This window comes from Micromonospora sp. NPDC004704 (genome assembly GCF_053601675.1).
In genome coordinates, this window is sequence record NZ_JBSGCD010000042.1 from 1 (window position 1) to 56,126 (window position 56,126).

Consider the following 56,126-nt stretch of genomic DNA (forward strand, 5'->3'; position numbering starts at 1 on the left):
CGGCGAGCGAGACGGGGTGCGGGGTGGCGGGGGGGGGGGCTCGAGCCCCGACACCCCGCGCCCCGCGCGCCCCCCGCCGCCGAGGCGGCGAGCCGGATCGATCCGCCGGACGCCCGGGTGGCCGGCGGCGACATCCCGCCCGGTGCCGACCTGGCCCAGATCATCGCGACCATCGGCTTCCACGATGCGCGGGCGGTGGCGGAGACCGCCGAGCAACTCGACCCGGCCGTCTGCGAGCGGGTCGTCGCGGCGATCCACACCGCCGCCCGGATCGAGATCTACGGCGCCGGGGCGAGCGGTCTGGTCGCCGCCGACTTCCAGCGGAAACTGCACCGGATCGGCCGGGTCGCCTTCTGTTTCCCGGACGGGCACACGGCTCTGACCTCGGCCGCACTGCTCGGCAAGGGTGACGTGGCGGTCGCCATCTCGCACACGGGCCGTACCGCCGAGGCGATCGGGGTGCTGGCGCGGGCGCGGGCGCGGGGCGCGACCACGGTGGCGCTGACCAACCATCCCCGTGCCCCGATCGGTTCGGTCGCCGATTTCGTCCTGGCCACGGCGGCTCGCGAGACGACGTACCGGACCGGTGCGATGGCCAGCCGACTGGCCCAGCTCACCGTGATCGACTGCCTCTTCGTCGGGGTCGCGACCCGCAACCGGGCCCGGACCAGGCGAGCCCTCGAACTCACCGCCGAGCCCCTGTCGGTCGCCGCGGGCAGGGGTACCGCCAAACCCGACTCCGGGGCGAGTTGATCAAGGGGACTTTGCGGGCCGGCCGGATTGTTCACCAGGTACGGGGGTAATCCTCAGCCGTGGTGAACCGTTCAGGGTCCTGGTGCGTGTTGTCGGAGTGACGAGGATCGCAGGTCGGTGGTGATGCGGATCGCTGCACGTCGTTGTGTCGTGGTGTTGCTATTTATCCGGCCGAAGACTGCGCAACCGATCCGATAACCAGTACGGAAACGGGCTTCGCGGCAGCTGAAGAGGCCTCCTGACAGCAAACGTCGATCGTGCTCACAGCAACTACTCAGGCATTCGTGACACTTTCGACCCACGGGATGGAATCCCCAACGCGTCTCAACTGTTGTGTAGGTGTCAGCGCCACAGGGCACAGCAGGGGTTACGGGGGAGGGCTGATGAACGTGGGGATGGCAGGTAACCGGGCAACCGGGGTAGACGAGGGGACCGTGAGCGACGTGGAGAAGAGCATCGTTATGCGTACCGACGAGGTCGCCGAGGAGCGTGACCTGGTTGGCGTCTACCTGCACGAGATCTCCCGCACACCGCTGCTCGACGCCGCCAAGGAGGTCGACCTCTCGAAGTCGATCGAGGCGGGCCTCTATGCGGAGCACCTGCTCGAAGAGGGCCGGGTTCCGGTGGGCGTCGGTCGCGAGGAGCTGGAGCGCCTGGTGGTCGAGGGGGATCGGGCGAAGGATCTGTTCATCCGGGCGAACCTGCGACTGGTGGTTTCGATCGCCCGTCGTTACGTACGTTCCGGGATGCCGATGCTCGACCTGATCCAGGAGGGCAACACCGGCCTGGTTCGGGCGGTGGAGAAGTTCGACTACGAGCGGGGCTACAAGTTCTCGACGTACGCCACCTGGTGGATCCGTCAGGCGATCAGCCGGGCGATCGCCCAGCAGGAGCGGACCGTACGGCTGCCGGTGCACCTGGTCGAGGACGTCAACCGGATGCGCAACGTGGCACGCCAGCTCACCCGCGAGCTCGGTTCCGACCCGGAGCCCGAGCAGATCGCGGCGTCCCTGGGCGTGACCGTGGAACGGGTCCACGAGCTGGTTCGCTGGTCGCAGGACACGGTGTCGTTGGACACCCCGGTCGGCGACGACGGCGACACCAATCTCGGTGACCTGGTCGCCGACAGCGACGCGCCGTCGCCCGAGGAGATCGTGCTGACCGCACTGGAGCGGCAGCGGATCGAGGGCCTGCTCAACCACCTCGACGACCGTTCGGCCGGCATCATGCGGGCCCGCTACGGCCTGGAGGACGGGCGCGAGCACTCGCTCACCGAGGTCGCGTCGCGTTTCTCGCTCTCCCGGGAGCGGATCCGCCAGCTCGAGATCCAGGCGCTGGGCCGGCTGCGTGAGCTGGCCCGTGCGGAGGGCCTCCAGGCCGCCTGATCGCCTGCCAGGACTAAACACAACGGCGAAGGTGGCCGGTGTTCCCGGAGTTCCGGGGACACCGGCCATCGCCGTTTTCGCGTGGTGTGGCCTTAATTGCCGAGTCGCGCCACCACGTCGCCGAGCCGGCTGTCCGGTTCGGCGGCACAGGCCTGAGTGACGGCGGTCAGGGCCGGCGGGGTGTCCAGCTCGGGCAGTCCTCGGGCCAGGGCGATCGCCCGCAGGGCCCGGCTCCGGTCCTCCCTCGGCGCCTGGCGGAAGTCGGCGCAGGAGGACTGGGTGGTGAGACCGCCGCTGTCGTCGAGGTCACCGAGGATGTTCCGGGCCACCAGGCAGACCACCACCACCGCGACGGTCAGCACCGCCAGGGCGACGAGCAGCGTACGCCGGGACAACCGTCGCCCGCCGACGGGCGCGGGGCGATCCTGGGAATCCGTGCGGGTGGCGGCGACGGGGGTGGTTCCCGGCCCGTCGGGCGGGACCGCCGCGACGGCGCCGGCCAGCTCGGCCGCGTACGCCGGGTCGTCGTGCAGGGCGGTCGTGAGCAGCCGGCGTACGAGGGAGTTGTTGCGGGGTTGCCGGACGAACTCGGCCAGCGCCTCCGCTTCGCCCATGGCGCGCAGCCGGGCGGCGAGAAGGTCGTGGAGCGACCGGGCGGCGGTGACCCCACCCGGCTCCACCGCCCCGGTGGTGCCGATCGCCGGCAGGTACGGCGTCAGGCGTTCGATCGCCGTACCCGCCAGCGTGTCGGGACTCTCGGGCGTGGTCACCCGGGCAGGTTAGCGGACCCGGCCGTAACCGTAGGGTTTCATCATGTCCACGCTGGCGAGTTTCACGCTGTCGCCGAAGCTCGGCGCGTGGATCACCTGGTTGCCGCCGACGTAGAGCGCGACGTGCCCCAGGCCGCTGTAGAAGACCAGGTCACCGGCTTGCAGTGAGCTTCGGCTGATATGCGCCACCTGGCCCCACTGCATCTCCGCGTTGTGGGGCAGGGACTTGCCGGCCGCCTTCCACGCGGCCAGGGTGAGCCCGGAGCAGTCGTAGCCGTTCGGCCCTTCGGCCGCCCAGACGTACGGCTTGCCGATCGCGTTGTACGCGTACGTCACCGCCACCCCGGCCTTGCCGGAGACCGCCGGGATCTTGCCGGTGTACTTGGTGCCGGTCGAGGTCGCCGAGCCGTACACCTTGCGGCGCAGGTCGGAGAGCTTCTTGATGTCGGCCTCGATCTTCTTCTTGCCGGCGTCGAGTTCCTTGGCCTGTGCGGTCTGCTTGGCCAGGACGCCGTCGAGCTTGGCCTTCTGGTCGACGTACTGCTTCTGGGTGGCGGTCAGGCCGGCGAGCTGCTGGTCCCGGTCGCGGGCCAGGTAGTCGAGGGTGCCGAGCCGGTCGACCAGGCTGTCCGCGGCGTTGTCGCCGAGCAACGCGTCCGCCGTACGCAGACCGCCCGCCTTGTACGCCTTCGTGGCAAGTGCCGCCACGTCGGCGCGGCTCTGTGTGGCCTGCTGCTCCAGCGGTGCGAGTTTCGTGCTCAGATCGGCGGTCGCGGCCTTGGTGCTCTTGATCTGCTCGTTGAGTTTGTTGTACGACTCGACGATCTTTTCCAGCTCGGTCGAAGCTTTGTTGATCTGCTGCGTGAGCTCGGCGGCGGATGGTTCCGCCTGGGCGATCGTTGTCGGTGCGATCAGCCCGACCGACAGACCCGCCAGGACGAGCGAGCGCAACAGGATCCGCGCGGATGGCAAGAGTGCGGAGCCCCTTCCTATCTCACCGCCGATCGGATCTCCCGATCCACCGGTCCTGTCGGACCGGGTCGAGCCGGTGTGCCGCGCCACGGACAGCGGTGGTGACCGCTGCGGGCACCACCGGGAAACGGCAATGTCCACTGTGGAGCGACTGCGGACCGCGACTGCGGAGTGTCACTGCATGGTCGGGTCCGGCCGGTGTGGTTCGGCGGTGCCGGGCCGGCATCACCCAGGGGGATGACTGACCACCGGACCAGCGAAAACCAACCTAGTCGCAGGTCCGGGGCCGGCGACAGTGGGGGCCGAGCGTTCTGCGGCATGGGCAACGGATAAGTGGAATGTCGTGATCACCCGGCGTGGCGAGTCGGAGTCGCTTGGTGATATACCGGGTGGGTCCCGTACCCGGACTCGCCGAGTGCCCCTTTGGCCGGTGTTGGCAAATGGGGTAGCGCGTGGGTGTGGGCTAAAGCATCACAAAGAAGGACATAAATCTGTCCAGGGAGCTAGCTGCCGCCTGGAAATCTGCCAGGTGGCTGAAATAGCCCTTCCCACTGCTGGCACGTCCTTCGCACAATGATTGCAGGGCCGGAATCGAATTCCGGCAACGGCATCGTTGCAAAACGATGATCGGCACCTGGCTGCCACCAAGTGCCGATCTTTACAGATCCCCCACACCAGCCCGCCTCACGAGCCGTTGGAGGCTGTCATGCATCCTACTCGCGACTCCGCGCGCCGAACAGGTACACAATCCGTCACCGGAAAACAGCCTGACCGGCCGGCGCCGATCGAGTTCTACCGGCAGCCCGGCGTACAGGTCACGAGTGAATCGTTCACCGTGGCGGGGCGCCGGTTTCCGGTCACCGAACTGACCCAGCTCAAGACCGCCCGGGGGCCGCACGACCCGCTCACCGTACGGGCCGTGGTGGTGACCGGTGGTGTGCTGGTCGTGATCGGCATCGCCTTCGGCTACACGGGCGAGTTCTACCGGCTGACCGCCGCCACCTACCTGGCCCTCGGCGCCGCCGCGTTCCTCCCGGTGGTGCTCGCCTTCCTCGGCCACCGGCTGCGCCCGCCGACCCACGAACTGTGGGGGCGGTACCGGGGGGAGATGATCCTGTTGTTCAGCAGCGACCAGGAGCGCCAGTTCGGCCAGCTCACCCGGGCCCTGCGCCGGGCCCAGGAGGTGGCCCGCTTCGGTGGCGTCGCCGAGCCGGTGGTCACCTCGTCGCAGCCCTGGGAACCGCCGGCCCGCTGACCGGTGTGGACCCGGCGACTGCCGTTCGCTACCTCGCGGTGCCGGTCAGGAGAGGCCGCGGGCGATGGCCGCGATCCGTTCGAGGGACTCCGCCGGGCTCATCGCCGCCCGTTGCAGTCCCTCGAACGTCATCAGGTGCGAGGTGACCGACTCCGGATGGTCGAGTACGTCCTCCAGCCCGGTGCTCTCCAGGTAGACCGCGTCGGTCTCCTCCGAGCCGGCGAAGCAGACGATCACGAACTGGCCGAGCGGGGTGTAGATGGTGGAGGTGAACGGCAACACCTGGATCGTGATGTGTTCCACCCGGGCGAGGCGTACCAGGTTGAGCAACTGTTCGCGGATCACCTCGCGGCCACCGGTCTGCCGGTGCAGGGTCGCCTCGTCGAGCACCACGTCGATGATGGGCGGGTCGGGTCGGTCGAGGACCTCGCGCTGCCGGCGCAGCCGTAGGGCCACCGACGCCTGGGCCTCCGCCACGTCGTTGAAGTTCGGGATCACGGACTGCACCACGGCCTGGGCGAACGCCTCGGTCTGGAGCAGTCCGGGCATGCCGACCGACTGGTAGAAGCAGAGCCGGGACGCCTCCGCCTCGAGTCCGATGTAGGCGTAGTAGGCCGGCGGCACGCTGTCCCGGTACTGCGACCACCAGGTGCGCTGCCGGGCCACCCGGGCCAGGTCCACCAGTTTCGCCACCTGCGCCGGGTCGGTCACCTGGTAGTGGTGCAGCAGGGCCTTGACGTCGTTGGTGGAGATGGAGACGTACCCGGACTCGATCCGGATCAGCTTGGAGAGCGACCAGTCCATCGCGACGGCCACCTGCTCCTGGGTGAGCCCGGAGGCTTCACGGGCCCGGCGGATCGCCGAGCGGAGCCTGCGCCTGCCCACCGTCGGGCCAAATGCCGTGGTCATCAGACTCTCTCCGTCAACGGCAGACCGGCGGCTGGGCGAGGGGTCGCCGTGCCGGTGTCGTCAGGATGCCACCTGGCTATCCGCTACCTACCAGATGGGCGGGCTATCGAGCAGGCTACACCGGGCGCGCAAACGAATACCAGAGCTTTGCAGCGGCCCGCAACCGGCCGGTAGCCGTCGGTATAGCGAACAGGTGAAACACCATAATGTACGCAAATCCGGGCTATCCGCCTTGCTGGTCGACCGGTATCGTCTCCTCGGCGCGGCACCCGCCGTGCAAGGTAACGGGTCGCAAGGAGGACGCATGTCGCAGCCGGGTCCCGTCACGGGTACGTGGCGGAAGAGCACTCGATGCGAATCGCAGAAATGCGTAGAGGTATCCGAGGTCACGGCCGGAATGGCGGTCCGCAACTCCACCGACCCGGACCGCTACGTCGTCTTCCCCGCGACCGCCTGGCAGGCGTTCGTCGACACCGTCCGCGCGAACGAGTTCAACCACCGCTGACCAACCACACAGCCACCCCGGCGGCGTACCGGGCATCGGTCGGGGCGGGTCCGTGACCCGTCGACCGGGTGGATTCACGTACGCGCTCACGCTTCACTCAGGATCGCCGCCTTCTGCGGCCGGTTCCACCGTGCGACATTGGATCGACGTGGAACGTCACGCCCCGACGTCGACACCGGCCCACCGGTCCATGATCACGGACCGGTCGGCCGGGACGGCGGGCGGTTCCACACCGCCGTACGGGAGGGGCGCCCGCGGTCGTGATCGACCCGGGGGTCAGCCGGCGACGGTCTGCGGCTGCGGCTGCTCCTCCCGTACCTGGGCGGCGATCCGGCGGCGCACCACCCGTTCGGCGTAGAACGACACGAACGGGACGGTGCCGGCGAGCATCACCAGGAGCATCTGGCCGAGCGGCCACTTCGCCCGGCGGGTCACGTCGAACGCGGCCACCAGGTAGATCATGTACAGGAAACCGTGCGCGGGACCGATCGTCTCGACCACCACCGGCTCGTCCCAGCCGTACTTCAACGGCATCCCCACGATGACCAGCAGGATCAGTACGACACCTACGACGTAGGCGATCACACGGTATCGGGTCAGGGCTGCGCCCACTTCGTTCCGTTCCTTCCTACCGGCCGGGGCCGGGGTAGTCGCCGGGCCGGGCGCCCGGATTCGCGTTCAACCACGACAGGTAGTGGTTGTACTCGCTCAGTTCGGGATCGCTCTCCTGTGCCGGCACCAGCACCCGGGCGGTACGGGCAGACCGGACCGGTCGCCGTACGCCGGGGGTGCCGGCCTTCGGGGGTGCCGGCGGGGTCGGCGCGGCCGGGTCCCCGCCGCGCAGGGTGTGCCGGGCCTCACGGATCCACAGGAAGATCACGAAGCCGGCGAAGATCGGCCACTCGACCGCGTATGCCCAGCTCAGCGTGTTGCCTGCCGCCGCCCGGCTGATCTGCCACCAGCCGAGCGCCATGAACCCGGCCACGAGCGCGATGGTGAGCACGTGGCGGCCTATCCACGCCGGTGTCCACAACCGTCTCATGGCTCTAGAGCGTACCGGCGGCCGAGCGGCTTCTCCGACGAGGCGTCGTAGTTCGCGCTCATCCGCGTGTGGTTTGGGGTGTCACCGGGATGGGCAACCGTCCAGTCGCCAACCCAGTCGAGCAACCGGGGGCGATAATGACTGATTCAGCACGTGGTGCCCAGTTCGGGGTCCCCGGATCCCCGGACGACAGTCCCGAGCAACGGGTCGGGGAGTGGGACGGCGACCACGCCGCCAGCCGGGGGACCGTGCCCGCCGACTTTGCCGTCGACACCGTCGACCTCGGCATCGATCCGGCCGAACTCGGTGACGAGGACCTGATCCGGGAGCTGCACAGCCTGCACCGGACCCGGCTGGACACGCTCCGGCACGCCGCCGACACGGCACTCGCGAACCATCTGCGCCGTACCGCCGAGCTGGAGACCGAGTACCTCAGCCGGCATCCCGGCCGCGAGGTCGACCCGGCCCGGCTCCGGAACGGCGACTGACGTGGCGGCCCACGCGGAGCGGGGAATGTCCGCGCCACCCGAGGTGGTCTTCAACACCGCGACCGACCCGGACCGGGCGGACGCCTGGCTGCCGGCACCGCTGCGCCGCGACGGCGGCACACCCACCGGGGTCACCGAGGCGCTCGGGGCCCACTGGCGGACCAGCGGCTCGCCGGCCTGGTCGGCCCGGCTCCAGGTCCGACCCACCGATGCCGGCGGGGCCAGCGTACGGCTGGAACTGGAGGCCGACCCGCCGGACCAGGGACTCGACCGGCTGGCCGACGAGTCGCTGACCAACCTGGCCCGCGAGGTGGCCGACAACCTGACCGCCGGCTGACCGGCACCCGAAGCTGCACCGCGCCGAAGCTTGCACCGCGAAGGATCGAGGGAGCCGGTAATGACCGTTCGGGACAGGGTGGCGCGGTTGCGCCGGGCGTACGCGCCGCACGAGCACCGCCCGCTCGGCGGTTACCTGGTGGCGCTCGGTGCGTACGCGGGGGTCACCGCCGGGCTGACCGGGGTGGTACGGGCCACCCGTACCCCGGTGCCGGACGCCCCGTCGACCAAGGACGTCGTCCTGCTCGCCATCGCCACCCACAAGCTCAGCCGGCTGCTGACCAAGGACGCCATCACCAGCCCGCTGCGCGCCCCGTTCACCAGCTACGACCACCCGATCGGCAGCGGCGAGGTGATGGAGCAGGTACGCGACCAGGGCAGCAGCACCCGGCACGCCCTCGGTGAGCTGCTGAGCTGTCCGTTCTGCCTGGCGGTCTGGGTGGCCACCGGACTGACCGGCGGGCTGGTTCTCGCCCCTCGCCTCACCCGCCTGGTCGCCACCGCCCTCACCGCCGTGGCCGCCTCCGACTTCCTCCAACTCGCGTACGCCACCGCCCAACAAACCGCCAACCCCACCCCCCACCCCACCCCGCCGCCCGACCCACCCCCCGCGATCTAGGGCAAATACAGGTGGACTGATCTCTGATCACACGTATTTGCCCTAGATCGCGGGAGGGTCAGGTGGGATCGCGGGAGGGTCAGGTGGGATCGTGGAGGGGTCAGGTGGGGGTGGCGCCTAGGAGGTCGGCGGCTTCGTCGTTGGCGTACTCGCCCTCGGGCATGGCGGTGATCCGGGTCAGCAGCTCGGCCGGGAGGTCGGCGGCTACCGCGCGACGGTGGATCTCGCCCTGGGTGAGGCGTTCCTGGCCGTCGTAGAGGTCGTCGAGCAGGTCGTCGAGCGCGGGGCGGAGCGGATCGTCGGTCACGCAAGCCCAGCTACCCCGCCCGAGGTGGGTCAAACGCGCCCGACGGCGGACGCCCGGCGCCGCCGACAGGGCAGTGACATGAGCCACAGCGGTGGGTGGAATCCCGGACGGGGTCGGCTCGTTGTGATGACTGTCGGTGTGACCAGTGTCCCCGGGCCTCACCTAACTGCCCTCGCGGAATACCGTTCGGCTGGAGCCGCGTCGTGCCACTCGCCGAGAGGCGACCTGCACACCGACACCCGCGCCGCCCATGGCACCAGCCGTGGGCGGCGTATTTTCTGCCGTACCCCATCCCTTATCGGCCGGTTCATCCACCCGTGCCGCCCACGACGGTGTCGTGGGCGGCATCGTGGGCGGCCTCCCCAGGCGTGGTCGGCGAGGGACGGAGGATCGGTCAGTCGGGTACGGGCACACCCGTGGTCGGCGCGAACCGCCCGTTGCTCAGCCGCAGGGTCACCACGGCACCGGTGACCGCACGGGTGCCGGGATCGGTCTCGGCGACCACACCCTCCGGGCAGTCCGAGTCGACCCGCTTCGGATACACCGCCACCCGGAAGCCGGCCGCCCGCAGCCGCTCGGTCGCCTGTTGCGCCGGAAGGCACTTCAGCTTCGGCAGGGGCTGCTCGGGCAGTCCCATCAGGGTCGCCGTCGCCTTCGGGAACTCGCGTTCCGGCCTGCCCTCCATCGCGTCGGCCAGGGTCTGCGAAACCGCCGGGCTCACCACCTCCCGCGGCATCCCGGTGGTGCCTCCCGGCAAGTCCGGATCGGCGAGGATGCCGGCGACGGTGAGCGAGGTGGTCGTCTCCACCACCGAGGCCGTACGCCGGTCGTCCGTGGTGCCGGTCTTGCCGGCCATCGGGTGCCCGACGAGCCGGCGGGCGTCGCCCGCGGTCGCCTCCCGGCACCGGTTCGCGGTCGACGTGTCACCGACCGGGCACCGGGCGGCGTCGATCGCCGCGTACGCGACCTCGGGCTTGACCGCGCGCCGGCAGCGCGGCGCCACCGCGTCGAGCTGACCACCGGTCCGGTCCCGGATCTCCTGCACCGGAGTGGGTACGCAGTACCGGCCCCCGGCCGCCAGGGTCGCGTACGCGTTCGCCAGGTCCAGCGGGGTGGTCGCAGACACGCCCAGGGTGAAGGCGCCCCACCGGTCGGCCGACTTCGGGTCGTCCGCCAGCGCCGCGTCGCTGCGCGCCCGGAACCCGATCCCGAGCCGCCGGGCCACGTCCACCGTGTTCGCCGCACCGACCCGTTCGATCAGTGGCACGAAGTAGGTGTTGACCGAGGAGCCGAACGCGGTCCACATGTCGTGCCGGCCGGCGATGCTCTCGTCGTAGTTCGTCGGGCAGTACCGCTGCGTACCCGGACAGGCCGCCGGACTGTTCGGCTCGACGGCGTACGACGACTCGTACCGCTGCGCCGCGTCGATTGCGTACGACAGCGGGATGCCCCGTTCCAGGGCGGCCACCACGGTGAAGATCTTGAAGGTGGACCCGGCCTGGTACCCGGTGACGTCGGCGCCCCCGGTGAGCAGCGGATTGGTCGTACGCGGGTAGGTGCCCCTGACCCCGGCCGCCGCTTTCGCCGGATCGGTGGCGGGACCGTTGACCGGCTTCGCCGGGTCGTCGAGGGCGAAGTCACGGTTGGCGGCCAGGGCCCGTACCCGCCCGGTGCCGGGCTCGACCGCGGCCAGCATCAGCGCCTGGGATGCCCCGGTAGGCAGCTCCCGCTCGACGTTGCGGTGCGCCGCCGCCTGGGTGGGCGCGTCCAGGGTGCTGACGATCCGGTACCCGCCGCCCTTCAACCGCCGCTCCCGGTCGTACTCGGTGCTCCCGAACGTCTCCTGCTCCAGCCACCACCGGTAGAAGTAGTCGCAGAAGAAACCCCAGTCCTGCTTGCCGGTGACCGAGCACCCGTTCGCCGCCACCCGCCCCTGCACCACCAGCGGGACCGCCCGCGCGGCGGTCGCGTCCGCCTCGTTGATCGCCGAGGTCTCGACCATCTGCCCGATCACCCAGTTGCGCCGGTTCAGCGTCTCGGCCGCACCCCGCCCTGCGGTGTCCAGGGCGTTGTAGAAGTTCGGCGACTTGACCAGCCCGGCCAGCATCGCGGCCTCCGGCACGGTCAACTCGCGGGGCCGCTTGCCGAAGTAGAACCGGGCGGCGGCCGAGACGCCGTAGGTGCCGTTGCCGAACGGGGCCAGGTTCAGGTAGCGCCGGAGGATCTCGTCCTTGCTCAGGTGTACCTCCAGGAGCGACGCCAGGCGCATCTCCCGCAGCTTGCGCGCCTTGGTGTCCTCGCTGGCCGCGACGACCGACCGCGGATCCGACGCCGAGTAGGTGGCGGTCATCCGTACCAGTTGCATGGTCAGTGTCGACGCGCCCTGCCGGCCGCCGACACTGTTGGCGACCAGGGCCCGCAGGAAGCCCCGCACGTCGAAGCCCCGGTGCCGGTAGAACCCGTGGTCCTCGGCCGCGATGATCGCGCTGCGCATCGCCGGGGCGATGTCGTCGAGCGCCACGTCCTGGCGGTTCTCGTCGAAGAAGACGGCCAGCGGGGTACGGCCGTCGGCGGCGAACACCCGGGTGGCCTGCGGCGCCTCGCTCACCCGCAACTCGACCGGAAGGGTCTCGAACGCCTCCACCCCGGCCTTTGCCGCCAGCCCGGTGAACGCCAGACCGGGGAACGCCAACGCGGCGACCAGCACTCCGGCGGCCACACCGGCGACCAGCATCGTCCCGATCCTGATCAGCCGGACCTGCCGGGGCGTACGCGTGCGGACTTGTCGCGGGGACATTCGACACCACCTTCGGGTACGACCGGACCTTCGGGTACGACGGGCAGCAGGCATCCCTGACCAGTAGATCGGCCGGGCCGACCGGTGGTGGCCGACGCGGCCAGGATCCCCCGAAGGGGATCGCGATCGCCCCGACCGGCAGCGCGTCACCGCACCGCGCGCCGATGATCCGGCAGTTCGGTCGACCACCTGTGCCGTGGCGGCGTCCGGATCGGATAGCGTCGTGCCCATGCCCGAGACCGGTTACCCCTGGCCGATCGAGACCACCCGGCTGGACAACGGCCTGCGTGTGGTTGTCAGCGAGGACCGCACCGCCCCCGTGGTGGCGGTCAACCTCTGGTACGACGTCGGGTCGCGACACGAACCCGAGGGCCAGACCGGCTTCGCCCACCTCTTCGAACACCTGATGTTCGAGGGCTCGGTCAACGTGGCCAAGACCGAGCACATGAAGCTCATCCAGGGCTCCGGCGGGTCGCTCAACGCGACCACCAACCCGGACCGGACCAACTACTTCAACACGGTGCCGGCCGAGCACCTGGCCCTGGTGCTCTGGCTGGAGGCCGACCGGATGGGCGGCCTGGTGCCGGCACTGACCCAGGAGACGCTGGACAACCAGCGCGAGGTGGTGAAGAACGAGCGGCGCCAGCGGTACGAGAACGTGCCGTACGGCGACGCGTGGCTGCGCCTGCTGCCGCTGCTCTACCCGCCGGGGCACCCGTACCACCACTCGACGATCGGGTCGATGGACGACCTGAACGCCGCCGACCTGACCACCTTCCAGAACTTCCACACCACCTACTACGCGCCGAACAACGCGGTCCTCACCGTCGTCGGCGACACCTCGGCCGGCGAGGTCTTCGCACTGGCCGAGCGGTTCTTCGGCGGGCTGAAGCCACGGGCCGACATCCCGTCCGCACCGGACGGGCTGGTGGTGCCGTCGACCGGCGTACCGGCACGGGAGACGGTGTACGCCGACGTACCGGCGCCGCGGGTCTTCCTGGCCCACCGCACGTACCCGTTCGGCACCCCGGAGTACGACGCGGTGACGGTCCTCGGCTACCTGCTCGGCCACGGCCGGGGCAGCCGGCTCTACCAGCGGCTCGCCGACGGGGCCCGGCTCGCCCAGCCGGACAACATCGGCTCGTACGGGGTCGACCTGGCGCACGCTCCCGCCCCGCTGATCATCACCGCCACCGCCCGCCCCGGAGTCTCCGCCGACGAGCTGACCGCCGGGCTGACCGAGGTGGTGGACGAACTCGCCGACGGCGGGGTGACCGGGGCCGAACTGGACCGGGCCCGCGCCCTGCTGACCACCGCCTGGTGGCGTTCGCTGTCGACGGTCGACGGCCGGGCCGACACCCTCGGCCGGTACGCGCTCCAGTTCGGTGACCCGGCCCGTGCGGCCGACCGGCTGCCGGGCTGGCTCGGGGTCGGTGCCGACCAACTGGCCGAGGTGGCCGCCGAGGTGCTGCGTCCGGCCGACCGGGTGACCCTGACCTACCTGCCGGAGGAGAAGGCATGACGCTCATCGCTGACCGTCCGGAGACGGGCGAGCCGCGCCCGTACCGGTTCCCGCAGGTGGTGCGGCGGACGGTGGCCGGCGGTGACGTGGTCGCCGCCCACCTGCCCGGCCACAACCTGGCCGCCGCCACGCTGCTGCTCGACGCGGGCGCCGGACGGGAGCCGCTCGGCCGCGAGGGGCTCGGCGGAGTGCTGGCCAAGGCCCTCGAAGAGGGGACCGCCCAGCGGGACTCGTCCGCGTACGCGCTGGCCCTGGAGGGGCTCGGTACCGAGCTGAGCATCGGCAGCGACTGGGACGCGTTCCAGGTCGGGGTCCAGGTGCCGGCGCGCCGGCTGCTGGCCGCGGTGCAACTGATGGCCGAGGCCGTCCGGACGCCCAGGCTCGACCCCGCCGACATCACCCGGGTACGCGACGACGAGGTCACCGCCCTGCGGATGTACTGGGCCAACCCCGGCCCCCGGGCCGACGCGGCACTGCGGGCCGACCTGTTCGGGGCCGACCAGCGGCACGGGCGGCCGATGGACGGCGACCCGGACTCGGTGGCCGCGATCGGCGTCGACGACGTGACCGCGTTCCACGCCGACCGGCTGCTCCGGCCCGGCACCCTGCTCGTCGCCGGTGACCTGGACAAACTCGATCTCGACGCGCTCGGCGAGGCGGCCTTCGCCGGTGCCTCCGGTGCCCCGGCCCCGGTCGAGCCCCCGCTCGACGTCGCCGTACGCGACCAGCGGCGGATCATCGTGGTGGACCGGCCCGGTTCGGTGCAGTCGACGCTGCGCATCGGGCACCCCGGACCCCACCGCGCACACCCCGACTACGTGCCGATGACCCTGGTCGGCACCGTGCTCGGCGGGGCGTTCACCTCCCGGCTGAACCACCTCCTGCGGGAGGTACGCGGCTACACCTACGGCATCCGCGCCGACTTCGGCCTGTCCCGGCGGTTCGGTCGGTTCGTCGTCGCCGGAAACGTACAGACGGCGGTGACCGCGCCCGCCCTGGTGGACGCGATCGGCGAGATCACCCGTACCGCGATCGAGGGCGTGACCGAGCCGGAGTTGGCGGTCGCCCGGTCCTGGCGGGCCGGTCAGCTCTCGGTGGAACTCCAGTCGCCTCGGGCGATCGTCGGCGCCCTCGGCACCCTGGTCCTGTACGGGCTGCCGGACGACTACCACGCGACGTTGCGTACCCGGTTGTTGGCCTCGACCGAGGCGGAGGTGTCCGCGGCGGCCGCGACCCACCTGCACCCGGACGGCCTGACCCTGGTGGTGGAGGGCGACGCGGCGATGATCCGGGACGAGATCGCGGCGACCGGCCTCGGCGAGGTGGTCGACGCCGGGCAGTAGCCCGAGGTGGTGTGGCGGAGCCGGTCAGCGGGAACGCTGGCCGGCTTCCGTCGTCCTGTTGCCCGTGCCGACCCGTGCGCCACCCTGCTCGGGTGCCTGCCTCGGTCGGGGTGTCCCGGCCGGGTCGGTCGCACCGGTGTCGGTCGCCCCGGCCGACCGGTCCGGTCCGGTCGGGTCGACGGGGCCGGCGGGTGGCTCGTCCGGACCGCCGGGAGCGGTCGGTGGGCCGGACGGACCGGCGGGACCGGTGCTCGGGCCGATCGGCGGATGGGGGCCGCCCGGGTCGGGGCCGGGGCCGGCCAGCCGTGCCCGGCGTGCGGCCCACCAGCGTTCGCCCGCGCCGACCAGCAGGAACACACCCACCACGTAGGCCCAGCCGACCAGCACGTCGATCACGTAGTGCTCGCCGGTGTAGACCAGGGTGAAGGTCATCGCCAGGGGATACGCCAGCAGCAGCGGCCACCATCGGCGTTTCACCGACGGCAGGAAGAAGAGCACGACAAAAAGCGCGAACGCGGTGTGCAGCGACGGCATCGCGGCCACCGGGTTCGAGGCGAGCTGGAGCACGTTGAGCGTGTTGCCGGCACCGTGCAGGCCGAACTCCTGCCAACCCCGGTTCGAGATCCGGGCCACGTCGACCGGGAGGAAGCCCTCCACCGAGGCCCACCACGGCGGAGCCGCCGGATAGACGAAGTACGTGATCAAACCGGCCAGGCTGAGCGCGAACCAGCGGCGCATGAAGGCGGCCCAGCGCGGGCGGGACTTCAACCAGAGCACGACCGCGGCGGCCAGCGCGGCGACGAAGTGGGAGAAGTAGACGAAGCTCGCGAGGACGTCGTACCAGCGGACGTCGGGGTGGAAGAGGTGCTCCTGCAACCAGATCGTCGGGACCACTCCCCCGGTCGCCCACCCGAACATCCACTCGTCGGCGTGGATCAGCTCGGTGACGTGCGGGTCGAAGTAGTCGTCGGCGAAGCCCCGGGAGACGTTGTAGATCGCGAGCAGGATCACCACCGGCAGCCAGTCCCGGGCGAAGACCAGGTGCTGCCGCCACGGCAGGTGGATGCGCCAGGCGACGGTCGCCGCCCAGAGCCAGAAGAAGGCGTAGAGCGGGTCGGTGGGCAACCCGATCAGCAGCCAGCCGGCCACGAAAGCGACGATCCAGACCGCCATCGCGCCGGCCCGCCGCAGACGCAGCTCAGCGGCGGTGCGCTCGGGGGCGGACCCGGCCGGCGACCCGGGCGGTTGCTTCCTCTCCATGGCGACCCAGGCTAGCCGTCCGGTCTGATCGCGACCGACGGCGGGGCGGGATGTCCGGGATGGGACGAGCAGGCCGGGGGAGGAATTTTCCGGGCGACGGCCAGTATTGTGCGGCGAATGGAAACGCTGACCGCCCGCGGTCGCCTGGTCCGGGTGGTGGTGACCCTGGTCGGCGCGGGCCTGCTGTTGGCAGGGACGCTGGTCGGCTCGGACGACAACTTCCCGTTCGGTCCGTTCCGGATGTACGCCACCACCGACCGGCTCGACGCCCCGGTGGCCGAGGCACTGGTCCTGGCCCGGGACGCGGCCGGGGACGAGTTCGTGCTGACCGAGCGGGAGACCGGTATCCGCCGGGCGGAGATCGAGGGGCAGCTGAGCCGGTTCGCCGCCGACCCGACGCGGCTGAACCTGGTCGTGGACGCGTACCACCGGCGCAACCCGGATCGGCCGGCGCTGGACACCGTCTCGATCGTGATCCGCCGGCACGCCATGACCGGCGGCCGACCGACCGGGGTCGACACCGACGAGACCGTCGTCAACTGGCGGGTGACCCGGTGAGGCGGGTCGGCGACTGGCTCACCACGCCGGTGCCGCTGGGCCGGGTGGCGGCGTTCCGTACGGTGGCCTACCTCCTGGTGGCCGCGGACATCGTCTTCTTCACCGGCTGGTTGCGGGGCCGGACCGCGGTCTCCGGCGAGCTGTACGCGCCACTGCTGGTCGGCCGGATGCTGCCGCTGCCGACCCCGAACGCGGCCCTGGTGACCACGCTGTTCTGGGTGCTGCTGGCGGCCACGCTCGCCGCCGCCACCGGGCGGGCGCCCCGGCTGCTCGGCTGGACGGTGCTGGCCCTCTACTTCGAGTGGCTGGTCATCGCGTTCAGCTACGGCAAGGTCGACCACGACCGGTTCGGCATCCTGGTCGCCCTGGCCGTCCTGCCGACCGTCGGCCGGGCCCGGCACGGCGACCTGACGCTCAGTGCCAAGGCCGGTTGGGCGCTGCGGGCGACCCAGCTCGCGGTCATCGCGACCTACTTCCTGGCCGCCTGGGCGAAGCTGCGCTTCGGTGGGCTCGACTGGCTCACCGGCGCCACCCTGGCCCGTGCGGTGATCCGGCGCGGCACCTTCGCCAGCGACTGGCTGCTCGACGTGCCCGTACTGCTCACGATCGGGCAGTTCGGGATCATGGCGTTCGAGCTGACCAGCCCGCTGGTGTTCGTACTGCGCGGTCGGGCCCGGTACGGCATGATCGGTTTCTTCTACGTCTTCCACGCGGTGACCTGGTCGGCGATCACCATCTCGTTCATGCCGCACCAGGCGGCGATGACCGCCTTCCTCCCGCTGGAACGGGTACGTCCGGTGGTCTGGGCCCGGCGGCGCCTCACCGGCCTGTCCCGGACCCCCTTCGGCCGTGCCGCCGACCCCCTCGGTGCACCCGTGTCCCCGGCCGGGCCGGTGGTGCCCGTGTCCCCGGCCGGGCCCGTGACGTCGGCCGGGCACGTGAACTCGGCCGCACCGCCGTCCGGTGACCCGCCGTCCGGTGACCCGCCGCCGGTGGGGGCGGTGGCCGGGGCCGGCGAGCCCGGACCGGCGCTCGTCGACGACACCACCGGGGCCGGTGGTGCGGGCGGTGGTGGTGGGGCCGATCGGGCCGGCGGTGGGAACTGAGTGCCGTGCCGGCCGATCTTCTGGGTAGCCTCACAGACATGAGGATTGGCATTGTGGGCGCCACCGGCCAGGTCGGCGGCGTCATGCGGCAGGTGCTGGCGGACCGGCGGTTCCCGGCGGAACAGGTACGGTACTTCGCCTCGGCGCGCTCCGCCGGTCAGGTGCTGCCCTGGGGCGACACCGACGTGACCATCGAGGACGCGTCGACCGCGGACTACCGGGGACTGGACATCGTGCTCTTCTCCGCCGGTAAGGGGACATCGCGCGAACTCGCCCCACGGGTCGCGGAGGCCGGCGCGGTGGTGATCGACAACTCCTCGGCCTGGCGGATGGACCCCGAGGTGCCGCTGGTGGTGGCGGAGGTCAACCCCCGGGCCGCGGCCGTACGCCCGAAGGGCATCATCGCCAACCCGAACTGCACCACGATGGCGGCGATGCCGATCCTGCGCCCGCTGCACGAGGAGGCCGGGCTGGTCAGCCTGGTCGTCGCCACGTACCAGGCGGTCTCCGGTGCCGGCCTGTCCGGCGTCGCAGAGCTGGACGAGCAGGTACGCAAGGTCGCCGAGCAGGCCAGCGGACTGACCTTCGACGGGTCGGCGGTCGACTTCCCGACCCCCCGCCAGTTCAGCCAGCCGATCGCGTTCAACGTGCTCCCGCTCGCCGGCTCGATCGTCGACGACGGGTCGGACGAGACCGACGAGGAGCAGAAGCTGCGCAACGAGAGCCGCAAGATTCTCGACATCCCCGGGCTGCTGGTCTCCGGGACCTGCGTACGGGTGCCCGTGTTCACCGGCCACTCGTTGCAGATCAACGCCCGGTTCGCCCGGCCGATCAGCCCGCAGCGTGCGGTGGAACTTCTCGCCACGGCGCCGGGTGTGGCGCTGGAGCAGGTGCCGACCCCGTTGAAGGCGGCCGGTCAGGACCCGACCTACGTGGGTCGGATCCGGGCGGACGAGACCGTCGAGCACGGCCTGGCCCTCTTCTGCTCCAACGACAACCTGCGCAAGGGAGCCGCCCTCAACGCGGTTCAGATCGCCGAACTGCTGGCCGGAACGCCGGCCTGAGTGGCGTACGCCGACGGGTCGCCGGTCAGTGTCGCCCGGCGACCGGCCCGGAACAGGGGAGGAAGACATGGCTGACGACCGTTTCGACGAGGCACTGCTCGACCTGCTGGGCAGCCGACCGTACGGGGTGCTGGCGACCATCAAGCGCGATGGCCAACCCCAGCTCTCCAACGTCGTCTACCACCTCGACCGGGAGCAGGACCTGATCCGGGTCTCGGTCACCGACGGCCGGGCCAAGACGGCCAACCTCCGGCGGGACCCGAGGGCCAGTCTGCACGCCACCTCGCCCGACGGCTGGGCGTACGTGGTCGCCGAGTGCGGTGCCGAGCTGGCGCCACCGGCCACCGACCCGTACGACGCCACGGTGGAGGAACTGGTCGACCTCTACCGCGCCGTCAGCGGTGAACACCCGGACTGGGACGACTACCGGCGGGCCATGGTGGCCGATCGGCGGCTGGTGCTCCGGTTGACCGTCAGGCGGGTCTACGGCATCCCGCCCCGGAGCTGACGTCCGGACCGTCAACCGCCGGGGGATATTGCCGGAATGCTCTCTTGCCGCCCATCATGGTCGTAGGAATGCTCTCTTGTCGTTGATCGGCGATTCGGGCGCGATTCCGCTCCTACCATCAGGCAATGGTGCATCTCGATGCGATCCGATCCGCCGCCCGGTCACTCACTCCGATGTGGACCGATCGGATCGGTGAACTTGTCTCGTACGAATCACCGCCCGGAGCGCTGCCCCAGCTGAACGCCTGCGCCGATCTGCTCGCCGGCTGGGGCGAGACGATCCTCGGCCGTCCCGCCCAGCGGGTGCTCCGCGACGGTCTACCCCACCTGCTCTGGCCCGCCGAGCGGCAGAAGGTGTTGCTGCTCGGACACTTCGACACCGTCTGGCCCGAGGGCACCATCCGGGAGTGGCCGTACCGGGTGCGGGACGGGATCGCCACCGGTCCGGGGGTGTGCGACATGAAGGGCGGCATCGTCCAGCTCTTCGCGGCGCTGTCCCTGGTGACCGACCCCTCCGACGTGGGCGTGCTGCTCACCTGCGACGAGGAGACCGGCTCGACCACCTCGCGTGCGCTGATCGAGGAGCAGGCCCGGCGCTCAGGCGTGGTGCTGGTCTGCGAACCGTCCACGGAGGACGGAGCGCTCAAGGTGGCCCGAAAGGGAGGGTCGGTCTACCGGGTCGAGGTCCGGGGTCGGGCCGCGCACGCCGGGGTGGAGCCGTTCCGGGGCATCAACGCCACCATCGAGCTGGCCCACCAGGTGCTGGCCGTACAGGCGCTGGCCTCCGTACCGGACGGTACGACGGTGACGCCGACCGTGGCCAGCGCCGGCACCACCACGAACACGGTGCCCGAGTCGGCGACCTTCTGCGTCGACGTACGGTCCTGGAGCCGGGCCGAACTGCACCGGGTGGACCGGATGATGCACCGCCTGGTGCCACGGCTGGCCGAGGCCGGGCTGACCCTGGGCGGGGGCCTCAACCGGTACCCGATGACCCAGGCGGTGGCGCTGCCGCTGCTCGCGCTCACCCGGTCCGCGGCCGTCGCGATCGGCCTGGAACCACCGGTGGGTGTCTCCGCCCCCGGCGCCTCGGACGGGAACTTCACCGCCGCGCTCGGCGTGCCCACCCTGGACGGACTCGGCGCGGTCGGCGGATATCCGCACGGCCGGGGCGAGTACATGGACCTGCGGCGGGTGCCGGAGCGGGTGGCGCTGCTGACCGCACTGGTCGAGCGGCTGCTTGCCGGCCCGCTGCCGCCGCACCTCCCGCCCGCCGCGCTGGACACCCCGGCCGGACCCGGATCACCGGCACCGCTCGACGCGCCGGCCGGAGCCGGATCGCCGTCACCACTCGACGCGCCGAGCCTGCTCGACCCGCCGGCCCGGCACGGTTCGCCGGTTGCGCGGGACGTCCCGGCGGGACACGACGTGCCGGCGGGGCAGCCCGGCTGAGCGCCCCGGCCGGGGACACAGAGGCGCGTACCGGCGGTTTCGTCCGGCGACACCCGCCCGCCGGATCGTGCCGGAACCCGTCCGTCTGCCTAGGATCGGAGCACCAACTGCTGTCCGCCGCTCCGGGTCCGGCGGACCGGGCCGACGCCTCGGCGACCGGCTCGCCGAGCGCACCCGGCGAAGGTGGGCGCGGGTATGACCGGCACAGCCGAACTTCCAGTGGAGCAAGCCGTCGGTCCCCGGTTCGGGGTCGAGGAGGAGTTCCTCGTGGTCGATCCGGAGACCCGGGAGGCGGTTCCGCAGGCAGAGGCGGTGCTGCGGCGGGCAAAGGCGGAACTCGGCGAACGGATCGGTGGCGAGATCACCACGTTGCAGGTCGAGACCAAGACGACACCCTGCCACGACGTGACCGAACTGCACCGGCAACTGGTCGAGGGGCGGGCCGTACTCGGGGTCGCCGCCGGGGCCGAGGGACTGCGGGTGGTGGCGAGCGGCAGCGCCGTGCTCGGCGACGTCGTACCGCCGCCGATCGTCTCCGGCGAGCGCCCGGCCAGGGGTACGGCGACCTTCCGGGGCCTGCACGACGAGGTGGCCATCTGCTCGGTGCACGTGCACGTCGAGATGCCCGACCGGGACCGGGCGGCGCTGGTCAGCAACCACCTGCGGCCGTACCTGCCGGTGCTGATCGGGTTGACCGCGAACTCGCCGTACTGGGCGGGGCGGGACACCGGGTACGCGAGCTGGCGCACCATCGCCTGGCACCGGTGGCCGGTCGCCGGGCCGCCGCCGTACTTCACCTCGGCCGAGCACTACGACCGGGTGGTGGACACCCTGCTCGACGCCGGTGCCCTGGTCGACCTCGGCACCCTGTTCTGGGACATCCGGCTGTCGGCACACCTGCCCACCCTGGAGATCCGGGTCGCCGACGTGCCGATCACCGCCGAGGAGTCCGCGCTGTTCGCCGCCCTGGTCCGGGCGCTGGTCGTACGCGTCGGCACGGAGGTCGACCGGGGCGAACCCGGACCGGTGGTCCCGCCCGAACTGCTCCGGGTGGCCTACTGGCGGGCCGCCCGCGACGGGCTCGCCGGACACGGGGTCGACCCGCTCACCGGCGAGCTGCGACCGGCGGTCGACCTGGTCGACCGGCTGTTCCGGTACGTCCGACCGGTGCTGGCCGAACACGGCGACCTGCCGCTGGTCACCCCCTGGCTGGACCGGCTCCTCGGCTCCGCCGCCGACGGTGCGGTACGGCAGCGCCGGGCGGCGGCGCGGCGCGACCGGCTCACCGACGTGGTCGACGAACTCGTCGCGCAGACCGTCCCGGAGCTGGTCAACGCCGACTGAGCACGCTCGCGGTGGGCAGCGGAGCCGGTCCGGGTGACCCTTGTGAGGTACGGCCATACACCCCGGGGAGGCGTGGATGAGCACCCAGCAGGCTGAAACGAAACTGGTCCAGACGGCACGGCGACCGCCGGTCGAGATGGTCCGGACCGCACGGGCGTACGCGGAGCAGATGGTCGCCCGCCGCTCGGTCCGCGACTTCTCCGACGAACCGGTCCCACCGGAGGTGATCGAGGCGGCGGTGTCGGCCGCGGCGAGCGCACCGAGCGGCGCCAACCTGCAGCCGTGGCGGTTCGTGGTGCTCACCGACCCGGCCCGCAAGCGGCTGCTGCGGGATCGCGCCGAGGCGGAGGAGCGGGACTTCTACGACCATCGGGCCACCGAGGAGTGGCTGAGCGCCATCGCCCCGATCGGCACCGACTGGCGCAAGCCGTTCCTCGAGGTCGCCCCGGTGGTGATCGTGGTGTTCGAGGTGCACCGGGGCGGGGAGGACCCCAAGCCGTACTACGTGAAGGAGTCGGTCGGGATCGCGGTGGGGATGCTGATCAGCGCGCTGCACCTGGCCGGGCTGGCGACGCTGACGCACACCCCCAGCCCGATGCGTTTCCTCAACGAGGTCTGCGAACGCCCGGCGCACGAGCGCCCGTACCTGGTGCTGCCGGTGGGTTACCCGGCCGACGGCGCGCGGGTGCCGGAGCTGACCCGCAAGCCGCTGGCCGAGGTGATGATCGAACGGTGAGTGGGATCAGCGCAGTTGCGCCTCCGGTACGGCGACCTCGGCACTCAGGTGGGCCTGGAAGAACGCGTGCAGCGGAGCCACGTGCCGGTCCGGGCGGGTCCAGTGGGCGAGCAGGTCCTCCAGCAGGTGCCGTTCCTCGACGATCGAGCCGTTGCGGTACCGCCGTACGACGGGGTGGATGAAGGCACTCTCCGCGGCCCGGTCCGGTGACGGGTGCCGCTCGATCGCGAACACGTCCGAGTAGTCGTCCCGGCCCCACCGCAGGGTGACCGTGTAGAAGTGCGACGAGTCGCCGAACCGCTGCACCGCGTAGTCCTCGGGCAGGTCCTGGTAGTGCCGGAACTCGCCGGTCCGCTCGTCGCGTACCAGCACGTCGCAGAGGTACTCGAACTGGGTCCACAGGGCGGAACTCCAGTTCAGCCGCTCCAGCGTGAGCGAGGTCAGTTCCTTGGGCTCGGCCGGCAGCACGTCGTAGGGCAGCGGCACCTTCTCGTACGACTCCCGGAGCAGGCGGGTGAGCGTACGGAGGTTGTAGCGGAAGCCGTCGATGAAGGCCGACGACGCGCGCTTGAAGTCCCTGGCCTGGGCGATGGTCCCGGCGAAGTAGAGCCCCGGCACATTGGTCGACTGCCAGTCCGGGCCGGTCGCCGGCATCCGCCCGTTCGGAGCCAGCTCGGGGCGGCAGTTCGGGGCGAACACCGAGGTGTCCATCACGAACCCGGTGCAGCGGATCACCGAGTCGTACTCCAGCAGCTCCCGCTCGCCGTCGGCGTGGGTGTAACTGATCTCGACCTCGTACGCGTCACCCGCCGGGCGGATCACGTCCACCGTGCAGTCGAGCACCGAGTGCAGGGTCTTGAACTGGTAGCTGTCGAGCAGCGCGCCGTAGTGGGTCCGTACGTTGCCGGGGTGTTTGGTGTTCCAGGCGAGCTGGAGCGGTCGGGGGCTGGCCAGGTGCACCATCGCCGCGTGGCCGAGGATCGCCGACGCCGTCTCGAACGCCGAGTTGCCCTTGCCGAGGATGAGCACCCGCTGGTCGGCGAAGGCGGCCGGATCGGTGTCGACGTCCTCGTACCCGATCGCGTGCTCGATCCCGTCGATCTGCGGTACGTAGGGCGTGGCCCACCCGGTGGCCACGATGACACAGCCGGCCCGGATCACCCCCCGGCTCGTACGGACCAGGAAGCCGGTGTCGCCCTCGACCCGCTCGATCCGTTCGACGGGTTCGTCGAACCGGATCGCGAGGCGGTGTTCGCGCTGGAAGTCGTCGAGGTAGCGGACCAGGTCGTCGGCGTGCGGGAAGTAGTCGCTGCTGTAGTGCGGGAAGTGCAGCTCGGGCTTGTCGTTGAGCAGGGAGTTCCAGTCCCAGCGGAGTCGGATCTCGGGGTCGTTGCTGCGGGTGTGCACCTTGTTGAGGGAGATCAACCGGCGGTGTCGGGGGTAGTGCCGGAAGAAGTGCGCGGGCGCCGGCTCGCGTTCGAGCGTGACGTAGTCCGCGCCCACCTGTTGCAGGTAGTAGCTGAGCTGGATCCCGGCCGGGCCGCCACCGACGATCACGTACTGGTGCTGTTCCGGTTCCGGTTGCGTCGTGCGGGCTGGGTCGGTTGGCCGGTGCTCGTAACGCTGCTCGCTGGTCCGGATCTCGGGCACGCCGTCATCCTCCTGTTGCTCACCGTCAGAGATCGACCATGGATGATCCGATCGAGCCTGTCAAACGGTGGCTGGGAAGGCCCCTTCCCACCCAAAAAGCGATAACAAGGGGCCCTTCCCTCCCTTTCAGGCGGGCGCTGTTTAATACCGATCATGAGTACGGACACAAGCGCTGACCTGCGAGTTGGCATTCTCGGTTACGGCATCGGTGGCCAACGTTTCCACGCCCCGCTGGTGGCGGCGACGCCCGGCCTGTCGGTGGCGGTGATCGTCACGGGTGACCCCGAGCGGGCCGCTCGGGCCAGGGCGGACTATCCACAGGCGCAGGTGGTACCCACCGCCGACGACCTGTTCGCGGTCGCCGGGTCGCTGGACCTGGTGGTGGTGAGCACACCGAACCGGACCCACGTGCCGCTCGCCCTGCGGGCCATCGAGGCGGGGCTCCCGGTGGTGGTCGACAAGCCGTTCGCGCCGACCTCGGCGGACGCCCGACAGGTTCTCGACGCGGCGACACGGGCCGGCGTCGGGCTGACGGTGTTCCAGAACCGGCGGCTGGACTCGGACTTCCTGACCGTACGGGGGGTGCTGGCGTCGGGGCGGCTCGGCAACGTCTACCGCTTCGAGTCGCGGTACGACCGCTGGGTGCCGACGCCGAAGGAGAACTGGCGCGAGTTCGGCGACCCGGCCGAGGCCGGCGGGCTGCTGTACGACCTCGGCGCGCACATCGTCGACCAGGCGCTGCAACTGTTCGGCCCGGTCGCCGAGGTCTACGCCGAACTCGACCGCCGCCGCCCTGGGGTGCAGGTCGACGACGACACCTTCGTCGCGCTGCGGCACGTCAACGGGGTTCGTACGCACCTCTGGGCGTCGGCGCTGGCCGGCACCCGCAACCCGCGCTTCCGGGTCCTGGGCGACCAGGGCACCTTCACCAAGTACGGGCTCGACGTGCAGGAGCCGCAGGTGCTCGCCGGCACCCGCCCCGGTGACCCCGGCTGGGGCGTCGAGCCGGCGGAGAACGCCGGAGTCCTGGGCGTGAACGACGAGGTCGAGACCGTACCGACCGAGATCGGGCGGTATGAGGAGTTCTACGCCGAGGTTCGGGATGCCCTCCTGGGCCGGGGCGGGTTCCCGGTCGACCCCGCGAGCGCGGTGGAGGGGCTGCGGGTGATCGAGGCGGCGTACACCTCCGCGACCGAGCGCCGGGTTGTCCTGCTCGACCACTGAGCGCGCCAACCGGTCGGGTTCCCTCTGTTACCCGGCGGCGGTCGCGGGTAGACGGCAACCGCCGACAGAGAGAGGAGCACCATGACGACCGTCGGAGAGTTCATGACGACCCGGTTGGTGACCATGGACGGCACCGACACGCTCACCGCCGCGGCCCAGGAGATGCGGGACAGCGCCATTGGCGATGTGATCGTGACCAGCGGGGACGCGGTGATCGGCATCGTCACCGACCGTGACATTACGGTACGCGGGGTGGCAGATGGGCTGGATGTCGGCAGTGCGACGCTCAGCCAGATCCTGAGCCACGACGTCGTCACGGTGACCCAGTACGACGACGCCGTGGCAGCCGCCGACCTGATGCGGACGTACGGCGTACGGCGGCTGCCGGTGATCGAGGAGGGCCGCCTGATCGGGTTGGTCTCGCTCGGAGACCTGGCCGTGGAGCGGGAGCCGCAGTCCGTTCTCGCCGACATCAGCGCCGACGACCCGAACAACTAGGGCGGCACGGAACCACCCGCACCAAGAACGACAGGCCGTGACCGCGCTGATCCCCGTACCGGGCTCGGCGCGGTCGCGTCTCCCGGCTACCACGCGACGATCTTGCAGTTGTGGTGGCGCACAAATCCGGATGAGTGTCCTGAATCTGGGCGCCACAACTGCAAGATCGACGAGGGAATGTGGCCCGGGTGGGGCGGGGTGCGGGTGTGACGGGGGTGGGGTGAGGGGGGCAACCTCATCCTTTGGGGAGGATGCCCGGCCACCGGGGTGTGCGCGACGCTGCGGGGACGTGGGCTACTCGGGCAGCACGGAAGAGGGGGACCGATGGCAGATCCGACCGCCGACTTCTTCGACGGCCTCGGCCATCGCGGGCCGGAGCCGATGCTGACGAGGGTCCGGGGCACGGTCCGGTTCGACCTCGGGCACCGGGACGGGACCGACCACTGGGTGCTGGTGATGAGCGAGGGGAACATCAGCGCGAGTCGTGGGGAACGTCCGGCGGACTGCGTGGTCAGCACCCAACTCCAGTTCTTCGACCGGGTGACCATGGGCGAGGCGAATCCGATCGCGGCCCTGCTGCGCAACGAGATCACGGTCGAGGGCAACCTGCTGCTGTTCCACTACTTCCAACGCCTCCTACCCGGTCCTCCGGGCGCACGCGACCCCCGTGAGCTGGTCCAGGAGAGGCGGCAGAAGTGACGGACCTGGTGAGCATCCTCGACGGCAACACCTTCCTGGTCAGCGACAGCCGGGGCGACATCGACCCGTCGCCGACGTTCCCCACCGGCCTGTTCTCGTTCGACACCCGGTTCCTGTCCCGGTGGGAGCTGACCATCGACGGGGAACGGCTCAACCCCCTGTCCATCGACGACCTCCAGTACTACGAGACCCGGTTCTTCCTCGTACCGGGGGAGCCGACGCACTACGTCGACGCGAAGGTGTCGGTGGTCCGCCAGCGGACCATCGGCGGCAGCTTCGACGAGCAGCTCACCGTCCTGAACCACCAGGGCGAACCGGTCGAGCTGACCATCCGGATGGAGGTCGGGTGCGACTTCGCCGACCTGTTCGAGATCAAGGACGTGAAGGAGAAGGTCGGTGCGGCGCAGGCGTACGTCGAGGAGGGGCGGCTGCGGCTCAGCTACCGCCGGGACACCTTCCGGCGCGAAACCTTCATCACGTCGACCACCCCGGCCGAGATCGACGAGCACGGGCTGACCTTCCGGGTACGGATCGAGGCGCACGCGGAGTGGACCACCAACCTGCACGTCGAGACCATGGTGGAGGGCGCCGGTGGGCGCGACCTGCGACTCGGACTGATCAACCACACCAGCCGGATCAAGACGGAGATGCAGAGCGACCTCGCCGAGTGGATCGGACGGGCGCCGAAGCTCGCCTGCGACTGCGAGCCGCTGGGTGACACGTACGAGCGCAGCCTGGCCGACCTCGCCGCGCTGCGGTACACCCCGCTCGCCTTCGAGACGAAGGTGCCGACCGCCGGCCTGCCCTGGTTCATGACCCTGTTCGGCCGGGACAGCATCTTCACCTGCCTGCAGTCGCTCCCGTTCACCCCGGAACTCGCCGGGCCGACGTTGCAGATCCTCGCCGTGAAGCAGGGCACCAAACTGGACGACTTCCGGGACGAGGAGCCGGGCAAGATCCTGCACGAGCTGCGGTACGGGGAGTCGGCGGCGTTCCAGGACCAACCGCACTCGCCGTACTACGGTGCCGCCGACTCGACGCCGCTGTTCGTGATCCTGCTGGACGAGTACGAGCGCTGGACCGGGGACGTGGAACTCGTTCGTAACCTGGAGCAGGAGGCGCGTGCCGCCCTGCGCTGGCTCGACTCGTACGGCGACCTCAGGGGCGACGGTTACCTCTGGTACGAGCGCCGCAACACCCGCAACGGGCTGGAGAACCAGTGCTGGAAGGATTCGTTCGACGCCATCTCGTACCGCGACGGGAGGCTGCCGTCGTTCCCCCGGGCAACCTGTGAGCTACAGGGTTACGCGTACGACGCGAAGATGCGCGGGGCCCGGTTGGCCCGCCGGGTCTGGCACGACCCGGTCTTCGCCGACCGGCTGGAGCGGGAGGCGGCGGACCTGAAGACCCGGTTCAACCGGGACTACTGGGTGGAGGACGGCGAGTACTACGCGTTGGCGTTGGACGCCGAGGGCGGTCAGGTCGACGCGTTGTCGTCGAACATCGGCCACCTGCTCTGGAGCGGGATCGTCGACGAGGACAAGGCACCGAAGGTGGCCGCGCACCTGCTGGGGCCCCGGCTCTTCTCCGGCTGGGGCGTACGCACCCTGGCGGAGGGGGAGGGACGGTACAACCCGGTCGGATACCACGTCGGTACGGTCTGGCCGTTCGACAACTCGTTCATCGCCTGGGGACTGCGCCGGTACGGGTTCGACGAGGAGGCCGGAAGGATCGCCGAGGCGATCATCGACGCGTCGCAGTACTTCCGGGGCCGGCTGCCCGAGGCGTTCGCCGGCTACGACCGGGTGCTGACCAAGTACCCGGTGCAGTACCCGACCGCGTGCAGCCCGCAGGCGTGGTCGACGGGTACGCCGATGCTGCTGCTCCGGGTCATGCTGGGACTCGAACCGCACGATGAGCACCTGGTGGTCGACCCGGCCCTGCCGCGCGGGATGGGCCGGTTGGAACTGCTCGACATTCCCGGCCGGTGGGGCAAGATCGACGCCTTCGGTCGCGGCCGGGTCGACATCCACCACGAGCAGGAGGTGGTCGACCTGGAAAGCGACCGGTCGAACGAGCCACTGATGCAGGCGTTGCCGGACAGCAACGGCTGACCCCGCCCGGATCCGCGCAGCCGGCCGTCAACTCCAGCTACGGTCGGGGTTCCGGCCGGCGCTCAGCGGGCGCTCGCTCCAGCGCACGAACCGCTCGGCGAGTTCCTCGTCGGTCAGCGCCGGCAACTCCTCCCGGGCCTGCCGCAGCAACAGGTGCAACTGGTTCTCGAGCCCGATCGGATTGCCCTGGTAGAGGTATTTCAACTGTCGCTTGCGGACGATGCACGGCCATTCCTGTCCGCAGGCGCGACACGACCAGTCGGGGCGGGCGGCTACGTGGATCGCGGGTCCGTCAGTCACCGTGGCGTTCCCGGGGGCGGCGATACGACTCGTTCGTTTCCTGCGTGCCCCGTACGTAGCAAACGCTGTGCTGGCGCTGCCAGTCCCGCAGCGCGGTCTTCATCATCGCGGCCTCCTCTCGTGCGCTCGCCAGTTCCTGGTACAGCACCGCCAGGTCCACCTCGACCAGGTCGAGGAACTCGCGTACCTCACCCGGCGCGTAACCGCGCCGGCCGAGCCCGGTCGGGTTGAATCTCTTTCTTCGTACGTCCCTGGGGGTCAGGAGGGCACTGCCCCGTGGGCGGCGAATCGTGTCGCGCGCGTCCTCCATGGCCCTCATCCCGATCCCATTGACGTGTCTGACGTGGGTCAAACGGAAACTGGCAGGTTGCCGTGACGGTAACCGCTGTCGCGTCCCCACTCGTAAGACAGTCGTATTTCCGGCAGTTACGTCGCGCCGTCACGACCGTTGTCGTCGGTCGCCGGCTGGGCCGCGGTACGCAACCGACCGCGCCCGAACGCGTCGATCCGCCCCCATCGGCCGGGTATGCCGAGCAGTTCGATCCGACCCAGGCTGGCCGGCACCGCGGGCCGTACGGTCAGCCCGTCCTCCTGGGGTTCGAGCCCGAGCATCGTACGGAGCAGCAGCAGTGGCGCCCCGGCAGACCAGGCCTGCGGGCTGCACGCGGTCGGGTACTGCACCGGATAGGTGGTGAGGTCCCGGTCGTAGCCGGCGAACGCCTCGGGCAGCCGGCCCTGGAAGTACTTGGCCGCGTCGATGATGCTCTCCGCGATCCGGGCCGACTCCTCGGTGAACCCGTACTTCGCCAGGCCGGCGGCGATGATCGAGTTGTCGAACGGCCAGACCGTGCCGACGTGGTAGCCGAGCGGGTTGTACCGGCCGTTGCCCTCGGCGAGCGTACGGACACCCCAGCCGGAGAACATCGCCGGACCGAGCAGGTGCCGGGCCACCATCGGTGCCTTGTCCTCGTCGACGATCCCGCTCCAGAGCAGGTGGCCCATGTTCGAGGCGAGCCCGTCGACCTGCCGGCCGTCACCGTCGAGCGCGAGCGCGTAGTACTCCCCGTCCTCCACCCAGAAGTCGCGGTTGAAGCGCATCTTCAGGTCGGCTGCCTCCCGCTCCAACCGGTCGGCGAGCACGGGGTCGTCCCAGAACTTCCGGGCCATCCGGGCGCCCCGGATCTTCGCGTCGTAGGCGTACCCCTGGATCTCGCAGGTCGCCCGGGGGAAGCTCGGCAGGGTGCCGTCCCGGAAGCAGATGGCGTCCCAGGAGTCCTTCCAGCACTGGTTCTCCAGCCCGTTGCGGGTGTTGCGGCGCTCGTACCAGATGTAGCCGTTGCCCACCAGGTCGCCGTAGCTGTCGATCCAGGACAGTGCCAGTCGCGCCTCGTCGGCCAGTTCGCGTACGAGTGCGGTGTCGCCGCTCCAGCGTTCGTACTCGTCGAGCAGGATCACGAACAGCGGGGTCGAGTCGGCCGCACCGTAGTACGGCGAGTGCGGCTGCTCCTCGAACGCGGCCGACTCGCCGTACCGGATCTCGTGCAGAATCTTTCCGGGCTCCTCGTCGCGGAGGTTGTCCAGCCTGGTGCCCTGGAGGTCGGCCAGGGTACGCAGGGTGGACGGGGCGATCTCCGGGATGAACGGCAGCGTCTGCAGGCAGGTGATCATGCTGTCCCGGCCGAACAGGGTCATGAACCAGGGCAGGCCGGCGGCGGGCAGCTTCTCCTTGCGCAGGAGACCCGTGTAGCGCAACGCGGCCAGGTCGGTGATGCTGCGTTCGTACGAGTCGTTCAGCGGCTCGCAGTCGCAGGCCAGATGCGGCGCCCGGGCCATCCACTCGTCCAGGCGGCGCTGCACGTCGGGGCGTCCCCGTCCCCGTTCGGACGTCGGGAGTTCCGCCGCCGCCGACTCGTCCGCGCTCGGGAAGAGGGTGACCACCCGCAGTACGGTGGTCCACTTCCCGTGCGGCTCGATCCGGATCCGGAACGTCATGCCCTGCTCGTCGATCTCGGCCTCGTGGCTCGCCGAGATGACCGTCTCGCGGTAGAAGGCGTCCCGCCGGTAGCTCAGCCGCAGCGTGCCGTCCTGCACCCGAGTGGTGATCACACCGCGCTTCGGCAGCAGGTTCTTGATCTCGAACAGGTCCGCGAAGTCGCTGCCGATCTCCATCCGCACGGTGAAGTCGACCGCCTCCTCCTGGTGGTTCAGTACGGTCAACCGCTCCTCGAAACCACCGCCGACCGTACGTTTCCGGATCACCGACGCCTTGGCGTCGATGTAGTGCGTCGGCTCGCCCGGAGCGAGGAAGAAGCTGGTCTGGAAGTACCGCAGGTCGTCGACGGAGAGCGAGTGCAGGTGCTCGCCGTTGATGGTCAGCTCCCAGCGCGCGATGAACCGGGTGTCGAGCGCGAACAGACCCGTCGGGAAGCTGGGCGAGGGGTCGATGTCGCCGTTGCGGCTGCTCACCACGAAGGTGGCGCCGTCGAGGATGCTGACCGGCTCGGTCACCGGGTGTCCCGCTCCCGGACCATCCGGCGCGGGTCGACCGCGCCCGGTGCGGCGGGAAAGAACCGGCGGAACATCATCAGCAGCGGGATGTCACCGTCGAGCACACACTCGGTACGGATCATCGCGGAGATGACGTTGGCCTGGCCGGTGGTGAAGCGGTCGAACAGTTCGCTCTCGACGTGCACCACACAGTCGGCGTCCCGCAGGTCCGGGGAGACCGAGATGTTGCCGTGGTGCATGGCGACAAACCAGTGCTCGATCTCCGTACCGTGTCGCAGGTCGAAGCGGAGCGTGCCGTGGGCCCGCTTGGGCAGCAGGTCGGGTGCGCGCTCGCCGAGACCGTGGAAGAAGCTCGTTGTCACCTCGCCCATACGCGTACTCCTCCTCGTACGAAGAAGCATCACCCCGTACGCGGGGCGGGCACATCACCCGGAGGAGGTGAACTCCGTACCCCCGGCCCGGCGCCCACGGAGCAGGAGCAGGCCGCTGGCCAGGGCGGCGGCGACGGGAGCGAGCACGAATCCCACGGTGACCCGCCCGCTCGTGTCGAGCAGGGCGCCGTTGACCGCCGCGCCACCGGCGCTGCCCACGGAGAAGGCGGTGGCCGCCCAGGCGAACGCCTCGGCGACCGTGCCCACGGGGGCGACCCGGTCGATCGCCACGAACGCGACGGTGAGCAGCGGCGGGAGCGCGAGCCCGCTGACCGCCATCAGGACCAGCATCGCGGGCGGGGCCGGGGTGAGGAGCAGGGGCACGTATCCGGCTGCGAAGACCGCTGTCGCCCGGGGCAGGGTGGCGTGCCGGCGCAGGCCGGTGAAGCGTACGTAGAGCAGGCCGCCGGCCAGCGCCCCGGTGGCCTGGGCGGCGAGCAGCCAGCCGGCCCAGGAGCGGGCACCGGACGCCTCGGCGTACGCGGTGGCGGCCACCGTCACGCTGCCCACCCCGGCACCGACCAGCACCAGCGTGCCGAGGATCAACCGCAGCCGGGCGGCGCGCAGCGGACCGGCCCAGTGGCGTACGGCCGGCTCGCCCCGCCACCGGCGGACCGCACCGGTGGTGGCGAACCAGGCGGTGCCGGCGGCCTGGAACAGTGCGGCGGCGGCCAGGCCACCGGACGGGCCGACCAGGCCGACCGCGGCGAGGGTGACCACCGGGCCGAGGATGAAGATCGCCTCCTGGACCGCGATGTCCAGCGTGTACGCGGTCTGCACCTGGTGGGCCGGGAGCAGGTCGCGCCAGAGCACCCGCAGGCATGACTCGAACGGCGGTGCGCCCGCCCCGGCCAGCGCGGCGGCGAACACGGTGACCGGGAGGTTGACATGCGCGGCGGTGAGCGCGAAACCGACCGTGGAGACGACCATGGCCAGCCACAGCACCGGCGGTTGGCGCCACCGGTCGGCGACCCGGGCGAGCATCGGCTGCCCGACCGCCATGCCGGCGGTGTACGCGCCGACCAGCAGCCCGGCCACGGTCAGCGTCATCGTCTCGCGGGCGAAGATCAGCAGGGCGAGGGGCGCGGCACCGAGCGGGATCCGGCCGAGCAGGCTGGCCGCCAGTACCCGTGCGGTCTGCGGCGCCCGGAGCACGGCCAGCGCGGACGTGTCGGCGGATGACGCCGGTTCAGGGCCTGGCGCGTTCGCGGAGTCGGGGAATGGCGTGTTGGTGGACTCGGGATACGGCGTGCTGGCGGAGTTTTCGGGCATGACGGGTCGCTCCCGGAGCGGGGGAAGGGGCCGGACGGTGGTCGGTTCGGCGAACCTGTCAGGGAGCGAAGTCGGCGCGGTCGTGGTCGTTGCCGTACAGCGGCAGCGCGGGCGTGATCCAGCACCGGTAGGCGGCGGCGGTGGCGTCGAGCGGGATCACGCCCGCAACTGTATCGGTCGTGGCGGCTCAGCGGATGGGGCGCAACCTCAGGTGCGACCGCTGTCGGAGCCGGATCCCGGAGGCGAGCGCGACCAGGGCGGTGAGCGCCACCGCGAAGACGACCCCGTGCACCAGGCCACGGGTCAGGTACCCGCCGTCGGTGTGGTCGACCGCGTACGTGCCGATCTCCCGGCTGGCCCAGAACGGCAGGAACCGGGCGGCGGTGCCGGCCGGGTCGAGCATCATCTGCAACCCGAAGACGATCAGCAGGACCAGGGTGCCCTCCAGTTCGCGCGGCAGGACCGCGCTCAGCACCAGCCCGAACGGCGCCGCGGTGGCCACCGTGAGCAGCATGATCAGGGCGATCGCCCCGTACCGGACGTCGTGCTGGTCGAACCGGATGAGCAGGAAGTACGGCACCGAGAGCAGCAGGCCGACGACCCAGAGCGCGAGCAGCCGGCCCAGGTGCAGGTGGTACGCCCGGTAGCCGGAGAGCCGCAGCCGGGGTTCGATCTCACGGGCCGCGCTGCCGGCGAAGAGGGCGGCGGTGCTCAACGCCCAGCCCAGCCCGAGGCAGACGAACCGGATCGACTGGCCCAGGTGGTCGCCGCGCCGGCTCAGGTAGAACAGCAGCGGCAGCACCAGCAGGATCACCAGGACCGACCGCCGGCGCACCATCTCCCGCAGCGCCATTTCGGCGACCGTCAACAACTTGATCATTTTCGTCCCCCACCGCTCGGCCGATTCCGCCCGCTCATCCCGCCGCCGATCCGATTCGGCCCGCTCATCCGACTCGGACCGCTCACCCGACCGGCTGCCGGACCGGGCTCAGGTCGAGCACGGTGTCGACCCGGTCGAGCTGGTTGAGCAGGTGGGTGACCACCACGATCGCCTTGCCGGCCGCCCGCCATTCCCAGAGCTGGTGCCAGAAGTCGAGGTAGGTCCCCCGGTCGAAGCCCTGGTAGGGCTCGTCCAGCAGCAGCACGTCCGGGTCACCGAGGCCGGCCAGGACCAGGTTGAGCTTCTGCCGGGTGCCGCCGGAGAGGTGCCGGGCCTGGGTCGGCCCGGTCGGATCCCAGTCCAGCCCGGCGGCCTGCCGCCGGCCCGCCGACCGCGCGGTCTCGCGGCGCAGCCCACGGCCCGCGCCCACCAGCACAAAATGCTCCTCGGGTACGAGGAAATCGCTGGTCCCGCCCGACTGGGGGCAGTAGCCGACGGTCCCGTGCAGTTGTACCTGTCCCCGGTCGGGGCTGGCCAGGCCGGCGCAGATGCGCAGGAAGGTGCTCTTGCCGGAGCCGTTCGAGCCGACCACCGCCGCGATCTCGCCCGCCCGTACGGTCAGGTCCACGTCGGTCAGCACCCGGTGCCGGCGGTAGCGCTTGGTGATGCCGCGCGCCTCCAGCCGCACCTGACCGGGTGCGCCCCGGTAGACCCGAGGTTCGGCCGCGCCGACGCTGTCCGCCACCGCCGCCGCGTACGTCGCCGGTGGCCCGAACACCCGCAGCGGGGCCTCACCGCTGTCGCGCAGGTGGGTGGCCGCCTCGGCGACCACGTGCCCGGCCAGGTCCCGGTCGACGCCGTGCCGGCGCAACTCGCCAGCCAGCGCGGCCAGCCATCCCTCGTGGTTCACCGCTTGCTCGTGGCTCACCGCGTGCTCACCTCCCGCAGAATCGCGCCCACCCCGCCGCTGAACGTGGCCCAGTCGGCGGTGGTCTGGCGCAGCGTCTCGCCGCCCGCGACCGTGATCCGGTAGTACTTGCGGGCCGGGCCGGTCGTACCCTCCCGCCACTGGGCGCTGACCAGCCCGGTGCGCTGCAACCGCAGCAGGACCGGGTAGAGCGTGCCGCCCTGGATCGGCCCGACCCCGGCCGCGTTCAGCGACTGGGCCAGCTCGTAGCCATACGACTCGCGTCTGGCGAGCAGTGCCAGTACGCAGAGGTCGAGCACCCCGCGCAACCACTGCCCACGTCGCTCCTGATCCACGCCGCACAAGGTAGCACCCCTACCTACCTAGCCCCACAACCTAGCCCTCCCTCCCTCTCCCGCCCCAAGATCGGCGCTCTTGTAGAGAAAGAGGGCTAATCCGGGGCGGGATAGGCCCTCTTTCTCTACAAGAGGGGCCCGGGTTTCGGGGGAGGGGTGAGGGGTTGACAGGGGTTGGCAAGTGCTTGACAGTGGGTGTCAAGTGCTTGACGGGTGTTGTCAAGGAGGGAGGTGTTCGTGGTGCCGACTGATCGGAAACAGCTCGCGGAGCAGCTGGTACGGCTGCTCGACATCCGGCTGCTCGACCCGCTGGAGATCCTGCTCGACGGGGACGAGAGCGTGGAGGCACTCCGTACCGTGGTCCGGATCCGGGCGGTGACCTGGGCGGACCGGATCGTCGCCGGGGACGACCGGGAGGCCGTCGGCGTGATCATGCGGGTGGTGTCGACCCTCTACCCGGACGACGGACCGTTCGACCCGCCGCTGGACTGGTGGCGCACCCCGCTGGGGCGGGCGGTGAGCCGCCGGGTCGGTCACCCCACCGCCACCGCCATCTCGTACGCGGTGGCCGGCGCGATGCTCGGCATCACCCGCCAGGGCGTGCACGACCTGGTGAACCGGGGTCGGCTGACCCGTCACCCGGACGGCGGGGTGGTGCCCTCGTCGGTCCGGGACCGGCTGCTCCAACTCGACGGGCAAACCGAGCCCGTGCGCTCCTACGGGCAGACCGAGCCCGCGCGCTCCTACGGGCAGACCGAACCTGCTCGATCCGACCGGCAGGCCGGGCCTGCGCGACCCGAAGGGGAGGCCGATCGTGCGTGATCTGACGGTGGCGGGCGCGGATGTGCCGCTCGCGGTACGCGACTTCGGTGGGACGGGCTCGCCGGTTCTGCTGCTGCACGGGGCGGGAGGCACCCTGTCCGCGATGGACGAGCTGGCCGAGGGACTGCGGTCGGCGTACCGGGTGGTGGCGGTGGACCTGCGCGGACACGGCGGGTCCGGCGACGGGCCGTGGACCATGGACGCGGTCCTCGCCGACCTCGACGCGGTCGTGGCCGACCTGGGTCTGGACCCGCCCGCGATGGTCGGCTGGTCGCTCGGCGGGATGATCGCCACCGAGTGGGTGCGGCGGCATCCGGAGTGTCCGGCCGCGGTGAGCCTGGACGGCGTACCGCCGCCGATCCGTCCGGAACAGCTGGTCGGGCTCGCGCCCGAGCATGCGGCGGGCGAACTGGCCCGGCTGCACGCCGTCTTCGCCGAGATGAACGCCGGGATGGCCCGGTCGGGTGCCCGTCCCGGTCCGGAGACGGTCGAGCAGATGCGCCTGGCCATGGCGTCGTTCGACCTGGTCCCGGCGCTGCGGGCGGCGACCTGCCCGCTGTTGCTGGTGCTCGCCACGGCCAACATGCCCGCACAGGAGCCGTTCGGTGAGCTGTACGACGCGTACCGGCGGGGCACCTCCGCGGGGGTCGCCGAGGCTGCCGGTGCCAATCCGAAACTGCGGGTGGTCGAGTTGGCCGGGGCGACGCACGCCCTGGTCGCCAACCAGCCGAAGCGGGTCGCCGCCCTGGTCAGGGCCTTCCTCGCCGACCCGGCCGGCGAACCTCCGGACGACACGGATGGGGCGTGAGTTACGTCGTGGTGTGTTCCGGGTAACGTTTGACGATGCCAGAACTCGTGTACCCGCCCGTGATCGCGACCGCCAAGACGCTCTTCCGCGCGCTCGACCTGCGGCTGCGAGTGGAGGGCGGGCAGCACGTGCCCCGCTCCGGTGGCGCCGTGATGGCCAGCAACCACGTCAGCTACCTCGACTTCATCTTCTGCGGCCTGGGCGCCCAGCCGTCCCGCCGGCTGGTCCGTTTCATGGCCAAGCAGGAGGTCTTCACCAACCGGTACGCCGGCCCGCTGATGCGCGGCATGCGGCACATCCCGGTCGACCGGAACAACGGCGCCGGGTCGTACGCGACCGCGGTCAGCGCGCTGCGCGCGGGTGAGGTGGTCGGCGTCTTCCCCGAGGCGACGATCAGCCGGTCGTTCACGCTCAAGGGCACCAAGAGCGGGGTGGCCCGGATGGCCGACACCGCCGGGGTGCCGGTGCTGCCGGTCGCGCTCTGGGGCACCCAGCGGCTCTGGACCAAGGGTCGACCGAAGACCCTGACCCGGCGGCACACCCCGATCACCATCCTGATCGGCGAGCCGCTGGCGCCCGCCGACTTCGGCACCTCCGGCGCGCTTATGGCGGAACTGCGCCGGCAGCTCACCACCCTGATCGACCGGGCCCAGCGGGAGTACCCGGACCAGCCGGCCGGGCCGGAGGACACCTGGTGGCAGCCGGCGCACCTCGGCGGTTCGGCACCCACCCCGGAAGAGGCGGCGGAACTCGACGGCGAGACCCGTCGGCCCCGTCGGCCGAGCGTCGACCTGGTCGGGGAGGCCGAGCGCTGACCCCCGAAGGGCCGGATCAGGCCGGCTGGGTCCGGGGCTGGATCAGGTCCCACCGGTTGCCGTACAGGTCCTCGAAGACGGCCACCGAACCGTACGGCTCGTGCCGGGGCGGTTCGGCGAACCGTACGCCGGCCGCCGCCATCCGCCCGTGGTCACGCTCGAAGTTGTCCGTGTTCAGGAACAGGGCCACCCGCCCACCGGTCTGGTCACCGACCCGGGCGGCCTGCTCCGGCCCCGCCGCGCGGGCCAGGAGCAGCGCGGTCTCGGTCGAGCCGGGTGGGGCGACCACCACCCACCGGGTGCCGTCACCGCGCGGGGTGTCCTCGACCAGCCGGAAGCCGACCCGGTCGACGTAGAAGGAGATGGCCTCGTCATAGTCGCGGACGACGAGGGTAACCAGTCCGAGATGTGGCATCCCTTCATGATCGCCGGTCGCGCCGACGGGCCGGCGACGGGGGATCGGGGCAGATATCCGGCCGAATGCGGATTGGCGAGGATTCTTCGCGCCCGGTTTGGGTAGATGGCCGGATGCGATTGATTCGCGGTTGGCGCGGGGCGCGCCCGGCGGCGAGGCCGAACGGCGGCGCGCCGAGGCCGGCGACGTGGGACCCGTACGCGTCGGCGGGGGTTCCGTCCGAGCGTCGGCACGCTCTGCCGGAGCGGCCGGCACGGGTGGTGATCATCTCGGCCAGCGCGGGCGCCGGGCACGAGGGCGCGAGCCGCGAGCTGGCGCACCGGCTGCGGAGTCGGGGATTCGAGGTCGACTGTCGGGATCTGGCGGACATCTTCCCGTACGGGCTCGGCAAGCTCCTGCGGGGCACGTACCACGGGATGCTGAGCAGGTTCCCGTGGATCTACGGGTCGCTGTTCGCGATCGGCTGCAACTTCACCGGCGCCGGCCCGATCACCCGGGCCCTGCTCCGCCCGGTCCGGGCACAGGTGCGGCAGCTCGTCGGACCGGACACCAGGGCGGTGGTCTCGACCTACCCGATCGCCACCCAACTGCTCGGGCCGCTGCGCCGCAAGGGCCAGCTCGGCGTACCGGTGATCACGTACCTGACCGACTTCGCGGTCAACCCGCTCTGGGTCTCGCCCGGCGTGGACGTCTACTGCGCCGCGCACCCGACCAGCCGGGGTCAGGCCCGCGCGCTTGGTGCGACCGAGGTACGGGTGGTCGGCCGGCTCGTCTCGGCCGGCTTCGGTCCCGGTACGGCACAGGCCCGGCGACACGCCCGGGAACACTTCGGTCTGCCGGCACAGGGACGGCTCGCCCTGCTGGTCGCCGGCTCCTGGGGGGTGGGTGAGGTGGCCACCACCGCCGCCGAGATCGCCCGGACCGGAGTCGCCACCCCGGTGGTCGTCTGCGGACACAACGAGGCGCTCTACCGCCGGCTGCGCCGCCAGCGGGTGGCCCACGTCTTCGGCTGGGTCGACGACATGCCCGCGCTGCTGCAGGCCGCCGACGTACTGGTGGAGAACGCCGGTGGGCTGACCGCGCTGGAGGCGATGGCCAGCGGACTGCCGGTCGTCACCTACCGGCCGATCCCCGGTCACGGTCGGGCCAACGCCGTCACGATGGCGCAGGCCGGCATGGTGAGCTGGGTCCGTCGGGCCGAGGACCTGGGACCTGCCCTGGTGGAGCTGACCGACGGCGTACGCGGCCGTGAGCAGCGCGACGCCGGCCTGGAACTGTTCGAATCCGACCCGGCCCGGGTAGTGGCCGACCTCGCTCGGGGAGTGGAAGCGCTCTCGAACCCGTTGCCCCGGCCGTCGTCGCGTACCCGCGGCGGGCGCGGTCGCCGGGCCCGTCGGGCCGGGGTGCTGGTCTGCCTCGCGGTCGCCGCACTCAACTGGTACGCACACCACCACGCCCAGCAGCCGACGCCACCGGGACGACGCCGGTGATGTCGGGCCGACGCCGAGCGGGCTGATCCCATGCCCCTTCTCGCGATCGTGCTCGGCCTCGTCTCGGCACTGTTCTTCGCCTTCAGTTCGGCGCTCGAACAGCACGCGGCCAAGCAGGAGAAACCGACCAGGGCCGGCGACCCCCGGCTGCTGATCCGGCTGCTGCACCGGCCACTCTGGCTTTTCGGTGGCATCCCGGACGCGATCGGCACCGGCGTGCAGGCGGTTGCCCTCCGGTTCGGCCCGCTGGCGCTGGTCGAGCCGCTGCTGATGACCGGCCTGTTCATGGCGATCCCGCTGGAGGCGGCGCTGGAGAAACGCAAGCCGCACCACAAGGACCTCATCCTTGCGGGAGTGGCGATCGTCGGCCTGGCCACCTTCCTGGTCACCGCGAACCCGCGCGCCGGGGTCGAGCAGCCGTCGACCATGGCCTGGCTGGGCGTGGGTGTCGGGGCCGGTGGGCTGATCGCGATCTGCCTGCTCGGCGCGTGGCGCGCCCGGGAAGCGCACCGGGGCACCCTGCTCGGCATCGCCACCGGGCTCCTGTACGCGGTCGCCGCGGCGCTGCTCAAGACGATCAGCGAGGACCTGACCAGTAAACCGTGGATGTTGCTGGCCGACTGGCACCTGTACGCGTTGATCGTGGTCGGCGCGGGCGCGCTGATCCTGAACCAGAACGCGTACCAGAGCGGGCCGATCGCCGCGCCACTGACCGCTATCACGTTGCTCGACCCGTTCGGTGGAGTTGTCATCGGAGTAACCGCGTTCCACGAGACGCTCTCCACCGACGGTCCCCGACTGTTCATCGAAATCATCGCCGTGATCCTCATGATCGTCGGGATTTCGCTGGCCAGCACCACCCGGTCCAAGTAGCCCGGCGCGATCGGAACCTGAAACAGACTTCGCCGGCCTCACCGTCCAACCGGGTGAAGTTGGGTACGCTCAGTCACGACTACTTAGCGCGAGTGATGGGTTACTGACATCTGGTGCGGCGGTCCCGGCCGGCTCGCGTCGACAGGTGGACTCTGCGCGAGAGGCTGCATGTGCTCGAATTGACCGGCAACGTCTCCAGCCAGCCGCCCGGGGATCCAGCCGCCCGGCCGCCCGGGGATCCGTCCGCGCTGCGGCGGCTCCCGGACACCGCGCTGTCCGGTGAGAACTTCCCGGTTGCCCTGCGGATCCTGCCCGGAACCATCCGCCGGCACCTGCTGGCCCTGTACGGGTACGCCCGCTACGTGGACGACCTCGGCGACGAGCCCGTACCGGCACAGGGCCGGGAACCCGCCCGCGACCCGATCAGCGACCCACCCCGCGACCCCGGCAGCCCGCCGCCGCAGGACCCGAACAGTCCGCCCGCCCGCGACCCGGGCAGCCCACCTGCCCGCGACCCGATCAGCGTCCCGCCGCAGGACCCGAACAGCCCGCCCGCCCGCGACCCGGCACCCGGATCCCTGCGCACCGGGCCGTACGACACACCGGACGGGTGGTACGACACACCGGCCGCCCGGTCGGCGGCACTGCACCGGTTCGAGGACGAACTCCAGGCCATGTACGCCGGCCACCCGCCCACCCACCCGGTGCTGGTCGCACTCGCCCCGACGGTGGCCGACCGGGGGCTGCCGATCGAACCACTGCGCCGGCTCATCGCCGCCAACCAGCGCGATCAGGTGGTGCACCGCTACGACACGTACGACGAACTGGTCGACTACTGCCACCTGTCGGCCGACCCGGTCGGCGAGCTGGTGCTGCACGTCTTCGGGGCCCAGTCGCCCCGGCGGATCGCCCTGTCCGACCGCATCTGCACCGCCCTCCAGGTGGTCGAACACCTCCAGGACGTCGCGGAGGACTACCGCCGGGACCGGATCTACCTGCCCCGGACCGACCTGGACCGGTACGGCGTGGCGCCGGCCGACCTGGCCGCGCCGTACGCCGGTGACGGGCTCCGGGCGGTGATCCGGCTGCAGGCGGCACGCGCCACCGCCGCCCTGGACGACGGCGCACCGCTGGTCGGCGAGTTGCACGGCTGGGCCCGGTTGGCGGTCGCCGGCTACCTCGCCGGCGGACGGGCTGCACTGGCCGCACTGGCCCGCTCCGACCACGACCCGCTGAGCCGGGTACCCCGGCCGACCCGGGCCGGCACCGCCGGGCAGTGGCTCAAGACCCTGATCGCGAGGCCCGGATGACCGGCCCCGGCCGGATCGCCGGCTCCCCACTGGACCTGGCCTACCGGGAGTGCGAGCGGATCACCCGGACCGAGGCCCGGAACTTCTCGTACGGCATCCGCCTGCTCCGGCCCGAGCGGCGCGGCGCGCTCTGCGCGGTCTACGCGGTGGCCCGCCGGATCGACGACATCGGCGACGGCGACCTGCCACCGGCGGCCAAGGTCGCCCGACTCGACCAGGTACGGGCGGCGCTGCACCAGTTGCCCGAGGCCGGCGGCGACCCGGTCCTGCTCGCGCTCGCCGACTCCGGTGACCGGCTGCCGATCCCGCTGCCGGCGCTGGACGAGATCGTCGACGGCTGCCTGGCCGACGTCCAGGGCACGGTGTACGACACGTTCGACGACCTGGTCGGCTACTGCCGTCAGGTGGCCGGCTCGGTCGGCCGGCTCTCGCTCGGTGTCTTCGACGTCCGCCCGACCGTGCCCCGCACCGTCGCCAGCGAGCTGGCCGACACCCTCGGCATCGCCCTGCAACTCACCAACATCCTCCGGGACATCGTCGAGGACCGGGGCAACGGCCGGGTCTACCTGCCGCGCGAGGACCTGGACCGGTTCGGGTGCACGCTGACCCCCGGCGTCGACGGAGGTCTCGCCGACCCGCCGGACCGGCTCGCCGAACTCGTCCGCTGGCAGGCGCAGCGGGCCGAACGCTTCTACCGGACCGGGCTGCGGCTGCTGCCGCTGCTCGACCGGCGCAGCGCCGCCTGCGTCGCGGCGATGGCCGGCATCTACCACCGGCTGCTGGCCCGGATCGTCGCCGACCCGCTGGCGGTCACCCGGCGCAGGGTCTCCCTGCCCGGCTGGCAGAAGGCGTACGTGGCGGCGCGGGCGATGACCCGGAGCAGCGCGTGAACGGCGAACAGGTCTGCGTCGTCGGTGGCGGCCTGGCCGGCATCGCCGCCGCACTGCGCCTGATCGACGCCGGGGCGCGGGTCACCCTGCTCGAGGCCCGGCCGGAGCTGGGCGGCGCCACCTACTCGTTCCGCCGGGGCGACCTCGTGGTGGACACCGGCCAGCACGTCTTCCTCCGCTGCTACCACGAATACCGGCACCTGCTCGACCGCCTCGGTACGGCCGGCGACGCGCACGTGCAGGACGTGTTCGCGGTGCCGATCCTGCGGGTCGGCGTACCGCCGCACCTGCTCACCCGTACCCGGCGACTGCCGGCACCGGCGCACCTGCTGCCGGCTCTGATCAACTACCGCCCGTTGCGGATGGGGCAGCGGATCGCCGCGATCCGGGGCGCCGCCGCGCTGCGTACCGTCGACCCGGACGACCCGTCCAACGACAACGTCAGCTTTGGCGACTGGCTGACCCGGCACGGCCAGGACGCGCCGACCGTACGCCGGTTGTGGGAGTTGATCTGCGTCGCGGCGCTGAACGCGCCGCCGCACCTGGCGTCGCTCGCGCTCGCCGCGCGGGTGTTCCGGACCGGGCTGCTCGACCGGGCCGACGCCGGTGACATCGGCCGCCCGACGGTGCCGCTGTCCGAACTGCACGGTGAACCGGCCCGTGCGCTGCTGCGCCGGGTCGGCGGCACCGTCCGGACCGGGGTCAAGGTCCGCGAGATCGCCCCCGACCGGGGCGGGTTCCGGGTCACCGCCGACGGGGTACGCCTCACCGCCGACGCGGTGGTGCTGGCCGTCCCGCACCCGCAGGCGGCCCGGCTGGTGCCGCCCCGGGCGGCCCCGGACCGGGAGCGCTGGGCCGGGCTGGGCGCCGCACCGATCGTCAACGTGCACGTGCGCTACCGGGAGCGGGTCACCGACCTGGAGTTCGCCGCGGCGTTGGACAACCCGGTCCAGTGGGTCTTCGACCGCACCCCGCCCGGTGTCCGGGGCCAGTACCTGGTCACCTCCATCTCGGCGGCGGAGACCGTACTGCGGACGCCGTCGGCGGAACTGGGCCGCAGCCAGGTCGCCGCGCTGGCGGACCTCTTCCCGGCGGCGCGGCGGACCCCGGTACGGGACGTGTTCGTGACCCGCGAGCCCCGGGCGACCTTCCGGCAGGGACCCGGCACCCGCCGGGACCGGCCGGCAGCGGGTACCCGGCTGCCCGGGGTGGTGCTGGCGGGGGCGTGGACCGACACCGGATGGCCGGACACGATGGAGGGCGCGGTACGCAGCGGCCGGCAGGCCGCCGACGTTGTGCTCGCCCATCTCGGGTCGAAGACGAGTACGACGGAGGCGCTGAGATGACCATGACCTTGCCTGGCTTCCTGGCCGAGGTGGACACGCTCGTGCAACCCGAGATCCGGGCGGCGCTCGACCGGATCGACGAACGCACCCGGCTCACCGCCGGCTACCAACTCGGCTACTGGGACGCCGAGGGGCAGCCGACCACCCGGGGAGGTGGCAAGGGGCTGCGACCGGCCCTGGTGCTGCTCTCCGCGCGGGCCGCCGGCAAGACCGCCGAGGACGCGCTGCCCGGCGCGGTGGCGGTGGAGCTGGTGCACAACTTCTCCCTGCTGCACGACGACGTGATCGACGGGGACGCGGAACGGCGACACCGGCCGACCGCCTGGGCCGCGTTCGGCATCGGCCCGGCAATCCTGGCCGGTGACGCGCTGCTCAGCCTCGCCGGGGACGTGCTGTCGGCGATGCCGGGACACGGCGGCACCTGGGGGCTGCGCTACCTGAACGCGGCGGTACGCCGGCTGATCGCCGGCCAGGCCGCCGACGTGGCGTTCGAACACCGGGACACGGTGACCCTGGACGAGTGCCTGACCATGGCCCGGGACAAGACCGCGGCGCTGCTGTCCTGCTCCGCGACCCTGGGCGCGGTCCTCTGCGGCGGCCCACCCGCCCTCACCCTGGGCCTGGCCCTCTACGGTGACCGGCTCGGTCTCGCCTTCCAACTCGTCGACGACCTGCTCGGGATCTGGGGCGAACCGGCGGTGACCGGCAAGCCGGTCCTGTCCGACCTGGTGGCGCGGAAGAAGTCGGTCCCGGTGGTACGCGCCCTCACCGCCGGCGGTACCGCCAGCGACCAGCTCCGCGAGCTGTACGCGACACCGGGCGAGCTGTCCGCCACCGACCTGACCCTGGCCGCCACCCTGATCGAGGAGACCGGCGCCCGGGACTGGACCGAGAAGGAGGCGGACCGGCTGCTCACCGAGGCCCTGGCCGAACTGGACCGGCTGACCGAACTCGGCGCGGCCGGCGGACCGGACGCGAACACGGTGGCCGACGTACACCGGGAACTGGTGGAGATCGCCCGGTTCATGACCGGTCGGGACCACTGATGGCCACCGCCCGCCCCGGGTCCGGCGTCGACGGGGCCGTCGAACTCGGCGTCGAGCAGGCCGTCGACCTGGCCGTGGCCGAAGCGGTCGACTCGGCGGTGGTGCCCGGCATCGGTGCGCCGGGCGAAACCCCCGGCATCGGTGCGCCGGGGAACACCGCGCCGGGCGTACCGGCCGGCGGTGACCGTACGCAGCGGCTGGGTGAAGCGCTCGGCCGGGCCCGGGAGCACCTGCTCGCCGGCCAGGAACCGGGCGGCTGGTGGCAGGGGGAACTCGCCACCAACGTGACCATGGAGGCCGAGGACCTGCTGATGCGGCAGTTCCTCGGCATCCGTACCGAGGAGGAGACCGAGGCCACCGCCCGGTGGATCCGCAGCCAGCAGCAACCCGAGGGAAGCTGGGCCAACTTCCACGGTGGACCCGGCGACCTCTCCACCACCATCGAGGCGTACGCGGCGCTGCGGCTGGCCGGCGACCGGGCCGACGACCACCACCTGCGCCTGGCCCGCGAGTTCGTGCTCGCCCACGGGGGCATCGAACGCAGCCGGGTCTTCACCCGGATCTGGCTGGCCCTGTTCGGCGAGTGGTCCTGGGACAAGATCCCGGCGGTCCCGCCGGAGGTGGTGCTGCTGCCGTCCTGGGTGCCGCTGAACGTCTACGACTTCGCCTGCTGGGCCCGGCAGACCATCGTGCCCCTGTCGATCGTCCGGGCCCTGCGCCCGGTACGTTCGCTCGGCTTCGCCCTGGACGAGCTGCGTACGGGTGTCCGTACGGCACCGGTCACCTCGCTGCGTACGCGTACCGGCTGGTTCCAGCGCCTCGACGGGGTGCTGCGCGGGTACGAGCGCCGCCCGGTCCGTGCCGTACGCCGCAACGCCCTGCGCCGGGCCGCGGAGTGGATCGTGGCCCGGCAGGAGGCGGACGGCTCCTGGGGCGGCATCCAGCCCCCGTGGGTCTACTCCCTGATCGCGCTGCACCTGCTCGGTTACCCGCTCGACCACCCGGTCCTGCGTACGGGCCTGGCCGGGCTGGACCGGTTCACCGTGCGGGAGGCGTCCCCGGAGGGTGAGCTGCGCCGGCTGGAGGCGTGCCAGTCACCGGTCTGGGACACCGCGCTCGCGGTGACCGCGCTCGCCGACGCCGGCCTGCCCGGCGACCATCCGGCCCTGGTCCGGGCCAACCGCTGGCTGCTCGACGAGGAGATCCGGGTCGGCGGCGACTGGGCGGTACGCCGGCCGGACCTGCCGCCGAGCGGGTGGGCGTTCGAGTTCGACAACGACGGCTACCCGGACACCGACGACACCGCCGAGGTCCTGTTGGCGCTGCGGCGAAGCGACGGCGACCCGCGTACGGCGGAGGCCCTGGAACGGGGCGAGCAGTGGCTGCGCGGGATGCAGTGCCGGGACGGCGGCTGGGGCGCGTTCGACGCCGACAACACCCGTACGATCGCCCGCGAGCTGCCGTTCTGCGACTTCGGTGAGGTGATCGACCCGCCGACCGCCGACGTCACCGCGCACGTGGTGGAGGCGCTCTGCGCCCGTGGACCGTCCGACACGGCGGCGGTCCGGCGCGGAGTCGGGTGGCTGCTGCGGGCCCAGGAACGCGACGGCTCCTGGTTCGGGCGCTGGGGCGCCAACCACGTCTACGGCACCGGCGCGGTGGTGCCCGCACTGGTCGCGGCGGGCCTGCCGGTCGACGATCCGGTGATCGTACGGGCGGTCGGCTGGCTGCACCGGGCACAGAACCCGGACGGCGGCTGGGGTGAGGACATGCGGTCGTACCGGGACCGGTCCTGGCGGGGTCGGGGCGACTCGACCGCGTCACAGACCGCCTGGGCGCTGCTGGCCCTGCACGCCACCGGGGCCGGCGACAGCGAACCGGCCCGGCGGGGCGTCGACTGGCTGCTGGCGACCCAGCGTGCCGACGGTGGCTGGGACGAGCCGCAGTACACCGGGACCGGCTTCCCCGGTGACTTCTACATCAACTACCACCTGTACCGGCTGGTCTTCCCGATCAGCGCCCTCGGCCGCATCCTCGCCAACCTCACCGGCGCGGACACCCCGGCCACCGGGGCGGTCACCCTGACCACCGGCGCGGACGACTCGGTCACCGCCGCCTCGGATCCGGTACGGGAGCGCGGGTGATCGGGCTCGGCGAACGAACCGACCGGGCCGGCGACTGGGTGCTCTTCGCCCCGATGCGGATGGAGGCGCACGCGTTGCGTCGTGCCCTGCCGTCGGGCGTGCCGCTGCGGCGTACCGGTCGGGGGTTGCTCCGGGCCACCCGCGCCGCCGCCGGTTACGGCGAAACCTCGGCCCTCGCGGTCGCCGGCATCGCCGGTGGCCTCGACCCGGCACTGCGCCCGGGTGACGTGGTCGTCGCCACCGAGGTACGCCGGGACAGCCGGACCGGGGACGAGGCGCTGCCCTGTCCGTCCGCGCCGATGATCGCCGCCGCGCTGCGCCGGCAGGGGCTCACCGTGCACCTGGGACCGGTGGTGAGCAGTGACCGGCTGGTCGACGGCGCCGATCGGGCCCGGCTGGCGGCCACCGGGGCGCTGGCCGTGGACACCGAGTCGTCCGCGCTGCTGGCGGGCCCACCGGGGAGGCCCACCGCCTGCGTACGGGTGATCGCCGACGTGGCGCCGGAGCCCCTGTTCCGGGCCGCGACCCTGGGTCGGATCGCGACCGCGCTGCGGACCCTGACCCTGGTCGGGCCGGTCCTGACCGAGTGGGCGGCGGCGACCTCCGTACGGGAGGTGGTGCTGGCCGCGCCCCGGTCGTTCTGCGCCGGGGTGGAACGGGCCATCGCCGTGGTCGAGCAGGCCCTGGACCGGCACGGCGCACCGGTGTACGTCCGCAAGCAGATCGTGCACAACACGCACGTCATCGACGACCTCAGCCGACGGGGTGCGGTCTTCGTGGACGAGTTGACCGAGGTGCCGGACGGCGCGGTCACGGTCTTCTCCGCACACGGCGTCTCGACCGAGGTACGCGAGACCGCCGCCGCCCGTGGGCTGCCGGTGATCGACGCGACCTGTCCACTGGTGACGAAGGTGCACAGCGAGGCCCGCCGGTTCACCGGACAGGGCCGTACGGTGCTGCTGATCGGTCACGCCGGGCACGAGGAGACCGAGGGCACCCTCGGCGAGGTGCCCGGCGCGATCACCCTGGTGCAGAGCCCCCGGGAGGCGGAACGGGTCGAGGTCCCCGACCCCGGCCAGGTCTCCTACCTGGTGCAGACCACCCTGGCGGTGGACGAGGTCAGCGGGGTGCTGGACGTGTTGCGCCGCCGCTTCCCGGCACTGACCGGGCCATCCTCGGACGACATCTGCTACGCCACCACCAACCGCCAGGTCGCGCTCCGGGCGATCGCCGCCGAGGCGGACCTGGTCCTGGTGGTCGGCTCGGCGAACTCGTCGAACTCGCTCCGGCTGGTCGAGGTGGCCAGCCGGGCCGGTACCCCCGCCCACCTGGTCGACGACGTCGGCGCGGTGGACCTGCGTTGGCTCGCCGGTGTCCGCACCGTCGGCGTCACCGCCGGGGCGTCCGCCCCGCCGCACCTGGTCGACCAGACCGTGGCGGCGCTGGTCGGGCTGGGCGCGCAGGCCGTACGGGAACGCACGACCAGTACCGAAGATGTGCACTTCACCCTGCCGAAGGAGAAACGTCCGCGATGAGTATGCCGTTGCGTCAGAGCATCCGGGTCGGCCGCTACCTGGTCGGGCAGAAGCTGCGTCGTAAGCAGTACTTCCCGCTGTTGGTGGAGTTGGAGCCACTCTTCGCCTGCAACCTCGCCTGCGCCGGTTGCGGGAAGATCCAGCATCCGGCCGACGTGTTGAAACGCCGGATGCCGGTGGAGCAGGCGGTCGGCGCGGTGATGGAGTCCGGTGCGCCGATGGTCTCGATCGCCGGTGGCGAGCCGCTCATGCACCCGCAGATCGAAGTGATCGTCAACGAGCTGATCAAGCGCCGCAAGTACGTCATCCTCTGCACCAACGCGGCCCTGCTAACGAAGAAGTTGGACAAGTTCCGGCCGTCGCGGTACTTCTCGTTCGCGGTGCACATCGACGGGCTGAAGGAGCGGCACGACGCCTCGGTCTGCAAGGAGGGCGTCTTCGACGAGGCGGTGGCGGCGATCAAGGAGGCCAAGCGACGCGGCTTCCGGGTCACCAGCAACACCACGTTCTTCTCCACCGACACCCCGCAGACGGTGATCGAGGTGCTCGACTACCTCAACGACGATCTCGCCGTCGACCAGATGATGCTCTCCCCGGCGTACGCGTACGACAAGGCGCCGGACCAGGAGCACTTCCTCGGGGTGCAGGAGACCCGGTCGATGTTCAGCAAGGCGTTCGGGGACGGGCGGCGGCGCAAGTGGCGGCTGAACCACTCGCCGCTGTTCCTGGACTTCCTGGAGGGGAAGGTCGACTTCCCGTGCACCGCCTGGGCGATCCCGTCGTACTCGCTCTTCGGCTGGCAGCGCCCCTGCTACCTGATGAACGACGGCTACACCAAAACGTACAAGGAGCTGATCGAAACCACCGACTGGGAAAGCTACGGACGCGGCAAAGACTCCCGCTGCGCCAACTGCATGGCCCACTGCGGCTACGAACCCACCGCCGTCCTCGCCACCATGAACTCCCTCACCCAGTCCATCCGAGCCCTCCGCTCGACGAGCTAACCCCCGCGCCGTATCGCCGTCGATCTAGGGCAGATGGTGGTCACTTGATCTCCATCCACACGTATTTGCCCTAGATCCACGGCGGTGGCGGCACGCGGGGGGTTAGCCCCAGCGGCGGGAGAGGGTGCGGTAGGTGTGGGGGAGGGTGGAGCGGATGGCCACCGGTAGGCGTAGCCAGTTGGGGAGGTAGGCCTCGGGGCGGCCGGCGAACATGGCGGTGAGCAGGGCGGCCGAGGCTCGTGCGGCCGGCACCGGCCGGGGGGACCGGCGGTCGTAGGGGCGACCCCGGCGTACGAAGAAGGCGGTGTCCACGACGGCCGGCACAAGTTCGGTGACCACGATCCCGTGTCCGGCCGTCTCGTGGCGCAGGCTGTCGGCGAAGACGCTCAGCCCGGCCTTGGTCCCCGAGTAGACGGCCTCCTCGCGTACGCCGAGCCGGCCGGCGATCGACCCGACGAAACCGAGGTGTCCCCGCCCCCGGGCCAGCATGCCGGGCAGTACGGCGCGGGTGAGCAGGATCGGCGCGGTCAGGTTGAGTGCGACCATCCGGGCGATCTCCGGCTCGGTCATCCCGGTCAGCGGCCCGGCCCACCCCTGACCGGCGTTGTTGACCAGCACGTCGACGCGTCCCGCCTCGGTCAGCACCCGCTCGGCCAGGTCGGCCGCCCCGGCCGGCTCGGTGAGGTCCCCGATGATCGCCGTACCGCCGATCCGGTCGGCGAGTTCGGTGAGCCGGGTGGCGTCCCGGCCGGCGAGGAAGACCGTGGCGCCAGCGTCGGCGAGTTGCCGGGCCGCCGCCGCGCCGATCCCGGACGACCCACCGGTGACCAGCGCCGTAGCGCCGTCGATGCGGAAAGCTCCCATCCCGGTAGTGTCGCCGCTCCGCGCCCCGAAGACCGGCAGACCGGACAAACTCGGCGCGTCGTATGGCTGTTCGTCGATGCCCGGTCCCTAGGGGTATGCACCGCGTGTGGAGCGCCAACCCCTATTGCCGTTCCCGAACGGGGCTGATTAGCTACAGCGAGCTATGACGCAAAACCCTCGAACCATAAATAAATGGTGTGCCCGTGGTGAGTTCGTCACTGATCCGGAAGAACAGGATATGTGCTGCTCAAAGGCTTGCCGATGAACCGGCCGGGTGGACTACGACGTCGGGTTGCCCGCTGGTTGGACCCGTCCGTGGACGACAGGTTCACGCCCGGACCGACCGCGACGTACGACGTCACCACGCCCCCGCCCGTCCCCGTCCCACCCGGTCCGGACACCGGCGCCGCGCGGGCCTGGCCGGCGCTCTGTGAACAGTTCGCGCTGCGGATCCTTTCCGCCGCCTACCAGACCGGTGGGCAGCTCGCGGCGGTCGAGGCGGACGAACAGGATCCGGGCCGGCTGGCCCAGTTCTACCGGATCGACCACGCCAACACCCGGATCCGGCGGCAGGCGGAGAACCTGCTGGTCCTGGCCGGTCGTACGGTCGACGACGCCGGACGTCAGATCACCTCGCTGCTGGACGTGGTACGGGCGGGGACCTCGGCGATCGAGCACTACCCCCGGGTACGCCTCGGCGTGATCGCCCATCTCGCCGTGGTCGACTTCGCGGCGGACGACGTGATCCGGGTGCTGACCGAGGTGCTCGACAACGCGACCCGGTTCTCCCCACCGGCCGCACCGGTGACCGTCTCGGCCCACCTGACCGAGGTGGGCAGCGTCCTGCTCCGGGTCGAGGACACCGGACTGGGCTTCGCCCCCGCGCAGCTCGTGGACGTCAACAACATGCTGGCCAGTTCCGTACCGGTGACCGTGGCCGAGGCCACCGCCAGCAGGCTGGGCCTGCTGGTGGTGCAACGACTCGCCGCTGCGCACCGGATCGGCGTACGGCTGACCGCCCGACCCGGCGGCGGTACGACCGCTACCGTGCTGCTCCCTGCCGGACTGCTCTGCGAGATCCCGTCCGCCCCGGAGCCCCCACCCCGCCCGCTTCCGTCTCCCGGTCAGGTCCCGCCGCCCCCGCCGCCCGGTCAGGTCCCGCCGCCTGCGCCGCTCGGTCAGGTCCCGCCGCCTGCGCCGCTCGGTCAGGTCCCGCCGCCTGCGCCGCTCGGTCAGGTCCCGCGCAACGGCAGTGACCCTTTGGGTCAGCGCAACGGCAGCGATTCTTTGGGTCAGCGCAACGGCAGCGATTCTTTGGGTCAGCGCAACGGCAGTGACCTGTCCGGTCCCCGTAACGGGAGTGACCCGTCCGGCCAGCGCAACGGTCGTGGCCCGGTGGTTCAGCGCAACGGCGCCGGTGTGCCGGCGGCCGGTCCGGCCCGCAACAACCTGCCCCGGCGGGAACCGGCCAGCCTGCGCGGGGACATGCCGCCGCCCCGCCCCCTCGGACCGGGCGGCCCGACGGTCGGGTCCGACCAGCTCGCCTGGCCGGACGAGACGATCGACTTCGCCGCCGGATTCCGCGACGGCCGAGAACCTGCCGCCGGATTCCGCGACGGCCGAGAACCGCACCCCGGCAACCGTTCCGAAGGACACCGTGATGACCAGCCCGCGTAACGACCTCTCCCGCCCGCCGGCAGTCCACTCCCCACAGGACTTCGCGTGGCTGATCGGCCGGTTCGCGGCCGAGACGTCCGGGGTGACGCACGCCCTGCTGGTCAGCCTGGACGGGCTGCAACTCGTCGCCTCGGAGGCGGTGCCCCGGGACCTCGGCGACCAGTTGGCCGCCCTGACCTCCGGGCTGCTCAGCATGGCCGACCGCAGTGCCGCCCTGCTCGACCTGGGGCTCTCCGAGTACCTGACCGTCCGCCTGCCCGGCGGGCACCTGCTGTTCATGCGGGTGGGCGACTCGGCCGGGCTCGCGGTCGCCGCCACCGCCGGCTGTGACCTGCGGGTGGTGGCGTACCAGATGACGAAGTTCGTGGGGGCGGTCGGTCACCTGCTCAGCCCGCAGATGCGCAGCGACCTGCAACGGCGTACCGCGAGCCAGGGCGCCGGCTGACCCCCACGTACACCGCACGATCCCGACCGCGCACTCACGAGGGAGCGAACGCCACCGTGGCTACCGCACATTGGAAGGTGCGACCCTACGTGCTGACCGGCGGCCGTACCCGGACCCGGCAGCGTCTGCTCGTGCACACCCTCATCTCGGTGTCGTACTACGACCCACGGTTCGCCGCCGGTCTGCCGCCGGAGACCAGGTCCCTCTACGACCGGGCCCGCCGGACCACGTCGGTCGCCGAACTCTCGGCGTACTCCGGGATGCCGCTGGGGGTGACCCGCGTGGTCATCGACGACCTCGCCACCACCAACCGGTTGCAGGTCCACCCGGAGACCTACTCGTCCCCGTTCGACTCCCGGCTTCTGGAAAGACTCCGCGATGGCCTCCTACAGCTCGCCTGAGCGCCCCGTGCCGACCTCCGCGAAGATCGTCATCGCCGGTGGATTCGGGGTGGGTAAAACCACCCTCGTCGGGTCGATCTCGGAGATCCCGCCGGTCAACACCGAGGCGTGGATGACCGCGGCGAGCGAGTCGGTGGACCGGCTCGACCCGGGCATCGACAAGACCACGACCACCGTGGCGATGGACTTCGGCCGGCGGACCGTCGCCGAGGACCTGGTCCTCTACCTCTTCGGTACGCCCGGCCAGGCGCGGTTCTGGCCGATGTGGGACGACCTGTGCCGGGGTGCGGTCGGTGCCATGGTCCTGGTCGACACCCGAAGGCTGGACGCGTCGTTCGCGGCGGTCAACTACTTCGAACAGGACAGCACCCTGCCGTTCGTGGTCTGCGTCAACCTCTTCGACGGCCGGCTCACCCACCAGTTGACCGACGTACGGCGGGCGTTGGCGCTCGGCCCGGACGTGCCGGTGATCACCTGCGACGCCCGGGACGCCGGCTCTGTCGCCCGTGCCCTGCTCGCCGTCGTGGAGCACACCATCCGGCGTACGGGCGGCGGCACCCCGACCGGCCGCCTCACCGCCCTCGCCCCCGCTTCCGCCCACCGATAGAGCCCTACCACCACCCCTCGGGAGAAACGATGCGGAAAATCCTGATCGTCGGCGCCGGACAGTCCGGCCTGCAGCTCGGTCTCAGCCTGCTCGCCGAGGGCTACCAGGTGACCGTGATGTCGGCGCGTACCCCGGAGGAGATCCGCGACGGCTGGGTGATGAGCACCCAGGCGATGTTCCACCAGGCCCTGCAGACCGAGCGCGCGTACGGGCTGAACCTCTGGGAGGACAGGGCACCCCGGATCGCCGGGTTGCACGTCTCGCTCTCCGCGCCTCCCGGCACCCGGGCGCTGAGCATCGTCGCCCCGCTCGACGAACCGGGGCAGAGCACCGACCAGCGGCTGAAGATGGCGGCCTGGCTGGAGCTGTTCGAGGAGCGCGGCGGGATCGTCCACTACCAGGGGGTCACCACCGCCGACCTGGACGGGCTCACCCGGATCGGCCGGTACGACCTGACCGTGGTCGCCGCCGGCAAGGGTGAACTCGTCGGCGTTTTCGACCGCGACACCGCCCGTTCGCCGTACGCCGCCCCGCAGCGCGGCCTGGCGGTGTCGTACGTGCACGGGCTGGCCCCGGATCCCCGGTACCCGGCGCCGAGCGTCGGCTTCAACGCCGTACCCGGGTTGGGGGAACTGTTCGTGATCCCGGCCCTGACCCGCACCGGACCGTGCGACATCCTGTTCTGGGAGGCGGTCCCGGACGGTCCCCTGGACCTGTGGCAGGAGCGTCTCGACCCGGCCGAGCAGCTCAAGCTCACCGTCGAGCTGGCCCGCCGCTACACCCCCTGGGTGTACGACCGCTGCGCCGACGTCGAACTCACCGACGCCCGCGCCACCCTCTCCGGCCGGTACACCCCGACCGTCCGGCACCCGGTCGCCGAGCTGCCCTCCGGTGGTCTGGTGCTGGGCATGGCCGATGTGGTCATCTCCAACGACCCGATCACCGGCCAGGGGAGCAACACCGCGGCGAAGTGTGCCGCCGCGTACGTGGAGGCAATCGTCCGGCACGGCGACCAGCCGTTCGACCGGGCCTGGATGGAACGGACCTTCGCCGACTTCTGGGACCGGACCGGTGCGCCGGTGACCGACTGGACCAACGCGATGCTGGCGCCGCTGCCCGAGCACGTACAGCAGATCCTCGGTAGTGCGGCGACCAACCCGGCGGTGGCCCGCCGGTTCGCCAACGGCTTCTCCGACCCCGCCGACTTCTCCGACTGGCTGATGGACCCGGCCAGGACCGCCGCCTACCTGACCGCCGTCGCCTGACCGGCCTCCGTCGCCTGACCGCAGGAAGGAAGGGCCCCTTTTATCGTCTTCTGTAGAGGAAGGGGCCCCTGCCGACACGGGACGGTCGGGGGCGGGTCGGCGCGGTTAGCGTGGGGCATGGAGACGATGCCGCTCACCCCGCCGTTCGGCCCGGAACTCGTCGTCACCGCGGACGAGCGTCGGGTGCTGGAAGAATTTCTCGACTTCTACCGCCGGGTCATCGTGACCAAGCTGCACGTGGTGCCGGACGCCGACGCCAAGCGCCGCCACGTGCCGTCCGAAACCACGCTCGCCGGGGTGCTCCGGCACATGTCGGTGGTGGAACGGAACTGGTTCCAGCACCACCTGGCCGGGCAGCCCACCCCGGCCGGTGACGCCGACGGTGGCTGGTCGGTCGAGCACACCACCATGGCGGAACTCCTGGAGGACTACACCCGGGAGTGTGCCCGGTCCCGCGCGACCGCCGCCGGGTACACCCTCGACGACACCGGCACCCACGA

General features: G+C 71.4%; 57 protein-coding genes and 1 pseudogene (1 of these 58 running past the window's edge). 39 read left to right on the forward strand and 19 right to left on the reverse strand.

Annotated elements, in window-relative coordinates:
* The coding region (locus ACWEFB_RS33490; RefSeq protein ID WP_452291924.1) for a MurR/RpiR family transcriptional regulator at positions 1-753 on the forward strand (753 nt) is incomplete at its 5' end.
* Between the two features lie 395 nt (positions 754-1,148).
* Positions 1,149-2,138 (forward strand): sigma-70 family RNA polymerase sigma factor, encoded by a 990-nt coding sequence (locus ACWEFB_RS33495; RefSeq protein ID WP_363593689.1) that lies wholly within the window; start codon positions 1,149-1,151, stop codon positions 2,136-2,138.
* A 92-nt stretch (positions 2,139-2,230) separates the two neighbouring features.
* Here the strand turns inward: ACWEFB_RS33495 and ACWEFB_RS33500 are convergent, their stop codons facing one another.
* Together ACWEFB_RS33500 and ACWEFB_RS33505 are read right to left on the reverse strand one after the other, a co-directional pair.
* On the reverse strand, positions 2,231-2,908 hold the full coding sequence (locus ACWEFB_RS33500; protein WP_452291926.1) for a hypothetical protein: 678 nt from the start codon (positions 2,906-2,908) through the stop codon (positions 2,231-2,233).
* Positions 2,909-2,917: 9 nt separating this feature from the next.
* On the reverse strand, positions 2,918-3,880 hold the full coding sequence (locus tag ACWEFB_RS33505) for a C40 family peptidase (RefSeq protein ID WP_326556027.1): 963 nt from the start codon (positions 3,878-3,880) through the stop codon (positions 2,918-2,920).
* Positions 3,881-4,586: 706 nt separating this feature from the next.
* On the opposite strand from ACWEFB_RS33505, the gene ACWEFB_RS33510 reads away from it, so the two are divergent.
* Complete coding sequence (locus tag ACWEFB_RS33510) at positions 4,587-5,135, forward strand: DUF6232 family protein (RefSeq protein WP_452291928.1); 549 nt, start codon at positions 4,587-4,589, stop codon at positions 5,133-5,135.
* Between the two features lie 45 nt (positions 5,136-5,180).
* Here the strand turns inward: ACWEFB_RS33510 and ACWEFB_RS33515 are convergent, their stop codons facing one another.
* On the reverse strand, positions 5,181-6,044 hold the full coding sequence (locus ACWEFB_RS33515; RefSeq protein ID WP_452291930.1) for a helix-turn-helix domain-containing protein: 864 nt from the start codon (positions 6,042-6,044) through the stop codon (positions 5,181-5,183).
* 304 nt (positions 6,045-6,348) lie between these two features.
* On the opposite strand from ACWEFB_RS33515, the gene ACWEFB_RS33520 reads away from it, so the two are divergent.
* The gene (locus tag ACWEFB_RS33520) at positions 6,349-6,549 is read left to right on the forward strand and encodes a DUF397 domain-containing protein (RefSeq protein WP_326556030.1); all 201 of its coding nucleotides are present in this window, start codon (positions 6,349-6,351) and stop codon (positions 6,547-6,549) included.
* 276 nt (positions 6,550-6,825) lie between these two features.
* On the opposite strand, the gene ACWEFB_RS33525 is transcribed toward ACWEFB_RS33520, so the two are convergent.
* Positions 6,826-7,161 carry a DUF3817 domain-containing protein gene (locus tag ACWEFB_RS33525; RefSeq protein ID WP_326556031.1) on the reverse strand — a complete coding sequence of 112 codons (336 nt, stop codon included), beginning with the start codon at positions 7,159-7,161 and terminating at the stop codon, positions 6,826-6,828.
* A gap of 16 nt (positions 7,162-7,177) precedes the next feature.
* A complete protein-coding gene (locus ACWEFB_RS33530) occupies positions 7,178-7,591 on the reverse strand; it encodes a hypothetical protein (protein ID WP_326556032.1) in 414 nt (137 codons plus the stop codon).
* A gap of 134 nt (positions 7,592-7,725) precedes the next feature.
* Between ACWEFB_RS33530 and ACWEFB_RS33535 the strand changes: the two genes are divergently transcribed.
* From ACWEFB_RS33535 to ACWEFB_RS33545, 3 genes are read left to right on the forward strand one after another with little or no spacing between them, the layout of a single operon-like run.
* Positions 7,726-8,079: a DUF6158 family protein gene (locus tag ACWEFB_RS33535; protein ID WP_452292017.1), complete on the forward strand. Its 354-nt coding sequence runs from the start codon at positions 7,726-7,728 to the stop codon at positions 8,077-8,079.
* A 25-nt stretch (positions 8,080-8,104) separates the two neighbouring features.
* Positions 8,105-8,416, forward strand: a complete 312-nt coding sequence (locus tag ACWEFB_RS33540; protein ID WP_452291933.1) for a hypothetical protein — start codon at positions 8,105-8,107, stop codon at positions 8,414-8,416.
* A gap of 60 nt (positions 8,417-8,476) precedes the next feature.
* On the forward strand, positions 8,477-9,034 hold the full coding sequence (locus ACWEFB_RS33545) for a DUF1360 domain-containing protein (protein WP_452291935.1): 558 nt from the start codon (positions 8,477-8,479) through the stop codon (positions 9,032-9,034).
* A 100-nt stretch (positions 9,035-9,134) separates the two neighbouring features.
* On the opposite strand, the gene ACWEFB_RS33550 is transcribed toward ACWEFB_RS33545, so the two are convergent.
* Together ACWEFB_RS33550 and ACWEFB_RS33555 are read right to left on the reverse strand one after the other, a co-directional pair.
* Positions 9,135-9,341, reverse strand: coding sequence for a hypothetical protein (locus tag ACWEFB_RS33550; protein WP_452291937.1), 207 nt, complete (start codon positions 9,339-9,341; stop codon positions 9,135-9,137).
* Positions 9,342-9,735: 394 nt separating this feature from the next.
* Positions 9,736-12,138, reverse strand: coding sequence for a penicillin-binding protein (locus ACWEFB_RS33555; protein ID WP_452291939.1), 2,403 nt, complete (start codon positions 12,136-12,138; stop codon positions 9,736-9,738).
* A gap of 229 nt (positions 12,139-12,367) precedes the next feature.
* Here ACWEFB_RS33555 and ACWEFB_RS33560 point away from each other — a divergent pair, with 229 nt between their 5' ends.
* Both ACWEFB_RS33560 and ACWEFB_RS33565 read left to right on the forward strand, forming a co-directional pair.
* On the forward strand, positions 12,368-13,660 hold the full coding sequence (locus ACWEFB_RS33560) for a M16 family metallopeptidase (protein ID WP_326556038.1): 1,293 nt from the start codon (positions 12,368-12,370) through the stop codon (positions 13,658-13,660).
* Positions 13,657-15,003 (forward strand): M16 family metallopeptidase, encoded by a 1,347-nt coding sequence (locus tag ACWEFB_RS33565; RefSeq protein ID WP_452291941.1) that lies wholly within the window; start codon positions 13,657-13,659, stop codon positions 15,001-15,003. The genes ACWEFB_RS33560 and ACWEFB_RS33565 overlap by 4 nt, the downstream gene beginning before the upstream one ends.
* 24 nt (positions 15,004-15,027) lie before the next feature.
* On the opposite strand, the gene ACWEFB_RS33570 is transcribed toward ACWEFB_RS33565, so the two are convergent.
* Positions 15,028-16,263: a phosphatase PAP2 family protein gene (locus tag ACWEFB_RS33570; RefSeq protein ID WP_452291943.1), complete on the reverse strand. Its 1,236-nt coding sequence runs from the start codon at positions 16,261-16,263 to the stop codon at positions 15,028-15,030.
* 117 nt (positions 16,264-16,380) lie between these two features.
* Here ACWEFB_RS33570 and ACWEFB_RS33575 point away from each other — a divergent pair, with 117 nt between their 5' ends.
* From ACWEFB_RS33575 to ACWEFB_RS33605, 7 genes are all read left to right on the forward strand, one after another.
* Positions 16,381-16,821, forward strand: a complete 441-nt coding sequence (locus ACWEFB_RS33575) for a hypothetical protein (RefSeq protein WP_452291945.1) — start codon at positions 16,381-16,383, stop codon at positions 16,819-16,821.
* Positions 16,818-17,927, forward strand: coding sequence for an MFS transporter permease (locus ACWEFB_RS33580; protein ID WP_452291947.1), 1,110 nt, complete (start codon positions 16,818-16,820; stop codon positions 17,925-17,927). The genes ACWEFB_RS33575 and ACWEFB_RS33580 overlap by 4 nt, the downstream gene beginning before the upstream one ends.
* A gap of 38 nt (positions 17,928-17,965) precedes the next feature.
* Positions 17,966-18,991, forward strand: a complete 1,026-nt coding sequence (locus tag ACWEFB_RS33585; RefSeq protein ID WP_452291949.1) for an aspartate-semialdehyde dehydrogenase — start codon at positions 17,966-17,968, stop codon at positions 18,989-18,991.
* Positions 18,992-19,058: 67 nt separating this feature from the next.
* Positions 19,059-19,499: a PPOX class F420-dependent oxidoreductase gene (locus tag ACWEFB_RS33590; protein ID WP_452291951.1), complete on the forward strand. Its 441-nt coding sequence runs from the start codon at positions 19,059-19,061 to the stop codon at positions 19,497-19,499.
* 125 nt (positions 19,500-19,624) lie between these two features.
* Entirely contained in the window at positions 19,625-20,950 is a 1,326-nt protein-coding gene (locus ACWEFB_RS33595) for a M20 family metallopeptidase (protein WP_452291953.1), read from the forward strand.
* A gap of 195 nt (positions 20,951-21,145) precedes the next feature.
* Complete coding sequence (locus ACWEFB_RS33600) at positions 21,146-22,294, forward strand: carboxylate-amine ligase (RefSeq protein ID WP_452291955.1); 1,149 nt, start codon at positions 21,146-21,148, stop codon at positions 22,292-22,294.
* A gap of 76 nt (positions 22,295-22,370) precedes the next feature.
* Entirely contained in the window at positions 22,371-23,030 is a 660-nt protein-coding gene (locus ACWEFB_RS33605) for a nitroreductase family protein (RefSeq protein ID WP_452291957.1), read from the forward strand.
* 6 nt (positions 23,031-23,036) lie between these two features.
* On the opposite strand, the gene ACWEFB_RS33610 is transcribed toward ACWEFB_RS33605, so the two are convergent.
* The gene (locus ACWEFB_RS33610; RefSeq protein ID WP_452291960.1) at positions 23,037-24,680 is read right to left on the reverse strand and encodes an NAD(P)-binding domain-containing protein; all 1,644 of its coding nucleotides are present in this window, start codon (positions 24,678-24,680) and stop codon (positions 23,037-23,039) included.
* 153 nt (positions 24,681-24,833) lie between these two features.
* Between ACWEFB_RS33610 and ACWEFB_RS33615 the strand changes: the two genes are divergently transcribed.
* From ACWEFB_RS33615 to ACWEFB_RS33630, 4 genes are all read left to right on the forward strand, one after another.
* Positions 24,834-25,904, forward strand: coding sequence for a Gfo/Idh/MocA family oxidoreductase (locus tag ACWEFB_RS33615; RefSeq protein ID WP_452291962.1), 1,071 nt, complete (start codon positions 24,834-24,836; stop codon positions 25,902-25,904).
* An 81-nt stretch (positions 25,905-25,985) separates the two neighbouring features.
* Entirely contained in the window at positions 25,986-26,402 is a 417-nt protein-coding gene (locus ACWEFB_RS33620) for a CBS domain-containing protein (protein WP_326556048.1), read from the forward strand.
* Positions 26,403-26,726: 324 nt separating this feature from the next.
* A complete protein-coding gene (locus tag ACWEFB_RS33625; protein ID WP_452291964.1) occupies positions 26,727-27,101 on the forward strand; it encodes an SCP2 sterol-binding domain-containing protein in 375 nt (124 codons plus the stop codon).
* Positions 27,098-29,215 carry an amylo-alpha-1,6-glucosidase gene (locus ACWEFB_RS33630; protein ID WP_452291966.1) on the forward strand — a complete coding sequence of 706 codons (2,118 nt, stop codon included), beginning with the start codon at positions 27,098-27,100 and terminating at the stop codon, positions 29,213-29,215. Before ACWEFB_RS33625 ends, ACWEFB_RS33630 begins: the two co-directional genes overlap by 4 nt.
* 27 nt (positions 29,216-29,242) lie before the next feature.
* On the opposite strand, the gene ACWEFB_RS33635 is transcribed toward ACWEFB_RS33630, so the two are convergent.
* The 8 genes from ACWEFB_RS33635 to ACWEFB_RS33670 form a co-directional block, all read right to left on the reverse strand.
* Entirely contained in the window at positions 29,243-29,515 is a 273-nt protein-coding gene (locus ACWEFB_RS33635) for a hypothetical protein (protein WP_452291968.1), read from the reverse strand.
* Positions 29,508-29,825, reverse strand: a complete 318-nt coding sequence (locus tag ACWEFB_RS33640; protein WP_452291970.1) for a DivIVA domain-containing protein — start codon at positions 29,823-29,825, stop codon at positions 29,508-29,510. Before ACWEFB_RS33640 ends, ACWEFB_RS33635 begins: the two co-directional genes overlap by 8 nt.
* Positions 29,826-29,941: 116 nt before the next feature.
* A complete protein-coding gene (locus ACWEFB_RS33645) occupies positions 29,942-32,023 on the reverse strand; it encodes an amylo-alpha-1,6-glucosidase (RefSeq protein WP_452291972.1) in 2,082 nt (693 codons plus the stop codon).
* Positions 32,020-32,394 (reverse strand): SCP2 sterol-binding domain-containing protein, encoded by a 375-nt coding sequence (locus ACWEFB_RS33650; protein ID WP_326556054.1) that lies wholly within the window; start codon positions 32,392-32,394, stop codon positions 32,020-32,022. The genes ACWEFB_RS33645 and ACWEFB_RS33650 overlap by 4 nt, the downstream gene beginning before the upstream one ends.
* Before the next feature lie 54 nt (positions 32,395-32,448).
* Complete coding sequence (locus ACWEFB_RS33655; RefSeq protein ID WP_452291974.1) at positions 32,449-33,726, reverse strand: MFS transporter; 1,278 nt, start codon at positions 33,724-33,726, stop codon at positions 32,449-32,451.
* 187 nt (positions 33,727-33,913) lie between these two features.
* The gene (locus ACWEFB_RS33660) at positions 33,914-34,606 is read right to left on the reverse strand and encodes an ABC transporter permease (protein ID WP_452291976.1); all 693 of its coding nucleotides are present in this window, start codon (positions 34,604-34,606) and stop codon (positions 33,914-33,916) included.
* Positions 34,607-34,688: 82 nt separating this feature from the next.
* Entirely contained in the window at positions 34,689-35,534 is an 846-nt protein-coding gene (locus ACWEFB_RS33665; RefSeq protein ID WP_452291978.1) for an ATP-binding cassette domain-containing protein, read from the reverse strand.
* Positions 35,531-35,869, reverse strand: a complete 339-nt coding sequence (locus tag ACWEFB_RS33670) for a PadR family transcriptional regulator (protein WP_326556058.1) — start codon at positions 35,867-35,869, stop codon at positions 35,531-35,533. The genes ACWEFB_RS33665 and ACWEFB_RS33670 overlap by 4 nt, the downstream gene beginning before the upstream one ends.
* 240 nt (positions 35,870-36,109) lie before the next feature.
* On the opposite strand from ACWEFB_RS33670, the gene ACWEFB_RS33675 reads away from it, so the two are divergent.
* Genes ACWEFB_RS33675 through ACWEFB_RS33685 form a run of 3 tightly spaced genes read left to right on the forward strand, consistent with a single transcriptional unit; the run spans position 36,110 to position 38,314 of the window.
* Entirely contained in the window at positions 36,110-36,691 is a 582-nt protein-coding gene (locus tag ACWEFB_RS33675) for a hypothetical protein (protein ID WP_452291980.1), read from the forward strand.
* Complete coding sequence (locus ACWEFB_RS33680; protein ID WP_452291982.1) at positions 36,684-37,499, forward strand: alpha/beta fold hydrolase; 816 nt, start codon at positions 36,684-36,686, stop codon at positions 37,497-37,499. The genes ACWEFB_RS33675 and ACWEFB_RS33680 overlap by 8 nt, the downstream gene beginning before the upstream one ends.
* Positions 37,500-37,534: 35 nt before the next feature.
* Positions 37,535-38,314, forward strand: a complete 780-nt coding sequence (locus ACWEFB_RS33685; RefSeq protein ID WP_326556061.1) for a lysophospholipid acyltransferase family protein — start codon at positions 37,535-37,537, stop codon at positions 38,312-38,314.
* A 16-nt stretch (positions 38,315-38,330) separates the two neighbouring features.
* Here the strand turns inward: ACWEFB_RS33685 and ACWEFB_RS33690 are convergent, their stop codons facing one another.
* On the reverse strand, positions 38,331-38,729 hold the full coding sequence (locus tag ACWEFB_RS33690) for a VOC family protein (protein ID WP_326556062.1): 399 nt from the start codon (positions 38,727-38,729) through the stop codon (positions 38,331-38,333).
* Positions 38,730-38,842: 113 nt separating this feature from the next.
* Between ACWEFB_RS33690 and ACWEFB_RS33695 the strand changes: the two genes are divergently transcribed.
* The 10 genes and pseudogenes from ACWEFB_RS33695 to hpnH all read left to right on the forward strand — a co-directional run bounded on the left by ACWEFB_RS33695 (position 38,843) and on the right by hpnH (position 50,367).
* Positions 38,843-40,219 (forward strand): glycosyltransferase, encoded by a 1,377-nt coding sequence (locus ACWEFB_RS33695; RefSeq protein WP_452291985.1) that lies wholly within the window; start codon positions 38,843-38,845, stop codon positions 40,217-40,219.
* A 30-nt stretch (positions 40,220-40,249) separates the two neighbouring features.
* Positions 40,250-41,092 (forward strand): DMT family transporter, encoded by an 843-nt coding sequence (locus tag ACWEFB_RS33700; RefSeq protein WP_452291987.1) that lies wholly within the window; start codon positions 40,250-40,252, stop codon positions 41,090-41,092.
* Between the two features lie 170 nt (positions 41,093-41,262).
* Complete coding sequence (locus ACWEFB_RS33705; RefSeq protein ID WP_452291989.1) at positions 41,263-42,402, forward strand: squalene/phytoene synthase family protein; 1,140 nt, start codon at positions 41,263-41,265, stop codon at positions 42,400-42,402.
* Complete coding sequence (locus ACWEFB_RS33710) at positions 42,399-43,292, forward strand: squalene/phytoene synthase family protein (protein ID WP_452291991.1); 894 nt, start codon at positions 42,399-42,401, stop codon at positions 43,290-43,292. The genes ACWEFB_RS33705 and ACWEFB_RS33710 overlap by 4 nt, the downstream gene beginning before the upstream one ends.
* The gene (hpnE, locus tag ACWEFB_RS33715; RefSeq protein WP_452291993.1) at positions 43,289-44,638 is read left to right on the forward strand and encodes a hydroxysqualene dehydroxylase HpnE; all 1,350 of its coding nucleotides are present in this window, start codon (positions 43,289-43,291) and stop codon (positions 44,636-44,638) included. Before ACWEFB_RS33710 ends, hpnE begins: the two co-directional genes overlap by 4 nt.
* On the forward strand, positions 44,635-45,684 hold the full coding sequence (locus tag ACWEFB_RS33720) for a polyprenyl synthetase family protein (protein ID WP_326556068.1): 1,050 nt from the start codon (positions 44,635-44,637) through the stop codon (positions 45,682-45,684). The genes hpnE and ACWEFB_RS33720 overlap by 4 nt, the downstream gene beginning before the upstream one ends.
* Entirely contained in the window at positions 45,684-47,828 is a 2,145-nt protein-coding gene (gene shc, locus ACWEFB_RS33725) for a squalene--hopene cyclase (protein ID WP_452291996.1), read from the forward strand. The genes ACWEFB_RS33720 and shc overlap by 1 nt, the downstream gene beginning before the upstream one ends.
* 59 nt (positions 47,829-47,887) lie before the next feature.
* Positions 47,888-48,319, forward strand: a pseudogene (locus ACWEFB_RS33730) (5'-methylthioadenosine/S-adenosylhomocysteine nucleosidase family protein); the annotation flags it as partial.
* A gap of 87 nt (positions 48,320-48,406) precedes the next feature.
* Positions 48,407-49,363, forward strand: a complete 957-nt coding sequence (ispH, locus tag ACWEFB_RS33735; protein ID WP_452292019.1) for a 4-hydroxy-3-methylbut-2-enyl diphosphate reductase — start codon at positions 48,407-48,409, stop codon at positions 49,361-49,363.
* Positions 49,360-50,367, forward strand: a complete 1,008-nt coding sequence (hpnH, locus tag ACWEFB_RS33740; RefSeq protein WP_452291998.1) for an adenosyl-hopene transferase HpnH — start codon at positions 49,360-49,362, stop codon at positions 50,365-50,367. Before ispH ends, hpnH begins: the two co-directional genes overlap by 4 nt.
* Before the next feature lie 102 nt (positions 50,368-50,469).
* Here the strand turns inward: hpnH and ACWEFB_RS33745 are convergent, their stop codons facing one another.
* Positions 50,470-51,231 (reverse strand): SDR family NAD(P)-dependent oxidoreductase, encoded by a 762-nt coding sequence (locus tag ACWEFB_RS33745; RefSeq protein ID WP_452292000.1) that lies wholly within the window; start codon positions 51,229-51,231, stop codon positions 50,470-50,472.
* 315 nt (positions 51,232-51,546) lie between these two features.
* Here ACWEFB_RS33745 and ACWEFB_RS33750 point away from each other — a divergent pair, with 315 nt between their 5' ends.
* From ACWEFB_RS33750 to ACWEFB_RS33775, 6 genes are all read left to right on the forward strand, one after another.
* On the forward strand, positions 51,547-52,908 hold the full coding sequence (locus tag ACWEFB_RS33750) for a sensor histidine kinase (RefSeq protein WP_452292002.1): 1,362 nt from the start codon (positions 51,547-51,549) through the stop codon (positions 52,906-52,908).
* Positions 52,892-53,353, forward strand: a complete 462-nt coding sequence (locus ACWEFB_RS33755; protein ID WP_326556073.1) for a roadblock/LC7 domain-containing protein — start codon at positions 52,892-52,894, stop codon at positions 53,351-53,353. The genes ACWEFB_RS33750 and ACWEFB_RS33755 overlap by 17 nt, the downstream gene beginning before the upstream one ends.
* A 56-nt stretch (positions 53,354-53,409) precedes the next feature.
* On the forward strand, positions 53,410-53,754 hold the full coding sequence (locus ACWEFB_RS33760; protein ID WP_326556074.1) for a DUF742 domain-containing protein: 345 nt from the start codon (positions 53,410-53,412) through the stop codon (positions 53,752-53,754).
* Entirely contained in the window at positions 53,732-54,361 is a 630-nt protein-coding gene (locus tag ACWEFB_RS33765; protein ID WP_452292004.1) for a GTP-binding protein, read from the forward strand. Before ACWEFB_RS33760 ends, ACWEFB_RS33765 begins: the two co-directional genes overlap by 23 nt.
* 29 nt (positions 54,362-54,390) lie before the next feature.
* Positions 54,391-55,626 carry a styrene monooxygenase/indole monooxygenase family protein gene (locus ACWEFB_RS33770; RefSeq protein WP_452292006.1) on the forward strand — a complete coding sequence of 412 codons (1,236 nt, stop codon included), beginning with the start codon at positions 54,391-54,393 and terminating at the stop codon, positions 55,624-55,626.
* Between the two features lie 117 nt (positions 55,627-55,743).
* Positions 55,744-56,126, forward strand: partial view of a DinB family protein gene (locus ACWEFB_RS33775; protein WP_452292008.1) — the 5' portion only. The gene runs 121 nt beyond the window's last position; the window shows 383 of its 504 coding nt (coding positions 1-383); the start codon lies at positions 55,744-55,746; the stop codon falls past the right edge of the window.

Excerpts from the sequence above, each read along its gene's own strand:
- ACWEFB_RS33495 (WP_363593689.1), top strand. The coding sequence starts at position 1,149 with ATGGCAGGTAACCGGGCAACCGGGGTAGACGAGGGGACCGTGAGCGAC.
- ACWEFB_RS33510 (WP_452291928.1), top strand. The coding sequence starts at position 4,587 with ATGCATCCTACTCGCGACTCCGCGCGCCGAACAGGTACACAATCCGTC.
- ACWEFB_RS33515 (WP_452291930.1), bottom strand. The coding sequence starts at position 6,044 with ATGACCACGGCATTTGGCCCGACGGTGGGCAGGCGCAGGCTCCGCTCG.
- ACWEFB_RS33520 (WP_326556030.1), top strand. The coding sequence starts at position 6,349 with ATGTCGCAGCCGGGTCCCGTCACGGGTACGTGGCGGAAGAGCACTCGA.
- ACWEFB_RS33530 (WP_326556032.1), bottom strand. The coding sequence starts at position 7,591 with ATGAGACGGTTGTGGACACCGGCGTGGATAGGCCGCCACGTGCTCACC.
- ACWEFB_RS33540 (WP_452291933.1), top strand. The coding sequence starts at position 8,105 with ATGTCCGCGCCACCCGAGGTGGTCTTCAACACCGCGACCGACCCGGAC.
- ACWEFB_RS33545 (WP_452291935.1), top strand. The coding sequence starts at position 8,477 with ATGACCGTTCGGGACAGGGTGGCGCGGTTGCGCCGGGCGTACGCGCCG.
- ACWEFB_RS33555 (WP_452291939.1), bottom strand. The coding sequence starts at position 12,138 with ATGTCCCCGCGACAAGTCCGCACGCGTACGCCCCGGCAGGTCCGGCTG.
- ACWEFB_RS33560 (WP_326556038.1), top strand. The coding sequence starts at position 12,368 with ATGCCCGAGACCGGTTACCCCTGGCCGATCGAGACCACCCGGCTGGAC.
- ACWEFB_RS33565 (WP_452291941.1), top strand. The coding sequence starts at position 13,657 with ATGACGCTCATCGCTGACCGTCCGGAGACGGGCGAGCCGCGCCCGTAC.
- ACWEFB_RS33570 (WP_452291943.1), bottom strand. The coding sequence starts at position 16,263 with ATGGAGAGGAAGCAACCGCCCGGGTCGCCGGCCGGGTCCGCCCCCGAG.
- ACWEFB_RS33575 (WP_452291945.1), top strand. The coding sequence starts at position 16,381 with ATGGAAACGCTGACCGCCCGCGGTCGCCTGGTCCGGGTGGTGGTGACC.
- ACWEFB_RS33585 (WP_452291949.1), top strand. The coding sequence starts at position 17,966 with ATGAGGATTGGCATTGTGGGCGCCACCGGCCAGGTCGGCGGCGTCATG.
- ACWEFB_RS33590 (WP_452291951.1), top strand. The coding sequence starts at position 19,059 with ATGGCTGACGACCGTTTCGACGAGGCACTGCTCGACCTGCTGGGCAGC.
- ACWEFB_RS33595 (WP_452291953.1), top strand. The coding sequence starts at position 19,625 with ATGGTGCATCTCGATGCGATCCGATCCGCCGCCCGGTCACTCACTCCG.
- ACWEFB_RS33600 (WP_452291955.1), top strand. The coding sequence starts at position 21,146 with ATGACCGGCACAGCCGAACTTCCAGTGGAGCAAGCCGTCGGTCCCCGG.
- ACWEFB_RS33605 (WP_452291957.1), top strand. The coding sequence starts at position 22,371 with ATGAGCACCCAGCAGGCTGAAACGAAACTGGTCCAGACGGCACGGCGA.
- ACWEFB_RS33615 (WP_452291962.1), top strand. The coding sequence starts at position 24,834 with ATGAGTACGGACACAAGCGCTGACCTGCGAGTTGGCATTCTCGGTTAC.
- ACWEFB_RS33620 (WP_326556048.1), top strand. The coding sequence starts at position 25,986 with ATGACGACCGTCGGAGAGTTCATGACGACCCGGTTGGTGACCATGGAC.
- ACWEFB_RS33625 (WP_452291964.1), top strand. The coding sequence starts at position 26,727 with ATGGCAGATCCGACCGCCGACTTCTTCGACGGCCTCGGCCATCGCGGG.
- ACWEFB_RS33640 (WP_452291970.1), bottom strand. The coding sequence starts at position 29,825 with ATGGAGGACGCGCGCGACACGATTCGCCGCCCACGGGGCAGTGCCCTC.
- ACWEFB_RS33650 (WP_326556054.1), bottom strand. The coding sequence starts at position 32,394 with ATGGGCGAGGTGACAACGAGCTTCTTCCACGGTCTCGGCGAGCGCGCA.
- ACWEFB_RS33655 (WP_452291974.1), bottom strand. The coding sequence starts at position 33,726 with ATGCCCGAAAACTCCGCCAGCACGCCGTATCCCGAGTCCACCAACACG.
- ACWEFB_RS33660 (WP_452291976.1), bottom strand. The coding sequence starts at position 34,606 with ATGATCAAGTTGTTGACGGTCGCCGAAATGGCGCTGCGGGAGATGGTG.
- ACWEFB_RS33685 (WP_326556061.1), top strand. The coding sequence starts at position 37,535 with ATGCCAGAACTCGTGTACCCGCCCGTGATCGCGACCGCCAAGACGCTC.
- ACWEFB_RS33690 (WP_326556062.1), bottom strand. The coding sequence starts at position 38,729 with ATGCCACATCTCGGACTGGTTACCCTCGTCGTCCGCGACTATGACGAG.
- ACWEFB_RS33695 (WP_452291985.1), top strand. The coding sequence starts at position 38,843 with ATGCGATTGATTCGCGGTTGGCGCGGGGCGCGCCCGGCGGCGAGGCCG.
- ACWEFB_RS33700 (WP_452291987.1), top strand. The coding sequence starts at position 40,250 with ATGCCCCTTCTCGCGATCGTGCTCGGCCTCGTCTCGGCACTGTTCTTC.
- ACWEFB_RS33710 (WP_452291991.1), top strand. The coding sequence starts at position 42,399 with ATGACCGGCCCCGGCCGGATCGCCGGCTCCCCACTGGACCTGGCCTAC.
- ACWEFB_RS33720 (WP_326556068.1), top strand. The coding sequence starts at position 44,635 with ATGACCATGACCTTGCCTGGCTTCCTGGCCGAGGTGGACACGCTCGTG.
- shc (WP_452291996.1), top strand. The coding sequence starts at position 45,684 with ATGGCCACCGCCCGCCCCGGGTCCGGCGTCGACGGGGCCGTCGAACTC.
- hpnH (WP_452291998.1), top strand. The coding sequence starts at position 49,360 with ATGAGTATGCCGTTGCGTCAGAGCATCCGGGTCGGCCGCTACCTGGTC.
- ACWEFB_RS33745 (WP_452292000.1), bottom strand. The coding sequence starts at position 51,231 with ATGGGAGCTTTCCGCATCGACGGCGCTACGGCGCTGGTCACCGGTGGG.
- ACWEFB_RS33755 (WP_326556073.1), top strand. The coding sequence starts at position 52,892 with ATGACCAGCCCGCGTAACGACCTCTCCCGCCCGCCGGCAGTCCACTCC.
- ACWEFB_RS33765 (WP_452292004.1), top strand. The coding sequence starts at position 53,732 with ATGGCCTCCTACAGCTCGCCTGAGCGCCCCGTGCCGACCTCCGCGAAG.
- ACWEFB_RS33770 (WP_452292006.1), top strand. The coding sequence starts at position 54,391 with ATGCGGAAAATCCTGATCGTCGGCGCCGGACAGTCCGGCCTGCAGCTC.